At 68.5% G+C, this 56,165-nt stretch carries 51 protein-coding genes, 1 tRNA gene and 9 pseudogenes (1 of these 61 running past the window's edge); 29 read left to right on the forward strand and 32 right to left on the reverse strand.

Features of this window, described 5'->3' with window-relative positions; all coding sequences use genetic code 11:
- The 4 genes and pseudogenes from ACWCXB_RS27840 to ACWCXB_RS27855 form a co-directional block, all read right to left on the reverse strand.
- A pseudogene (locus ACWCXB_RS27840) lies at positions 1–108 on the reverse strand (2,3-diaminopropionate biosynthesis protein SbnB); the annotation flags it as partial.
- 32 nt (positions 109–140) lie between these two features.
- The gene (locus tag ACWCXB_RS27845) at positions 141–1,160 is read right to left on the reverse strand and encodes a TauD/TfdA family dioxygenase (protein WP_450726515.1); all 1,020 of its coding nucleotides are present in this window, start codon (positions 1,158–1,160) and stop codon (positions 141–143) included.
- A gap of 24 nt (positions 1,161–1,184) precedes the next feature.
- A complete protein-coding gene (locus tag ACWCXB_RS27850; protein ID WP_450726516.1) occupies positions 1,185–3,734 on the reverse strand; it encodes a non-ribosomal peptide synthetase in 2,550 nt (849 codons plus the stop codon).
- Positions 3,735–3,794: 60 nt separating this feature from the next.
- On the reverse strand, positions 3,795–6,689 hold the full coding sequence (locus ACWCXB_RS27855; protein WP_450726517.1) for a Pls/PosA family non-ribosomal peptide synthetase: 2,895 nt from the start codon (positions 6,687–6,689) through the stop codon (positions 3,795–3,797).
- A gap of 632 nt (positions 6,690–7,321) precedes the next feature.
- Between ACWCXB_RS27855 and sbnA the strand changes: the two genes are divergently transcribed.
- Entirely contained in the window at positions 7,322–8,308 is a 987-nt protein-coding gene (gene sbnA / locus ACWCXB_RS27860) for a 2,3-diaminopropionate biosynthesis protein SbnA (RefSeq protein ID WP_450726518.1), read from the forward strand.
- Positions 8,309–9,368: 1,060 nt separating this feature from the next.
- On the opposite strand, the gene ACWCXB_RS27865 is transcribed toward sbnA, so the two are convergent.
- On the reverse strand, positions 9,369–9,977 hold the full coding sequence (locus ACWCXB_RS27865) for a sigma-70 family RNA polymerase sigma factor (RefSeq protein WP_450726519.1): 609 nt from the start codon (positions 9,975–9,977) through the stop codon (positions 9,369–9,371).
- A gap of 78 nt (positions 9,978–10,055) precedes the next feature.
- On the opposite strand from ACWCXB_RS27865, the gene ACWCXB_RS27870 reads away from it, so the two are divergent.
- Complete coding sequence (locus ACWCXB_RS27870) at positions 10,056–10,883, forward strand: alpha/beta fold hydrolase (RefSeq protein WP_450726520.1); 828 nt, start codon at positions 10,056–10,058, stop codon at positions 10,881–10,883.
- Positions 10,884–11,172: 289 nt separating this feature from the next.
- Here ACWCXB_RS27870 and ACWCXB_RS27875 read toward each other — a convergent pair whose 3' ends face one another.
- On the reverse strand, positions 11,173–11,430 hold the full coding sequence (locus ACWCXB_RS27875; protein ID WP_450726521.1) for a hypothetical protein: 258 nt from the start codon (positions 11,428–11,430) through the stop codon (positions 11,173–11,175).
- A 1,154-nt stretch (positions 11,431–12,584) separates the two neighbouring features.
- On the reverse strand, positions 12,585–12,983 hold the full coding sequence (locus ACWCXB_RS27880; RefSeq protein ID WP_450726522.1) for a hypothetical protein: 399 nt from the start codon (positions 12,981–12,983) through the stop codon (positions 12,585–12,587).
- A 188-nt stretch (positions 12,984–13,171) separates the two neighbouring features.
- Here ACWCXB_RS27880 and ACWCXB_RS27885 point away from each other — a divergent pair, with 188 nt between their 5' ends.
- A complete protein-coding gene (locus tag ACWCXB_RS27885) occupies positions 13,172–13,330 on the forward strand; it encodes a hypothetical protein (RefSeq protein WP_450726523.1) in 159 nt (52 codons plus the stop codon).
- A 900-nt stretch (positions 13,331–14,230) separates the two neighbouring features.
- Here the strand turns inward: ACWCXB_RS27885 and ACWCXB_RS27890 are convergent.
- The 4 genes from ACWCXB_RS27890 to ACWCXB_RS27905 all read right to left on the reverse strand — a co-directional run bounded on the left by ACWCXB_RS27890 (position 14,231) and on the right by ACWCXB_RS27905 (position 18,166).
- On the reverse strand, positions 14,231–14,515 hold the full coding sequence (locus ACWCXB_RS27890; RefSeq protein WP_450726524.1) for a hypothetical protein: 285 nt from the start codon (positions 14,513–14,515) through the stop codon (positions 14,231–14,233).
- Positions 14,516–14,952: 437 nt separating this feature from the next.
- Entirely contained in the window at positions 14,953–15,261 is a 309-nt protein-coding gene (locus tag ACWCXB_RS27895) for a hypothetical protein (protein WP_450726525.1), read from the reverse strand.
- A 795-nt stretch (positions 15,262–16,056) separates the two neighbouring features.
- Positions 16,057–16,563 carry a hypothetical protein gene (locus ACWCXB_RS27900; RefSeq protein WP_450726526.1) on the reverse strand — a complete coding sequence of 169 codons (507 nt, stop codon included), beginning with the start codon at positions 16,561–16,563 and terminating at the stop codon, positions 16,057–16,059.
- 1,366 nt (positions 16,564–17,929) lie between these two features.
- Positions 17,930–18,166: a response regulator transcription factor gene (locus ACWCXB_RS27905; protein WP_450726527.1), complete on the reverse strand. Its 237-nt coding sequence runs from the start codon at positions 18,164–18,166 to the stop codon at positions 17,930–17,932.
- A 660-nt stretch (positions 18,167–18,826) separates the two neighbouring features.
- On the opposite strand from ACWCXB_RS27905, the gene ACWCXB_RS27910 reads away from it, so the two are divergent.
- Together ACWCXB_RS27910 and ACWCXB_RS27915 are read left to right on the forward strand one after the other, a co-directional pair.
- Entirely contained in the window at positions 18,827–21,772 is a 2,946-nt protein-coding gene (locus tag ACWCXB_RS27910; RefSeq protein WP_450726528.1) for a SpoIIE family protein phosphatase, read from the forward strand.
- Positions 21,773–22,039: 267 nt separating this feature from the next.
- A pseudogene (locus tag ACWCXB_RS27915) lies at positions 22,040–22,843 on the forward strand (IS5 family transposase).
- Between the two features lie 5 nt (positions 22,844–22,848).
- On the opposite strand, the gene ACWCXB_RS27920 reads toward ACWCXB_RS27915, so the two are convergent.
- Positions 22,849–23,574, reverse strand: a complete 726-nt coding sequence (locus ACWCXB_RS27920; RefSeq protein WP_450726529.1) for a hypothetical protein — start codon at positions 23,572–23,574, stop codon at positions 22,849–22,851.
- Between the two features lie 102 nt (positions 23,575–23,676).
- Between ACWCXB_RS27920 and ACWCXB_RS27925 the strand changes: the two genes are divergently transcribed.
- From ACWCXB_RS27925 to ACWCXB_RS27940, 4 genes are all read left to right on the forward strand, one after another.
- Positions 23,677–23,892, forward strand: coding sequence for a hypothetical protein (locus ACWCXB_RS27925; RefSeq protein WP_450726530.1), 216 nt, complete (start codon positions 23,677–23,679; stop codon positions 23,890–23,892).
- A gap of 155 nt (positions 23,893–24,047) precedes the next feature.
- Entirely contained in the window at positions 24,048–24,266 is a 219-nt protein-coding gene (locus ACWCXB_RS27930; RefSeq protein WP_450726531.1) for a hypothetical protein, read from the forward strand.
- A gap of 615 nt (positions 24,267–24,881) precedes the next feature.
- Complete coding sequence (locus tag ACWCXB_RS27935; protein WP_450726532.1) at positions 24,882–25,130, forward strand: antitoxin MazE7; 249 nt, start codon at positions 24,882–24,884, stop codon at positions 25,128–25,130.
- Positions 25,131–25,133: 3 nt separating this feature from the next.
- On the forward strand, positions 25,134–25,514 hold the full coding sequence (locus ACWCXB_RS27940; RefSeq protein WP_450726533.1) for a toxin Doc: 381 nt from the start codon (positions 25,134–25,136) through the stop codon (positions 25,512–25,514).
- Positions 25,515–25,700: 186 nt separating this feature from the next.
- On the opposite strand, the gene ACWCXB_RS27945 is transcribed toward ACWCXB_RS27940, so the two are convergent.
- Positions 25,701–26,243, reverse strand: a complete 543-nt coding sequence (locus tag ACWCXB_RS27945) for a hypothetical protein (protein ID WP_450726534.1) — start codon at positions 26,241–26,243, stop codon at positions 25,701–25,703.
- 276 nt (positions 26,244–26,519) lie between these two features.
- Between ACWCXB_RS27945 and ACWCXB_RS27950 the strand changes: the two genes are divergently transcribed.
- Both ACWCXB_RS27950 and ACWCXB_RS27955 read left to right on the forward strand, forming a co-directional pair.
- Positions 26,520–26,648 (forward strand): hypothetical protein, encoded by a 129-nt coding sequence (locus ACWCXB_RS27950; RefSeq protein WP_450726535.1) that lies wholly within the window; start codon positions 26,520–26,522, stop codon positions 26,646–26,648.
- A 237-nt stretch (positions 26,649–26,885) separates the two neighbouring features.
- Positions 26,886–27,248 carry a hypothetical protein gene (locus ACWCXB_RS27955; protein WP_450726536.1) on the forward strand — a complete coding sequence of 121 codons (363 nt, stop codon included), beginning with the start codon at positions 26,886–26,888 and terminating at the stop codon, positions 27,246–27,248.
- Positions 27,249–27,308: 60 nt separating this feature from the next.
- Here the strand turns inward: ACWCXB_RS27955 and ACWCXB_RS27960 are convergent, their stop codons facing one another.
- The 3 genes and pseudogenes from ACWCXB_RS27960 to ACWCXB_RS27970 all read right to left on the reverse strand — a co-directional run bounded on the left by ACWCXB_RS27960 (position 27,309) and on the right by ACWCXB_RS27970 (position 29,213).
- A complete protein-coding gene (locus ACWCXB_RS27960; RefSeq protein ID WP_450726537.1) occupies positions 27,309–27,512 on the reverse strand; it encodes a cold-shock protein in 204 nt (67 codons plus the stop codon).
- Positions 27,513–27,601: 89 nt separating this feature from the next.
- Positions 27,602–28,034 (reverse strand): annotated as a pseudogene (locus tag ACWCXB_RS27965) (DUF4259 domain-containing protein).
- Positions 28,035–28,199: 165 nt separating this feature from the next.
- Positions 28,200–29,213 carry a hypothetical protein gene (locus tag ACWCXB_RS27970; RefSeq protein ID WP_450726538.1) on the reverse strand — a complete coding sequence of 338 codons (1,014 nt, stop codon included), beginning with the start codon at positions 29,211–29,213 and terminating at the stop codon, positions 28,200–28,202.
- Between the two features lie 258 nt (positions 29,214–29,471).
- Here ACWCXB_RS27970 and ACWCXB_RS27975 point away from each other — a divergent pair, with 258 nt between their 5' ends.
- The 5 genes and pseudogenes from ACWCXB_RS27975 to ACWCXB_RS27995 form a co-directional block, all read left to right on the forward strand.
- A complete protein-coding gene (locus ACWCXB_RS27975) occupies positions 29,472–29,672 on the forward strand; it encodes a hypothetical protein (RefSeq protein WP_450726539.1) in 201 nt (66 codons plus the stop codon).
- A 41-nt stretch (positions 29,673–29,713) separates the two neighbouring features.
- The gene (locus tag ACWCXB_RS27980; RefSeq protein ID WP_450726540.1) at positions 29,714–30,064 is read left to right on the forward strand and encodes a hypothetical protein; all 351 of its coding nucleotides are present in this window, start codon (positions 29,714–29,716) and stop codon (positions 30,062–30,064) included.
- Between the two features lie 34 nt (positions 30,065–30,098).
- Complete coding sequence (locus tag ACWCXB_RS27985) at positions 30,099–30,395, forward strand: hypothetical protein (RefSeq protein WP_450726541.1); 297 nt, start codon at positions 30,099–30,101, stop codon at positions 30,393–30,395.
- Positions 30,396–30,462: 67 nt separating this feature from the next.
- Complete coding sequence (locus tag ACWCXB_RS27990; protein WP_450726542.1) at positions 30,463–33,258, forward strand: TIGR02391 family protein; 2,796 nt, start codon at positions 30,463–30,465, stop codon at positions 33,256–33,258.
- Positions 33,259–33,502: 244 nt separating this feature from the next.
- Positions 33,503–33,733: pseudogene (locus ACWCXB_RS27995) on the forward strand (hypothetical protein); the annotation flags it as partial.
- 33 nt (positions 33,734–33,766) lie between these two features.
- Here ACWCXB_RS27995 and ACWCXB_RS28000 read toward each other — a convergent pair.
- Together ACWCXB_RS28000 and ACWCXB_RS28005 are read right to left on the reverse strand one after the other, a co-directional pair.
- A complete protein-coding gene (locus tag ACWCXB_RS28000; protein WP_175430315.1) occupies positions 33,767–34,507 on the reverse strand; it encodes a class I SAM-dependent methyltransferase in 741 nt (246 codons plus the stop codon).
- Between the two features lie 107 nt (positions 34,508–34,614).
- On the reverse strand, positions 34,615–34,857 hold the full coding sequence (locus tag ACWCXB_RS28005; protein ID WP_450726543.1) for an alpha/beta hydrolase family protein: 243 nt from the start codon (positions 34,855–34,857) through the stop codon (positions 34,615–34,617).
- Between the two features lie 994 nt (positions 34,858–35,851).
- Between ACWCXB_RS28005 and ACWCXB_RS28010 the strand changes: the two genes are divergently transcribed.
- The gene (locus ACWCXB_RS28010) at positions 35,852–36,244 is read left to right on the forward strand and encodes a hypothetical protein (protein WP_450726544.1); all 393 of its coding nucleotides are present in this window, start codon (positions 35,852–35,854) and stop codon (positions 36,242–36,244) included.
- Positions 36,245–36,761: 517 nt separating this feature from the next.
- Entirely contained in the window at positions 36,762–37,181 is a 420-nt protein-coding gene (locus tag ACWCXB_RS28015) for a DUF4913 domain-containing protein (RefSeq protein WP_450726545.1), read from the forward strand.
- On the opposite strand, the gene ACWCXB_RS28020 is transcribed toward ACWCXB_RS28015, so the two are convergent.
- Positions 37,063–37,743, reverse strand: a complete 681-nt coding sequence (locus ACWCXB_RS28020; RefSeq protein ID WP_450726546.1) for a type III effector protein — start codon at positions 37,741–37,743, stop codon at positions 37,063–37,065. The genes ACWCXB_RS28015 and ACWCXB_RS28020 overlap by 119 nt on opposite strands.
- Before the next feature lie 133 nt (positions 37,744–37,876).
- Between ACWCXB_RS28020 and ACWCXB_RS28025 the strand changes: the two genes are divergently transcribed.
- Together ACWCXB_RS28025 and ACWCXB_RS28030 are read left to right on the forward strand one after the other, a co-directional pair.
- Positions 37,877–38,311 carry an Hsp20/alpha crystallin family protein gene (locus tag ACWCXB_RS28025; protein WP_450726547.1) on the forward strand — a complete coding sequence of 145 codons (435 nt, stop codon included), beginning with the start codon at positions 37,877–37,879 and terminating at the stop codon, positions 38,309–38,311.
- A 92-nt stretch (positions 38,312–38,403) separates the two neighbouring features.
- Positions 38,404–38,790, forward strand: a complete 387-nt coding sequence (locus tag ACWCXB_RS28030) for a DUF2267 domain-containing protein (protein WP_450726548.1) — start codon at positions 38,404–38,406, stop codon at positions 38,788–38,790.
- Positions 38,791–39,262: 472 nt separating this feature from the next.
- On the opposite strand, the pseudogene ACWCXB_RS28035 reads toward ACWCXB_RS28030, so the two are convergent.
- Together ACWCXB_RS28035 and ACWCXB_RS28040 are read right to left on the reverse strand one after the other, a co-directional pair.
- Positions 39,263–40,499: pseudogene (locus ACWCXB_RS28035) on the reverse strand (PP2C family protein-serine/threonine phosphatase).
- 281 nt (positions 40,500–40,780) lie between these two features.
- Positions 40,781–41,155, reverse strand: coding sequence for a phosphatase PAP2 family protein (locus ACWCXB_RS28040; RefSeq protein ID WP_450726549.1), 375 nt, complete (start codon positions 41,153–41,155; stop codon positions 40,781–40,783).
- A gap of 73 nt (positions 41,156–41,228) precedes the next feature.
- On the opposite strand from ACWCXB_RS28040, the gene ACWCXB_RS28045 reads away from it, so the two are divergent.
- Entirely contained in the window at positions 41,229–41,384 is a 156-nt protein-coding gene (locus ACWCXB_RS28045) for a hypothetical protein (RefSeq protein WP_450726550.1), read from the forward strand.
- A 262-nt stretch (positions 41,385–41,646) separates the two neighbouring features.
- Here the strand turns inward: ACWCXB_RS28045 and ACWCXB_RS28050 are convergent, their stop codons facing one another.
- The gene (locus ACWCXB_RS28050) at positions 41,647–42,027 is read right to left on the reverse strand and encodes a hypothetical protein (RefSeq protein WP_450726551.1); all 381 of its coding nucleotides are present in this window, start codon (positions 42,025–42,027) and stop codon (positions 41,647–41,649) included.
- A gap of 578 nt (positions 42,028–42,605) precedes the next feature.
- Entirely contained in the window at positions 42,606–43,145 is a 540-nt protein-coding gene (locus tag ACWCXB_RS28055) for a 2'-5' RNA ligase family protein (protein WP_450726552.1), read from the reverse strand.
- A gap of 198 nt (positions 43,146–43,343) precedes the next feature.
- Between ACWCXB_RS28055 and ACWCXB_RS28060 the strand changes: the two are divergent.
- From ACWCXB_RS28060 to ACWCXB_RS28075, 4 genes and pseudogenes are all read left to right on the forward strand, one after another.
- Positions 43,344–43,597, forward strand: a pseudogene (locus ACWCXB_RS28060) (IS5/IS1182 family transposase); the annotation flags it as partial.
- Between the two features lie 187 nt (positions 43,598–43,784).
- Positions 43,785–44,608: pseudogene (locus ACWCXB_RS28065) on the forward strand (glutamate racemase).
- Between the two features lie 1,033 nt (positions 44,609–45,641).
- A complete protein-coding gene (locus ACWCXB_RS28070) occupies positions 45,642–45,986 on the forward strand; it encodes a hypothetical protein (RefSeq protein WP_450726553.1) in 345 nt (114 codons plus the stop codon).
- 913 nt (positions 45,987–46,899) lie between these two features.
- Positions 46,900–47,079 carry a hypothetical protein gene (locus tag ACWCXB_RS28075; protein WP_450726554.1) on the forward strand — a complete coding sequence of 60 codons (180 nt, stop codon included), beginning with the start codon at positions 46,900–46,902 and terminating at the stop codon, positions 47,077–47,079.
- 55 nt (positions 47,080–47,134) lie between these two features.
- Here the strand turns inward: ACWCXB_RS28075 and ACWCXB_RS28080 are convergent.
- Together ACWCXB_RS28080 and ACWCXB_RS28085 are read right to left on the reverse strand one after the other, a co-directional pair.
- Positions 47,135–47,212 (reverse strand) — tRNA-Met (locus ACWCXB_RS28080).
- Positions 47,190–47,522 (reverse strand): hypothetical protein, encoded by a 333-nt coding sequence (locus ACWCXB_RS28085; protein WP_450726555.1) that lies wholly within the window; start codon positions 47,520–47,522, stop codon positions 47,190–47,192. Before ACWCXB_RS28085 ends, ACWCXB_RS28080 begins: the two co-directional genes overlap by 23 nt.
- Positions 47,523–47,537: 15 nt before the next feature.
- On the opposite strand from ACWCXB_RS28085, the gene ACWCXB_RS28090 reads away from it, so the two are divergent.
- Positions 47,538–47,666: a hypothetical protein gene (locus ACWCXB_RS28090; RefSeq protein WP_450726556.1), complete on the forward strand. Its 129-nt coding sequence runs from the start codon at positions 47,538–47,540 to the stop codon at positions 47,664–47,666.
- Positions 47,663–48,400: a hypothetical protein gene (locus ACWCXB_RS28095; RefSeq protein ID WP_450726557.1), complete on the forward strand. Its 738-nt coding sequence runs from the start codon at positions 47,663–47,665 to the stop codon at positions 48,398–48,400. Before ACWCXB_RS28090 ends, ACWCXB_RS28095 begins: the two co-directional genes overlap by 4 nt.
- On the opposite strand, the gene ACWCXB_RS28100 is transcribed toward ACWCXB_RS28095, so the two are convergent.
- Both ACWCXB_RS28100 and ACWCXB_RS28105 read right to left on the reverse strand, forming a co-directional pair.
- Positions 48,401–48,907 (reverse strand): SMI1/KNR4 family protein, encoded by a 507-nt coding sequence (locus tag ACWCXB_RS28100; RefSeq protein ID WP_450726558.1) that lies wholly within the window; start codon positions 48,905–48,907, stop codon positions 48,401–48,403. It abuts the gene before it with no gap.
- Between the two features lie 128 nt (positions 48,908–49,035).
- Positions 49,036–49,284: an SCO4226 family nickel-binding protein gene (locus tag ACWCXB_RS28105; RefSeq protein WP_450726559.1), complete on the reverse strand. Its 249-nt coding sequence runs from the start codon at positions 49,282–49,284 to the stop codon at positions 49,036–49,038.
- 1,446 nt (positions 49,285–50,730) lie between these two features.
- On the opposite strand from ACWCXB_RS28105, the gene ACWCXB_RS28110 reads away from it, so the two are divergent.
- Entirely contained in the window at positions 50,731–51,999 is a 1,269-nt protein-coding gene (locus ACWCXB_RS28110) for a PP2C family protein-serine/threonine phosphatase (RefSeq protein ID WP_450726560.1), read from the forward strand.
- 115 nt (positions 52,000–52,114) lie between these two features.
- Here the strand turns inward: ACWCXB_RS28110 and ACWCXB_RS28115 are convergent.
- Positions 52,115–52,587 (reverse strand): annotated as a pseudogene (locus tag ACWCXB_RS28115) (transposase); the annotation flags it as partial.
- A 47-nt stretch (positions 52,588–52,634) separates the two neighbouring features.
- Between ACWCXB_RS28115 and ACWCXB_RS28120 the strand changes: the two are divergent.
- A pseudogene (locus ACWCXB_RS28120) lies at positions 52,635–52,904 on the forward strand (IS110 family transposase); the annotation flags it as partial.
- A 309-nt stretch (positions 52,905–53,213) separates the two neighbouring features.
- Here the strand turns inward: ACWCXB_RS28120 and ACWCXB_RS28125 are convergent.
- The 4 genes from ACWCXB_RS28125 to ACWCXB_RS28140 all read right to left on the reverse strand — a co-directional run.
- Positions 53,214–53,846 (reverse strand): TetR/AcrR family transcriptional regulator, encoded by a 633-nt coding sequence (locus ACWCXB_RS28125; RefSeq protein WP_450726561.1) that lies wholly within the window; start codon positions 53,844–53,846, stop codon positions 53,214–53,216.
- A gap of 176 nt (positions 53,847–54,022) precedes the next feature.
- Positions 54,023–55,027, reverse strand: coding sequence for a zinc-binding dehydrogenase (locus ACWCXB_RS28130; protein ID WP_450726562.1), 1,005 nt, complete (start codon positions 55,025–55,027; stop codon positions 54,023–54,025).
- Between the two features lie 40 nt (positions 55,028–55,067).
- Positions 55,068–55,685, reverse strand: coding sequence for an NADPH-dependent F420 reductase (locus tag ACWCXB_RS28135; protein WP_450726563.1), 618 nt, complete (start codon positions 55,683–55,685; stop codon positions 55,068–55,070).
- A 241-nt stretch (positions 55,686–55,926) separates the two neighbouring features.
- Positions 55,927–56,165, reverse strand: the final stretch of a protein-coding gene (locus tag ACWCXB_RS28140; RefSeq protein WP_450726564.1) for a zinc-dependent alcohol dehydrogenase family protein. The gene runs 736 nt beyond the window's last position; the window shows 239 of its 975 coding nt (coding positions 737–975); its start codon lies off the right edge, out of view; its stop codon occupies positions 55,927–55,929.

Below are 56,165 nucleotides of genomic sequence, written 5' to 3' on the forward strand. Positions count from 1 at the left end.
GGTGGCCTCGACCAGCTCCACGATCTCCTTCTCGCGCCCTTGCAGCACGCTGTGCACCTGGGCGCCGGAGATCACCGCGAACGGGGGCACGGTGGGCGGTTCGGGCATGGCGAGCTCGGTGGCGAGGGGAGGTATCGGGGTCATCGGGGGCTCACCTCGACGGTCGGTGAGCACGTCCGCGAGCAGTCGGCCAGGCGCACCGGGTCGGCCATCGCGACGAGTACCTCGCGTTCGCCTTCGTAGGCCTGTCTGCTGTGGGCGGTGCGGATGTTGTCGACCAGCATCAGGTCGCCGGCCTGCCACGGCTCGCGCACCGTGCTGTCCTCGTAGACCTTGTTCAGCAGCTGGATGACGTCCTCGCCGATCGGGTCCCCGTTGCCGTAGCGGGTGTTGAAGGGCAGTCCGTCGGCGCCGTACTCCTCGATGAGGTACTCGCGCACCTCGGGGGCGATCGTCCACTGGTTCAGGAACGCGACCTGGTTGAACCAGCACCGCCGGCCCGTCACCGGATGGCGCACCACGGCGCTGCGCCGTTGGCGGGTGCGCAGGCTGCCGTCGTCCTGCCATGCGAACTCGATACCGTTCGCCCGGCAGTACGTCTCCACGGCGGCCCGGTCGTCGGTGCCGAACGCCTCGGCCACCGACGCCCCGATCTCGTCGTTGTAGGAGCGGGTGAGCAGCCAGCCCTCCCGCTCGAACCGCTCCACCAGCTCCGCGGGAAGCGCCTGAAGCACGGTCGGTGCATCGGCCACCCCGGTCGCCCCACCCCGTGTGGGTGCTTTCAGGCACGCGAACAGCATCAGGCCGGGGAACTCGAGGGTGTAGCTCAGTTCGTGGTGCATGCACATCGGCTGGCTGGCCGGCCATGTCGAGGAGGAGTACACGCCTGGTGTGTAGGTGTGGCGCGGGGCGAAGGCTTCCCGTTCGGTCATCAGGCCCGTGGACAGCCGGTCGAAGACCGCACCGGCCTGGGCCGCGTCATGCAGACCCAGGCCACGGACGAGGACGGAGCCGTGCTCGGTGACGAGGGTGCGCAGGGCGTGGCGGTGTTCGGCTGCCCAGGTGGGCGCGTCGTGGGGGGTTTCGGTGTGCTGGATCGGGAGTTCGCCGGGGTTTGACTCCGCCTGGAGCAGGGACGCCGCCGGGATGGTGTAGGACATGGTGTTTCCTTGCTCGGTGCTGTTTCAGGACGAAGCGGTGGGCAGTTCGGCTGCGGGTCGCTGGGTGGTGCCGTCGATGAGTTCGGCGAGTTCGGCGAGGTGGGGGTGGCGGGTGATGTCCTTCGGGGAGACGGCCCGGTCCAGGGCGATCGCCAGTTTCACCGCGGACAGGGAGGTGCCGCCGCGGTCGAAGAAGTGGTCCCTCCGCCGGATCCGGTCCTGAGGGATGCCGAGCACCTTCGCCCAGGCGGCTGCCAGGCGTTGTTCGGTGGGTGTGGCCAAAGCGCCGCGGTCGTCGTCGCCGATGTCGGCGATGCCGAGCTCGGTGGCGAGCGCGGTGGCAAGCTCGGTGGCGAGCGCGGTCAGGGTCTTCTTGTCGGTCTTGCCGTTGGGGGTCAGCGGCAGGGTTTCCCGCCAGTGGAAGACGGAGGGAACCATGTAGACGGGCAGGCTGGCGCCCAGCTGGTTCTGCAGGAGGCCCGCCTGGAGGGGCTTTGGGCTGGTGTAGAAGGCCACCAGATGCTTGCTGTGGCCGGCGCGTTCGGTGACCACCACCGCGCCGTCGCGCACCCCCGGGGCGCGGAGCAGGGTGTTCTCGATCTCGCCGATCTCGATCCGGAACCCCCGGATCTTCACCTGTGTGTCCCGGCGGCCGAGGAACTCCAGCTTCCCGCCGGGCTGCCAGCGCCCGTAGTCGCCACCGAGGTAGAGGCGGGTGCCTTGGCGGTGCGGATCGTTCAGGTAGGCCTGCCTGGTGCGTTCGGGGTCGTTGATGTAGCCGCGGCCGACGCAGATCCCGGAGAACGCGATCAGACCGGGGGCGCCGAGCGGTACCGGGCCCAGGTGCTCGTCGACGACGTAGACGTGCACGTTGTTCACCGGCCGGCCCAAAAGGACCTTCTCCGGGGCCCGGTCCATCACCTCGTGGTTCGTGTCGTCGGAGGTCTCGGTCAGCCCGTAGGCGTTGACCAGCTTGACCCTCGGCTGGGCGGTGAACCAGCGCTCGGCCAGCTCCCGCTTCAGCGCTTCGCCGGTCACTGACACACAGGTGAGGTCGGGCAGTTCGCGGGGGTGCTGTTCCAGTTCCGACAGGACGGCTTCCAGGTAGGAGGGCACGACCTGGAGGACGGCGGCGTTGTTGTGGGTGATGGTGTCGAGGAAGCGGGCAACGTCCAGGATGGCGTCCTGTTCGACCAGCAGGGTCCGCCCACCGGTCAGCAGCGCGGAGATCAGCTGCCACAGCGAGATGTCGAAGCACTGCGGCGCCGTCTGCGCCACCACCGCGCCTTCTGCGATCTGCAGGTCGTCGATCTTGGCGAAGAGGTGGTTCAGCATCCCCGCGTGCTCACACATCGCCCCCTTCGGCTCCCCCGTCGAACCCGACGTGAAATAGATGTACGCCAACTGATCCGCAGCCACGCTGATGCCGAGGTCGTCGTCGGCGTGGTTCTCCTCGTACGCCCCATCGACCAGGAGCTTGTCGATGCCCGGCAGTGCGGTCAGGGCCTGGTCGAGCGTCGTGGTGCTGCCCGCCTCCGTCACCACCAGAGCGCAGCCGGCGCGCGACAGCGCGGCCGCGATGCGTTCGGCCGGGAAGTGCGGCTCGATGGGCAGATACACCCCACCCGCCTTGAACACCGCCAGCACACACGCCAGCCAGTTCAGGTTCCGCTCCGTGACCACCGCGACCACACCCTCGCGGCCCAGCCCCCGCGCCAGCAGCGCCCGCCCCAGCCGGTTCGCCCGCGCGTTCACCTCCCCGTACGACCAGGCCCGCCCCCCGCACACGGCCGCCACCGCATCCGGATGCGCCCGCACCCGCTCCTCGAACAACTCGTGGAAACGGCGGTCGGGCAGCTCCCGCCGCCCTCCGGCAAGCCCCTCGACCTGGAAGTGGTGTTCCTCGGCCGACAGCAGACACTGCCGCCCATGCTCGGCATCCGGGTCGGCGGTGATCAGTGCGAGCGCGGTGAGGTGGTAGCCGGCGATCCGGGCCGCGTACGTGGCATCCAGCACCTCGGTGCGATACCGCACCCGCAGCACCAGCCCGCTGCCGCGCTGGGAGAATCCCAGCCCCATTGCGGTGTTCTCGCCGAGAGGGCCCTCGGCGCCGGCCGGGTCGAAGACCGTCTCGAACGACGGGCCGGAAAGGCTCAGTTCGTGGGCGAGGTCGGCGACGGGGAAGTCCTGGTGCGCGAGCAGCCGGCACTCGGCCCGGCGGGTGCTCTGCAGCAGCTCCCGCCACGAGCCGGATCGTGCCGAAAGCGGGCAGGGCAGGGGCGGCCCGTTGTCCGTGGCGGCGTAGCCGGCCGTCACGTCGTGCTCGCCGGACAGTGCCGCGAGCACCCTGGCATGCGCGGCCAGCAGCGCGGTGCCGAGCGGTATCACCAGGTCCCCGGCCAGTCGGCACAGCCCGGCTACGACGTTGCCGGGGACCTGCGCCTCGTATACGGCAACACCGCCCGGCGCCGGATCGGGCGTCCACCTGGGGATCGCGGTGGAACCACCCGCCGTCAGCACACCGCGCCAGAACTCCCGGCCGGCCTCCATGCCCCTCACGTGCACTCCCGTCATCAGTCTTTCCTCTGCTTTCCTTGTGGTTTGGTCGTGGTGTGATCGTGGTGTGATGCGGTGTCAGTTGACTGCTGCCGGGGCCGTGTTGAGACCGCCGCAGTCGTCGCTGTGGTGTTCGCTGCAGTGGTCGCTGTGGTGGTCGCTGCGGTGGTCGTTGCCTGCCCGGCGGGCCTGCGGCTGCGGGTCGGGGCCAAGGGCGTGCAGGGGGCGGGCCGGGTTTGCGCCCCACCTCTGGTGCGCCGGGACTTCCTCGCCCTTCATGAGGAAGGAGTCGCAGGCGAGTACGGCGCCGTCGCCGATGGTTGCGCCGTAGTGGACGAAGGCGCCCGCGCCGAGCGTCACGCCGGCGCCGAGCGTGGTGTGGTCGGACTTGAAGGCGCCGTCCTCCTGGGAGTGGCACTGGATCACCGTGCCCGCGTTCAGCGTGCAGTCGTCCCCGACGGTGACGAGCGTGCGCTCCGGGAAGAAGCAGCCGTCGTCGAAGAGGCGCCTGCCGATCCGGGCCCCGAGCATCCGCCAGATCACGCTCTTGAACGGGGTGCCGTCGAAGGCCTGGATGTAGTCGACCGAGGCCATCTTCCAGAAGCGTTCGTGCCGCCAGAAGGAAGGCTCGTAGATCGAGCAGTACAGCGGTTTCAGGGCCCGAAATCCCCGGCCGGCCCGTTCGATGAGCACGAAGTAGAACGCCGTGAACACGAGGGCGAGGACAGCGGCCAGCGCGATCACCGGCACACCGAAACGGGGGTAGAGGCGGGCTGCGCCCAGGGCGATGAGGGTGAGCACGAAGAAGTGGATCCACCGCACCAGCAGGTACAGGCCGGCGGTGGTGGCGTTGTGCCTGTTCTTGGCCGCCAGGCGGCCGTGCAGCTCCTCCCCGCTCGAAAGGTGGTGGAACTGGTTGTCGCGCAGCACGGTGCGCGGGATCTCGAAGCTGGGCGAGCCCAGCAGGCCCACCCCCTCGCGTACCGGGCCGTCGATGGGGACCATGACCTTCGTCGCGAGCAGGCAGTCGTCACCGATCCTGGCCCGTGCGGGGTAGGCGATGCGGTTCCCGAGGAAGCTGCGCGGCCCGATCGAGGCCCGGGACAGACGGAAGGACGTGCTGGAGACCTCGGCGTTGATGACCGACAGGCCGTCGGCGACCATCGTTGCACTGCCGACCGTGCTCAGGTACGGGCTGTCGTGCTTGATCTCCGTGCCGAAGTTCGACCCGGTCTGCTCCACCCCCGCAAGGCCGTACCCGAGGCAGCGCAGATAGTGGACGATCGCGGAGCTGTCCCCGAAGAGGGTGGTGAAGAACTTCCGGTTGGTCATCAGCGTGATCGCCCGCTGGATGCCGTAGTGGAAGCCGTACAGCGGATAGACCGTGTCCGGCTTGACGAACAGGTTCAGCAGGCGCGGCACCGTGAAAGCGACGAGCAGGCCCACCAGCACGGTGCCGAAGAAGAGCACGAACGACAGCGCCGCCGCGTCGAGCAGGAACGCCCCGCCGGTGACCCTGAAGGCCGCCCATCCTGCGGCCTGGGGCATCAGGGACTGCGGCAGGGCGGCCACAAGGACGCTCACACCGCCAAAAACGAGCGGCAGGTACACGGCCAGCAGGATCAGCAGCTGCCCGGCGCTGTAGAGCGCCTTGCGGAGCATGCCGCAGCCGGCGGGGGCGGTGGTGAGGGCGGCGGGGGGCCGGTGGTCCACGTCGGTCGGCTGCGCCGGGGAGCCGTGCCACCGCTCGCCGTCGGGCACCGTCTGCCCCGGGTGCAGCGAGGAGGCGTGGCCCAGCTGGGCCCCCTCCCCCATCTGCGTGCCGATGTCGAGGACCGTCTGCTCGCCGACGAGGACGCTGTGGCCGAGGGTTATGGAGCCGGTGAGGATCATGCCGGCCTCGGCCCGGTAGCCGGAGAACAGCACGTCCTTACGGATCACCGCACCGTCACCGATGGTGAGCAGGTCGGTGCACACGGGCACCTGCGTGGAGAAGATCACCGCCCCGCGACCGATCCTCGCGCCCAGTGCCCGCAGATACGGCACATACAGCGGCGAGGCGGTCAGCAGACGCATCGGGCTGGTCCGCAGCAGGGTCTTCACCAGCCAAAAACGCAGATATGCCAGGGACCAGACGGGGAACTCGCGAGGCTGCCAGCGGCCGATGAGGACCCACTTCGCCAGGACGGGAAGTGCGCACAGGGCAAGAAAGCCCCCGCCGGCGAAGGCGGCCGAGCGCAGGTAGACGCCGAGGGGTCCGGAGGCGGCCGTCACCCACATATAGCCCCGGGCGGCGGCGAGAGCGGCGAGGTAGCAGTAGCCGAGGAACAGCCCGAACTGCAGCGCTCCGCACACGACGTACCGGCGAGTGCGGGTACGGGTGCGGGTGCGGGTGCTGTCCGTATCGCGCCCGGCGGCCGGGGCCGCCACCTCCACGCCCGGCGCCTCGGCCGGCGGCGAGGCGGGCGGCGAGGCGGGGGCCGGCGGCCCGGCCGATGCCTCGGCCGATGCCTCGGCCGACGAGGAGGCCGGTGACGGGGCAGGCGGCCCGGCCGGCCGGTCGGCCGGCTCACAGGCCTGTGACGGGACGAGGGCGGGCGCGGCGGGCTCGGCGGGCGTGAGCGCGGTGGCCAGGCTGCGGATCGTGGGATGCCGGTAGATGTCCTTCATCGACACCGGCGGCACCTGTGCCCGCTTCCTGACCCGGGCACAGAACTGGGCCATCACCAGCGAGTCGGCGCCCAGGTCATGGAAGAAGTGGCTGTCCAGCGGCACCTGCTCGACGCGCACGACCTGGGCCAGCACCTCGGCCAGCAGCCGTGCGGTGCCGGCCGCCTGACCGTCCCGCCCGCCGTCCCGCCCGCTGTCGTGGCTGCGGTCGTGGCTGCGGTCGCGCTTGCCGTCACAGCTGCCGTCCGAGGCGACCGGAGTCGCCCGGCCGGCCGTCGGAACCTCGACGGATTTCCCTGTCACATGTGCTCCTTGAGGACGTTTCCATCAGCAGCAGAAAACGCCCGGTCTCGTCATGGCCGTGGGGGTGAAGGCTCCTCCTTCCGCTCCTTGAAGACCTGCGTCTTCAAGGGGCGGATTCCGGATGCCCGCCTCCCCAGTAGGCCCGGCCGGGCACGCCCTGTCCTGCCCCTGGAATTCGGAACTTGACACAGAAGAAACCGCCTTGGTGACCGGCCGGCGCTGCCGTTCGGGCCGGCAGGCATCCGGCAGGCGGGCCGCTGCAGGCAGGCCGTAACGGCAGACCACGGCAGCCGGGCCAGGCGGCAGGTCACGCCCGGGCGGGCCGCGGGCCGGGCGGGAAGCCGCAGACGGGCCCCGCCTCCTGACCCGGCGGCCGGTTCAGCCCCGCCGCGGGCACGGCCGCATTCGACTATCCGACATCACACAATGCGTCAAGTCCCGAATTCCGGTGGCATGACAGCACTGCGGAGACAAGGGCGTACTGGAGACGTTCCGGCCAAAGGCGCGCGTACCGCACCCGGGTTGCGCCCTTGGCACCCCGGCCGGCCGGGGTGACTTCTTTCATGAGCCGCGAAGCCGACACGGGCACGCGGCCAGAACAATGACGTCCTGCCGCAGTCGAGGAGGCGATCGTGCCCGTCATATCCGTCCCCCAGGCCTTCAACGAGGACGAGCTCTACGTCGACGTCGAGGCCGTCTTCGGGAAGGCGCTGTTCCTCAAGTGCGAGGGCTTCAACTTCGCCGGCTCGATCAAACTCAAGGCCGCCGCCGAGATGGTCGAGGCCGCCGAACGCGACGGCCTGCTGAAAAAGGACTCGGTCCTCATCGAGTCCTCCTCGGGCAACCTGGGCGTGGCCCTGAGCATGATCGCAGCGAGCAAGGGCTACCGGTTCCTGTGCGTGACCGACTCCCGCTGCAACCTGTCCACCCGGCTGCTCATGGAGGCCCTGGGCAGCGAGGTCCACGTCATCACCGAGCCCGCCGCCGACGGCGGCTTCCTCGGCGCGCGCATCGACCACGTCCGCGCGCTCGTCGCCCCCAGCGACCGCTACGTGTGGCTCAACCAGTACACCAACCCCCACAACGGCATGGCCCACTACCGCACCACCGCCCCGGCCATCGCCCGGCAGTTCCCGAACCTGGACGTGCTGTTCGTCGGCGCCGGCACCACCGGGACCCTGATGGGCTGCGCACGCTACTTCCGCCGGTGGAGACGCCCGGTACGCATCGTGGCCGTCGACAGCGTCGGCTCGGTGACCTTCGGCGGCGCCCCGGGCCGGCGGATGATCCCCGGCCTGGGCACCAGCGTCCGCCCGCCGATGCTGGACACGTCCCTGGTGGACGAGGTGGTGCACGTGAAGGAGGCCGACACCGTCCGGGCCTGCCACCAACTGGCCCGGCGCGGGTTCCTCTTCGGCGGCTCCACCGGCACGGTGGTCAGCGGCGCGATCGACTGGCTGGCCCGGCAGCACGATGCGTCACTGACCGCGGTCGCCATCGCCCCCGACCTGGGCGAGCGGTATCTGGAGACCATCTACCAGACCAACTGGGTCCAGGACCTGTACGGCGAGGACGCCCCCGGCCCCGGGGCACTGACCGCCGCGTCCCCGGCCGCCTGACCGTCCCTGGCCAGTGCGCACACGCGAGCCCTGGACCCACTGTTGCGAACTGTGCGCGTCCCGAACGTTTTTGGATGCACGGGGTCACCGCCTTCTCGTCCCGTGCGGCGACGCACCTCAAAGGGGTGCGGTCCGTGGCGGGCGGGCGGTTTCCGTCACGCCCTCGGGCCTGCGGTCGGCGGCCTGGACGGTCCGATGCCCGTGGAGAGACCCTGCCGGCCGCATCCGGGTCTGTGACGATCAGCGGCCGGACATCAGCGAACGACGTCGCGGCGTTCGGCTCGTTGCGGCGTTCGGCTCGTTGCGGCGGTGGCCGCGGCACCTGCTGCGGCCGGCGCTGACTGCGAGCAGCAGCTGAACGGATCCCCTCCCGTGGCGCATACGGGGTCGGCCCCGGCGCGGCCGGTTCGCGACCATGCCGATGCGTCCTCGGCGATCGCACCGGACCGGGTACGGCTCGACATCTACGGGCGCTGCGCGAGCAACTCCGCCAGGCGGTCTGCGAATTCGGTGAGCCAGTGCGGTCGTGGTCCACTGCAGGCAGATACGACATCCGTGGCGACGACCGTGGAACGCGGCCTGGACGGCATGGACCTGGGCCCAAAGCCGGACGCGTTCGCGGTCGAGTTCGGCGGCCTCGGTGAAGACGTCCAGGGTGCGGTGGACGGCCTTCGCAGGTCGTTCGCTTCCAGGAGCGTCATCGCGCGCGATGTGCGCAGCGTGCCGCCGCCTTGGGCAGGATCTCCTGCCTACCCCCCGGGTACCCCCCGGGGATCGGCCGCCGGCCATGGCTCGCGGCCGGCGCGCCGGAACCGACACGACCGACAAGAACCGACAAGAATCGACAGGAGCGACAGGAGCGACAGGAGCGACAGGAGCGACAGGACCGGTTTGGGCCTGCGTCCTTCTGCCGCCTCTGCGGGGCCGCGGCGGGCTGTTCCGCGTGGCTGTGCCGGTTTCTGCGGGGGTCGTCCGTCGGCGATTCGGAGTCGTTATGGCGCTGTGGCTTTGATCGGCAGCGGTGGGTTCCGATGCCGCCCGCTCGTGCGGCTGCAACGGCTCAGGCGGCCTTCCTGAGCCGGTCGCGCTGGATCCGGCAGGCGAGGGTGCGCCGCACAGAGGCTGATGCGGTGATGGTGGTGGTGACCTTCGCGGGTATGTCGAGACCGCGGCTGATCTCGTCGTACGCCTCCCGGTAGCCGCTGGGCATCTCTGCCTGGTGCAGCATCAGGTCCTCTTCGACCAGGCGCCGCAGCTCGTCGACGTTGCGGGGGGTGAAGCGCTTCTTCCCCCGGGCGATGGCGTGGACGTAGCGCGTGCAGCGGGCGGTCTCGTAGAAGGCCTCGGAAATTTCCTCGGCGAGTCCCCACAAGCGCCCTTCGAGCCAGGGCACGTCGTGCTGGTCGAGGCAGAGCCTCGTCGGCGGTAGCGGGTCGCCGGTCTTGTACTTCGTCATCTGCTTGGACACGGCGGGCTGACTCATGTCGGTGAGCCGGGCGATGGTGTCCTGGGTCCAGCCGAAGCCGGCGAACAGCTTGATCATTTCGGCGCGCAGCTGCCGCATCTCCTCGCCCGCACGGATGACCTCGTTCATGCCGGCGAGTATCCGCTCGGCCTGTTCCTCGGTCAGCGTCTCGGGGCTGTGGTGCGTGTCCTTCTCGCCTGCCATGGCTCGGTTATACACCCGAGCACCCCGACACCATAACCAGGTTGTATAACCTGGTTATGGATGCCATGATCCAGGGCCATGCCCACCTTCTGCGCACCTGACGGAACCCGGCTCGCCTACCGCGTGAGCGGAGACGGCGACCCGGTCGTCTGCCTTCCGGGAGGCCCCACCGACTCCCGCTACCTCGGCGACCTCGGCGGCCTGTCCACGCACCGTCGGCTGATCGCTTTGGACCTTCGCGGCACCGGCCGGTCCGCGATTCCCGAAGACACCTCCTCCTACCGCTGCGATCGCCTGGTCGACGACGTCGAGGCGCTGCGTGAACACCTCGGGCTGGCCCGGATGGACCTGCTCGGCCACTCCGCCGGCACGGATGTTGCGACGCAGTACGTGGCCCGCCACCCGAAGAACGTCAGCAAGCTCGCCCTGATCACTCCCGGTGCCCGAGCCGTTGGTATCGCGATCACCGGGCAGATGCGACGCGAGCTCGCGCAGCTTCGGAAGAACGAGCCGTGGTTCCCGGCGGCGTACGCCGCCCTGGAGGCGATCACCGAGGGCACGGGCAGCGACTGGGAGGCCATCGCTCCCTTCTTCTTTGGACGTTGGGACGCCGCGGCACACGCGCACCATGTGGCCGGCCGGCCGAGCAACGAGGAAGCCGTCGCTCTCTTCGCGGCCGAGGGCGCCTTCAGTCCGCCGGCCACGCGTTCGGCGCTCGCGGCCTGCGAGGCACCGGTCCTGCTGCTCGCCGGAGAGTTCGACGTGAACAGCCCCCCTCGGTCGGCGGCCGAGTTCGCGGCACTGTTCCCCGATGCCACGCTCGTGGTGCAGCCGAAAGCGGGCCACTACCCCTGGCTCGACGACCCCGGCCGGTTCGTGGCGACCACTGCGGCATTCCTGGGATAACGGACCTCCCTCCCCCACCGCCGGCTGGATACCGGGCGTCCCTTGGGCGTGCCGGCCGTCAGCCGGCTTGCGGGGATCGAGCCTGGCACTGCCTGCGCCGCGGTCTCTTGCGAGGCTGCGGCCACTGACCGCCCAGAGCCCGCCGCAACCTCCTCCACATCACGTTGCGCCTGCACTGCAGAACCCTCAGCGACATCCCCGGCACAGCGCGCCGGCGCAGGAAGCCACCAAGACGGCCCGGGCGACCGTGCCAGCAATCCCCCGGCCTCACTTCACGCCGGTGAGCCGGTCAGCTGCGGCTTTTGACGACGACGACAACCTTGGTCTTCCCCTTCTTGTAGACGATCTTCAGCTTCCCCTTCGTGTCGTGACTGTCCTGGCCGTGGCCATGGCCGTAGTGATGGGACGCCACCGTAGTGACGGTGTGGGCCTGCGGCGCGGCGGCCGGAGCAGCGAATGCACTGGAGGGCAGCAGCGCGCCTCCCGCAGCCAGAGCGGTCGAAGCAGTGAGCATCACAAGACGCTGCGAGCGGGAAGTGCGAGCCATAAGAAATTCCTCCGGTGAGAAAAAAAGGGGGGGTGAAAAAGAAGGGGGATAGCCGAACGGTCCCGCCCGCCGGAAAAATGCGGCCCCAGGGCCGTCGTGGACGATGCGGGCGGGCCACCCGTACCGCGTGACCCGATGCCTCAATTAAGCCCCGGACACGCGAGGTGCGTCATGCCGCTGACATTCGGGACTTGACAGACCACGACGGCCCGGACCGGATATGCGCGCCACGGCCGCGCTGGTGGACACCGGCAGACGCGACAGCGACGCGCCCGACACCGCCGCCGGTCCCCTCCCCCGCGGCATCACGCCCGGCCCCCGTCCGCCCCGCGGGCCACCGCACCACGGCCCGGCGCGCCGCAACGCGCCGGACACCGCCGGCCCGCCGGAACTCCAGCCCAGCACAGTCACCACGCGCGCAACGGCGATCCGGCACCCTCCCCGTCCGGCCCGGACTTTGCCCCGCAACCGCCCTGCAACCGGCCCGCGCTTTGGCCGGTAACCGGCTCACGGCGTACCACCCGGTGCAGCACCGCCGACAGCACCGGCCACCCCTCGCCCGCGGCAGCGCCCCCTCGGGATGCCGCTACAGCACCGCACCACCAGCGCCCCACGCCCGCCGGACAGCCCGGAACCGACACGGCCGGCCACCCGCCCCCGCCGCACGGCACCGCACCGCACCGCACCGCACCGCACCGCACCGCACCGACCATGGGCGCACCCCCGGGCCGGCCCGCGCCCGCGGTGGACATACGCCGCCGCGGGCGAGTGCGGCGGCAGCAGCGCGATCCGCGCCGCGATCGGGCCCTGCCCCACCGAACCGGCCCCGCCACCAGACCCGCACCACCACCGCCAACGACCGGACCACACGAACACGACAGACAACAAGAAGAGCGAAAGACAGCACCCACGACCAGGGCGAAGCGTCCGGATACTGCTGCACAACAGCAATTTCCGCCCCGCCGTCACACACACTCTCCGGGCACAAGAAAAACCCGGACCCTTTTGGACCGGGTTCCCGCCCGGCAGCCGGACGGACCACTTCACTCACACCGCCGGCCGTGCGAAACGGCCCGCACACACCGCCCTTTCCTGCAGACACGCAACAATCCGGCCGGACGGCTTCGCCGCCCGGCCGGACCCTGAACCGAAACTCAGGCGGTGTTGTTGTTATTGTTGTTGTTGTTGTTGGCGGCGGTGCCGCCACCGTTATTGTTGTTATTGTTGTTGTTGGCGGCGGTGCCGCCGTTATTGTTGTTGTTGTTATTGTTGATGATGATGACGGTGCCGCCCCGGTTGCCCTGGTTACCGCGGTTGCCCTGGTTGCCGCCCCGGTTGCTCTTCCACTTGCCCTTGCCCTTGCCCTTGCCGCGGCCGTTGCCGTGGCCGTTGCCGTGGCCGTATTGGTGGTCTGCCATCGTGGTGACGGTGCCGGCCTGCGGCGCGGCGGCCGGAGCAGCGAATGCAGTGGAGGGCAGCAGCGCGCCTCCCGCAGCCAGAGCGGTCGAAGCGGTGAGCATCACAAGACGCTGCGAGCGGGAAGTGCGAGCCATGGGAATTCTCCTCCGGTGAGAAAAGGGGGGTGAAAAGGATGAGGGGGATTGTCGAATGGTCCCGCTCGCCGGAGAATGCGACACCAGGGCCGTCCTGGACGATGCGGGTGGGCCACCTGTACTGCGTGACCCGATGCCTCAATTAAGCCCCGGATAAGGAACCGCGTCATGCCGCTGACATTCGGGACTTGACAGACCACGACGGCCCGGATATACGCGCCACCGCCGCCCTGGTGGACACCGGCAGACGCGACAGCGACGCGCCCGACACCGCCGCCGGTGCCCCTTCCCCGCGGCATCACGCCCGGGCCCCCGTCCGCCCCGCGGGCCACCGCACCACGGCCTGACGCACCGTCACGAACCAGACGCCGCCGACCGCTTGGCCGCTACCGGCACCGGTGCGCTCGCCGGGCCCCCGGGGGCCGGCGAGCGCACAGGTAACCGGCCGCCGGCCTGCCGGCCGGGCACCCGGGCACCCCGCACGCACATCACCGGCACCCGCAGCGGCCACCGCAGCGCGTGCCCAGGGGCCGTCACCGCCGGCCGCAGCCCGCCCTCCATCTCGAGAACACGCCCGCTCCAGGCCGGGCACGCGACGCAGCAGCGGGCCCAGCCCGCCCGCCCCCGGGCATACGGGACGACCCGGCACAGCGGTGACACCGCCACGCCCACCGCCCACCGCCCACCGCCCACTGCCGGCCACCGGCACCCGGCAGCCGGCTCCTTGTGAACCAGTACCGGCCCCGGCAAGGCCGGCGCCGACATTCCCGCGCCCTCCCAAAAGCCGGCCCAGTGCCCCTCCGCGCCCGCCCGGACAGCCCGGAGCTGACACGGCCGGCATCCCGCCGGCGCCACACCGGCCGCGGGTGAACCCCGGGCCCGCGCCCGGGACGGACATACGCCGCCGCGGGCGAGCCGCCGTGCCCCACCGGACCGGCCCCGCCACCGGAGAGGCCCCACCACCGACGACCCCGACGCCAACCCCTTTCTTGTTCTTGCGACCGGACCACACGAACACGACCAACAACAAGAAGAGCGAAAGACAGCACCCACGACCGGGGCGAAGCGTCCGGATACTGCTGCACACAGCCAATACCGGCCCCCGGGCCGCCCAGGTGCCGGCCTCCTTGGAATCGGCCGCCCCTGCTCACCCTCCTCACTTGGTTGCAGGCTCAACTGGTTGCAGGCTCAACCGGAGAGGCCGCTCGCTCGCATCGGCTTGATGCTCCCGAAGCGGACCGCCCAGGTTAATCGTCACCACGACGATAACGGTCGGGGATGCACAAGCCGCCGTGCGCGACACGGCCGTCAGGCTCGACGGCGTGAACAGGTACGACCTGGTCGCGTTCAGCCCCCAGGACGGCGCCCACGCCTGCATCGAGGTCCATGACGGGATCCTCCACCGGGTCGTGGCGGAGCGTGGCCGGGAACTCGACCGTCGCAGCACCGGCGACCTCCACGAGGCCCTGCACCGGATCGCCCTCGACGCCGCCTTCTCCCCGGCCCTGCGCCGGCGTGCGGGGCAGCGGCACCGCTTCCCCGCATGCCGGGACACACGGATCGGCCGGCGCGCCGAGCAGGTCGAACTCCCAGCCGCCTCGATGCCCAGTGGGCCGAGCAGTTCCGGGCAGGCACCCCGCGCAGTGCCCGGGAGTCCGACCGGAGAACGCGGACGCCCACCCCCTCACGTGATGCCGCATCAGCCGTTCCCGCAAGGCGGGAAAAAGAGCAGGCCCGGAGAAAACAGCTTCAGGCGCCGGCGGGGAAATATCAGAGATCCTCATCACACCCTTAGAGAACCAGAAAAAACCCGGACCTTTTCGAGCCGGATTCCCGCCCGGCAGCCGGACGGACCACTTCACTCACACCGCCGGCCGTGCGAAACGGCCCGCACACACCGCCCTTTCTGGCAGACACACAACAATCCGGCCGGACGGCTTCGCCGACCAGCCGGACCCTGAACCGAAACTCAGTTGTTGTTGTTGTTATTGTTGTTGTTGTTCCCGTCGTTGTTGTTATTGTTGTTATTGTTGTTATTGTTGTTGTTGTTCCCGTCGTTGTTGTTGTTGTTATTGTTGTTGTTGTTGTTCCCGTCGTTGTTGTTGTTGTTATTGTTGTTGTTGTCGTTGAGGTGGGCTCCTGCCATGGTGACGGTGCCGGCATGAGGCGCGGAGGCCGGGGCGGCGAATGCACTGGAGGGCAGCAGTGCGCCTCCTGCGGCCAGAGCGGTCGTGGCGGTCAGAATCGCGAAACGCTGCGTGCGGGATGTGCGGGCCATGGGAATTCTCCTCCGGAGAATGGGGGTGAAATAACTGCCGGCCGGTCCGGCCGATTCACGGGGCCGTTCGGCAGCGGGACATGTGTCCCGTAAACGCGCCGCCAGGACTGTTCCGGGCGATGCGGGTGGGCCACCTGTACTGCGTGACCCGATGCCTCAATTAAGCCCCGGATGAGGAACCGCGTCATGCCGCTGAAATTCGGGACTTGACAGACCACGACGGCCCGGATATACGCGCCACCGCCGCGCTGGTGGACGCCGGCAGACGCGACAGCGACGCGCCCGACACCGCCGCCCGCCCCCGCGGCGATCACACCCGGGCCCCCGTCCGCCCCGCGGCCACCGCACCACGGCCCGGCGCGCCGCAACGAGACAGACACCGCCGACCGCTTGGCCGCCCTACCGGCACCGGTGCGCTCACCGCGCCCCCGGGGCCGGCCGACCGCACAGGACCGGCCGCCTGCCCGCCGGCCGCAGCCCGCCCCCACCCCGAGAACACGCCCGCCCCCGGCCGGGCACGCGACGCAGCAGCGGGCTCCGCCCGCCCGCCCCCGGGCATACGGGACGACCCGGCACAGCGGTGACACCGCCACGCCCACCGCCCACCGCCGGCCACAGGCACCCGGCTCCTCGTGAGAACCAGTACCGGCCCCGGCAAGACCGGCGCAGACATTCCCGCGCCCCGCGTTATCGTCGCGGTGACGATTACCCTGACCCGCACGCCGCCCTTTCCCTGCAGACACGCAACAATCCGGCCGGACGGCTTCGCCGCCCAGCCGGACCGTGAACCGAAACTCAGTTGTTGTTGTTGTTATTGTTGTTGTTGTTGTTGTTCGCACCGCCGTTGTTGTTGTTGTTATTGTTGTTGTTGTTCGCACCGCCGTTGTTGTTGTTGTTGTTGTTCGCACCGCCGTTGTTGTTGTTGTTGTTATTGTTGTTGTTGTTCGCACCGCCGTTGTTGTTGTTGTTATTGTTGTTGTTGTTCGCACCGCCGTTGTTGTTGTTATTGTTGTTGTTGTTGTTCGCACCGCCGTTGTTGTTGTTATTGTTGTTGTTGTTGTTGTTCGCACCGCCGTTGTTGTTGTTATTGTTGTTGTTGTTGTTGTTGTTCGCACCCCCGTTATTATTATTGTTGTTGTTATTGTTGTTGTTGAGATGGGCTCCCGCCGTGGTGACGGTGCCGGCATGAGGCGCGGAGGCCGGGGCGGCGAATGCGCTGGAGGGCAGCAGTGCGCCTCCTGCGGCCAGAGCGGTCGTGGCGGTCAGAATCGCGAAACGCTGCGTGCGGGATGTGCGGGCCATGGGAATTCTCCTCCGGTGAGAAAGGGGTGAAATAACTGCCGGCCGGTCCGGCCGATTCACGGTGCCGTTCGGCAGCGGGACATGTGTCCCGTAAACGCGCCGCCAGGACTGTTCCGGGCGATGCGGGTGGGCCACCTGTACTGCGTGACCCGATGCCTCAATTAAGCCCCGGATGAGGAACCACGTCATGCCGCTGAAATTCGGGGCTTGACAGACGACAACGGTCCCGATAGAGGCGGGGCATGGCCCACGGTGTATCGACCGGCGGGCAGCACGAGGGGCCGGCACGGACAGATCGCCTGCGGCCCCGGCGTGTCCCGAAGTCCGGCCCGGGACATGCCACCGCCGCGCCGCCCCCGGCGCCCCCGGGCCCGTTCCGCAGGCGTCGATGACGCCGGCACCGGCCCGACAGCCCACCGCACGGGAACACATCCGGGCACCGGACGCGGTGAACCGGGGTGCCGCGGAACTCCCCGCCCGCCCGCCCCCGCATCCAGGCACCCGAGGCCGCCCACGCCCGCGGCAGGCCACGGCACGCCCGGACGACGACTCCCGGACACCGGCACCGGCACTCCCCCGGGCCACCGCCCCCACACCCCGCCCGGAAGGGGACACAACAGTGCACGCCGGCGCCGGCCCGGGAAATACTCCGCCCAGGCCGCGCGACCACCAGGCACGGGGAACCCCCGGCCGAACCCGCCAGGGCCGCAACCCCCCTTTCGCCCACCGCCAGGCACCCAGCGCCAAGGACCCGCGATCCGCACCCCCTCTGCCCCGCACACCAGGCCGGCGAGCACCCACGCCTGCACCAACCGAGCACATTCACACCTACGCCGACACCAGCCCGCCCCACCCGGCACAAACCACACAGGCCGGCACAAGGAGGCCGGGGGGTGGGGCGGCCAGCCCGGGACAAGGAGGCCGAGGGTGGGGCGACGAGCCCCGGGGGGCGCGGGACCGCAGCACTCAGCGACCCTCCCGGACAGCCGTCACCAGCCACGCGCCCCGCCGCCCACCGGCCCGAGCCGGCAAAACCCGGCCCGGGCCGCTGAACAGCAACAACAGACAGACGACACACCGCTCGACCCGGCGCGGCAGGGCACAGCACGGCAGGACAGGACGGGGCGCAGCACGGCGGGGGGGGCGGTGCGGTGCGGCGCAGCACGGCGGGGGGGGCGGTGCGGTGCGGCGCAGCACGGCGGGGCGCAGCACGGCGGGGTGCGGTGCAGGCGGGGCGCAGCACGGCGGGGGTGCGGTGCGGCGGGGCGCAGCACGGCGGGGTGCGGTGCAGGCGGCTGGGTGGGTGCGCCGGATCGTCTGCCGGCCAGGGCCCCCGGCCTCCCGCCCAAAACGGCAGGACGCCCGGTCACAGGCCCAGCGAGACGGCCAGACGGGTCAGCTCGGCAGTGCTGCTGATGCCGAGCTTGGCCCGGATACGGCGCAGATAGGCATCGACCGTGTGCCTGGACACCCCCATGTGGCGGGCCGTCTGAAGATAGGTGCACCCCTGGGCGATGTGCCGCAGCGTCTCCCGCTCACGCGGGGCCAGCACAGACCGCGCGGCGGCGGGGCCTTCGTCATACGGCGCGGGTGCCACACTCATGGGACTTCCTCCGACACATCGGTCCGGTCATCACTGCTCACCTCCTCGGAAGCAGTACACAAATGCCCGAATAGGGACATTTGTTCTACGTCACGCGGGGCGGCCCCAGACCGGTTCCACGCCACGGCACATTTCCTGAAACCTTCTTTATCCGCCCAGGTCAGCAGCCCGCCCGGGCGACACCCAACCCCACAGGCCCCGGGCACACCGCCGCCCACCGCCCCGCGCCGAGGCCCCGGGGCCACCGCCGCAGACCACCGGCGCAGGCCAAGGCCACCGCGGCGGGCGCAGGCCACCGCGGCGGGCAGCGGGCCACGAACAGCCGCCGGCGGCGGGCGGCGGGCGGCGGGCGGCGGGCCACGGACAGCCGCGGGCGGCGGGCAAAAGCGTGCCCCCCGCCGAGCCGCGGCGGTGGCCCAGGGCCGTCGCCGCCCGCGGCTGTCACCCGGGGGCGGGGCGGGGCCGGCGGGCAGGACGCACGGCGCCGGGCCCGCTCGCGCACCGCATCGTTCGCCACGACCGCCGTCACAGGCCTGGTGACAGCGCCGCATTGGTGCTCCATGCCCCGCAGGATCATGCTTGTCACAAGAGCCCTGGCCGCGCAGGTTCCCGTGGGGACAGCGGGGACGTAAGGAACTAGCGAGGGCGAGATGAACGGCGATGGAGCACCTTCCCACCCCTCCCGGTGAGCGGCCGGGCGAGGCGGACACCTTGCTCGAGCCCCCCTGCACCACCACGGCCGCCGACACGGCCACCGCCACCGTCGACGAGCACGGCATCGTGACGAGCTGGAGCGAAGGCGCCCAGCGCCTCCTCGGCTACCACAGCGCCGAGATCATCGGCCACCCCGCCGCACAGCTGCTCGCCGACGACACCGACAACAACGCCCGGCCCCAGACCACCGGGAAGCAGCGGTGGCACGGCACCGCGGCACTACGCCACCACGACGGCCACCGGATCGAGCAGAAACTGCTCGCGCACCACCGCACCCCCACCAGCGGCACACCCCACTGGCTCGTGGTATCCGCCATCACCAGCGAACCACCCACACCCAAAAACCCGACACCCAACAACCCGAACGAACCAAGCAGGCCGGGCGGACCGAGCCGGCCGAACGAAGCCAGCCGGCCGGGCGAACCAAGCCGACCGAACGAACCGAGCCGGCCGGGAGAGCCAGGCGGACCCAGCGGACCCAGCGGACCCAGCGGACCAAACGAACCGAGCCGGCCGGGCGGACCAAGCCGAGCGAGCCGAGCGAGCGGACCGGGAGAGCTGACCGGACCGAACGAAGCGGGCGGACCCAGCGGACCAAACGAAGCGGGCGGACCGGGAGAGCAGGGCGGGCCGGGCGGGCCGGGCGGGCCGAGCCGAGCGAGCGGACCGAACGAAGCGGGCGGGCCGAGCGGACCGGGAGGGCCGGGCGGGCCGAGCGGACCGGGAGGGCCGGGCGGACCGAGCGGACCGGGAGGGCCGGGCGGACCGAGCGGACCGGGAGGGCCGGGCGGGCCGGAAGAGCCGGGCGGGCCGGGGGGATGGAGGCAATGGGCATTCGCCCAGGCCCCCTGCATCCTGGCCGTCTTCGACGCCGACCTGCGCCTGGCCGGAGCGAACACCAGCATGGAACGCGCCATCCAGCTCACCGAGGCCGACATGCACGGGCTGCGCCTGCCGGACATCGCACCGGGCGCCGTGAGCGAGGAGACCGAGCGGGCGATGCGCCAGGTCCTGCACAACGGCCGGCCGCAGTCCCTGCAGGCCTTCCCCGGCCGCACAGGACCCGGCGAGGAACACAACTGGTCCACCACACTGACCGCACTCACAAACGAGGCCGGCCACGTCGGCGCGGTATGCCTGACAGCCCACCCAAAACCCCCACAACCCCTCACCCAGCAGCGGATGCGGCTCCTGAACGACACCCGCACCACCAGCACCGGCACCACCAGCCCCGGCACCGGCACCGCCCCCGGCACCGACATCGCCCGCACCGCACAGGAACTGGCCGACACCGCCGTCGCACACCTCGCCGACTTCGCCGCCGTCGACCTGCTCCCCACACACGGCGACGAACCCCCCACCCCCCCACCCACCGGACCCGTCACCCTACGCCGCGCCGCCATGCGCTCCGTCCTCGAAGGAAACCCCGAATCCCTCATCACCATCGGCGAAACCAGCACCTACCCCGAACACTCCCCCGTCGCCCAATGCCTGGCCCACGGCCGCGGAGCACGCTACGACATGACCGACCCCGCCCTCACCCGATGGGCCCACCAGGACCCCCAAGCCGCCCGCATCCGCGACTACGGCACCCACTCACTCATGATCCTGCCCCTGCACGCCCGCGGCACCACCCTGGGCACCGCCCTCTTCACCCGCCACCAGCACACCCAGCCCTTCACCCCCCACGACCAGCAACTCGCCGAAGAACTCACCAACCAGGCCGCGCTCACCATCCACAACACCCGCCGCCACACCCGCCAACGCACCACCACCATGACCCTCCAGCGCAGCCTCCTGCCCCACACCCTCCCCGACCACGCCGCCCTCACCATCGCCTCCCGCTACCTACCCGCCGGCACAGAAGCCGGCATCGGCGGCGACTGGTTCGACGTCATCCCCCTCTCCGGCGCCCGCGTCGCCCTCGTCGTCGGCGACGTCGCCGGCCACGGCATCCGCGCCTCCGCCACCATGGGCCGCCTCCGCACCGCCGTACGCACCCTCGCCGACGTCGACCTCCCCCCCGACGAACTCCTCACCCACCTCGACGACCTCGTCATCCACCTCTCCGACGACGAACCCGACACCACCACCACCACCGAAACCGAAACCGCCACCGGCATCGGCACCACCTGCCTCTACGCCATCTACGACCCCACCACCCGCCACTGCACCCTCGCCCGCGCCGGCCACCCCCCACCCGCCGTCGTCACCCCCACCGGCACCGCCTACCTCCTCGACATCCCCCCCGGCCCCCCACTCGGCCTCGGCGGCCTCCCCTTCGAAACCCTCGACACCCAACTCCCCGAAGGCAGCCTCCTCGCCCTCTACACCGACGGCCTCCTCCAACCCCACGACACCGACATCGACGAAACCCTCGACAAAATATTCGCCGCCCTCACCCACCCCGCCCACACCCTCGACACCGTCTGCGACCGCATCCTCACCACCGCCCTCACCCACCGCCCCCACGACGACATCGCCCTCCTCCTCGCCCGCACCCAAGCCCTCCCCACCCACCGCATCGCCACCTGGAACCTCCCCCCCGACCCCGCCATCGTCGCCCAAGCCCGCCACCACGCCACCACCCAACTCACCACCTGGAACCTCACCCACACCACCTACACCACCCAACTCATCGTCAGCGAACTCGTCACCAACGCCATCCGCTACGGCCAACCCCCCATCCAACTCCGCATGATCCACGAAAACACCACCCTCACCTGCGAAGTCACCGACACCAGCAACACCACCCCCCACATGCGCCGCGCCCGCACCTACGACGAAGGCGGCCGCGGCCTCCTCCTCATCGCCCAACTCGCCCAACGCTGGGGCACCCGCCACCACCCCACCGGCAAAACCATCTGGACCGAACAAACCCTCACCCCCTAAGGGCGTGCAGATCTTTAACTCGTGTCTTTAACTCGTGGCTTTCCGCTCGGTGGTTCGTTGGTCTGGCATGAGCGGGTTGGAAGGGCAACGGACCGTGCTGGCAGCCAAGTTCAGGGCGATTCTGCGCGCACCTTGATGAACGGCAGCGTCGCCTGTTGATAGGGGCAGAGGCCCAGTCCCTCGGCCACGGCGGGATTACTGATCATTTCAGAATGAGATCGGTGTGTCGCCTTGGCAGTTGGGTGTTGTGGCGGCAGGGTCTGCCGGGTGTCTGACGATCTTGTGCCTGATGACCTGTGGGAACGCATAGCCCCGTTGCTCCCGGTCCGGCCGCCGCGGCGCCGGCGGTATCCCGGCCGGCTGCCGGCGGATGACCGCGCTGCCCTGCGCGGCATCGTTTACGTCCTGCGCAAGGGCGTGAGCTGGGCAGACGTCCCGGCGGAGGCGATCGGGTGCAGCGGTGTGACGTGCTGGCGGCGTCTGCGGGACTGGACCGAAGCCGGTGTCTGGCCTCGCCTGCACGAGGCCCTTCTGTCGGAACTGAGGGCGGCCGGTCTGCTGGACATGGATGACGCGGCGGCCGACGGCTCTCATGTCCGAGCTCTCAAAGGGGGGCTCACACCGGACCTTCGCCGGTCGACCGCGGCCGCCTCGGCAGCAAGCACCACCTGATCACCGACCGCCACGGAACCCCGTTGGTTGTGTCCCTGACCAGCGGAAACCGCCACGACGTCACGCAGCTGATGCCTCTGCTCGACGCGATACCGCGCATTCGTGATGTCCGCGGCCGACCGCGTCACCGCCCACGCCGGCTGTTCGCCGACCGCGGCTACGACTACGACAAGTACCGTCGCCTCCTCCGGGCCCGCGGCATCACACCGAAGATCAAAAGGCACACCCCACGGCTCCGGTCTGGGCAAGACCCGCTGGGTCGTCGAGCGGACCTTCGCCTGGCTGCACCAGTTCAAGCGGCTCCGGATCCGCTATGAGATACGAGCCGATCTCCACCTCGGACTGCTCCAACTCGCCTGCAGCATCATCTGCTTGAGACGCCTACGAACCTCATTCTGAAATGATCAGTAAGGACATCCCAGAGCCGATGCCGCCCACCTTTCGGAGGGTGGTGAGTCATGGGGTGTGCCATTCACCAGCCACGAACCGTTCCACTCGATGTTCCACACCTCGCCACGGAGGTTCTCGAACTCCACGAAACTCCTAGGGGCGTCTTCGAGGAGACCGAGCTCCCTCAGCAGTACGTCGTACGTAGTGAACCCGCGGGAGGGACCCACGCTGCCGCCGCCGGTCCTTGTGTTCTCGTACCGCATCCGCAGGTACGGGACGGGCGGGCGGGTGATGACCGTCGGCCGCAGCATGCGCTTGAACCGCAGGACAGCCTCCTCCAGGTTCTCGTTACCGCGGAACTCGCACTGATACGCGGGGAAGACCGCTGAGACGACCTCGTTCAAGGCCTCATTCCGCCCGTGGTGGTATCCGTGCACCGGGGGCGAAGCCGCTGCCACGGCATCGAACCGGTAGGTCCCGTAGGAGAACCCGGGGACGACCGTGAGCGGTCGGGCGTCGGATCCGCGTCCGAGCCGGTGCTGCCTCGCGAATGTGAGAACGGCCCTGGCAAGGCCTTCGTCGTGCACATCGATTGAGTTCATCTGGTAGGCCCAGCGCCCGTCGACGTCCATGGTCAGGGAGAACACAAAGCGCGACATGGGCGACCACCGCCAGGCCAGGGGCATGCCGGGTACCTCCTCGACGTTCCCGATTTCCGCGACAGCCTGTTCGATGTCCATGTCCGCCGAGAGTACAGAATTGAGTGCTACCGATGATTGCGGCCGGGTTCGCTTGACGAACCCAGATCGGTGGCGAGGCCGTCTGCCCGCGAAGAGGGCGACATGGACCATCTTCTGAAGTTCCTCGTCGCACGCATCATGGACGACAACCACGCCTATGCCTACGTGGCCGACACCATGGGCGGCGAGGCCCTTCTCGACAGCCATCTCCCCATGCTCGATCTGACCGAGCAACTGGCTCACGACTACAAGGCCATGGATCCCGCGGACTCCCGCTCGGCAGGGCCGGCATACGCCCTTCGGGTCCTCGCCCAGTGATGGTTACGGAGAGCTACATGTCCGCTCGCCGTAGCTATACGAGAACAGGGCCCCGTACGGCCGGGTTGGAATCGGCACAAGAAGCACCGCAGTCACGTCGCGCAGAAGGCTCTCGCCGCCATTGCGGCGATGCCCGGCACCGAGGTTGGCGCCGTGTGGCGGCACACCCCGCAGAAGGGCCGGGCGTACTACGACGATCGGACGACGGCGCTCTGCTGGAGGACCTCGACGGCCGGCTCGGCGCGGCTGGCGCCCACGGGATCATCGTCATGGACGGTGACGGATCGGATCAGGCGTATCAGCGTGAGCACCGGAAGCTGCGCCTGCGGACCCGGCATATTGTCGAAGACCCGTGGTACGTCGGCTCCACATGAGTCAGCCCGTACAAGCCGCGGACCTCGTGGCGTACGCGGCCTACCAGACAGTGCAGCGGCATCCGGGGAAGTCATTCATGTGGAACTGTGGGACCAGCAGCTCCCCGGCGCCCCGGCGGATCTGAGCAGCACAAAGGCCCGGCACACTGGCCGGGCCTTGAGAAAGCTAGACCCGGTGCTCCCGCGTACGCAGGCCAGGTCCGCGGTCAGTATGCCGTACAGTGCTCAGCGTCACGCTTTGCGGCGCCTCGGCGTGCCGCTGAGGCAGTTCGCCCTATTGCCTCCAGGCGAGTGCCCGGGTAGCGAGAGCGCCGCCGATTCCCCCGAAAAGATCTTGATTGCCCCCTATTGGCTGTCCTGGGTGGCCACGCCTGCTCAGGCTTCATACCGTGATCGCATCTCGCGAGACAGGACGCGGGATCGCGCACGGAGCGGGTCACGCGCCCTGGGGCCCGCTCCACGCGACCTCTCCGCGGCACCGACCGTTCTCGGGAGCTTGCCGGCTCTTCATCGGCCAGCATGCCAAGGGCTTCGGCCGCCAGGACGGCGACGGCGTGAGCGACAGTTTTCGGGAATCGGTATTCATCCCGGTAGTCGCAGGTGCATACTCGGCATATGGCTGACACCACGGTAAAGATCGACACGGAGACGCGGGACCGGTTTGCTGCAGTAGCCGCCGCCCGCGGGCAGAGTGTCCGCGCCTACCTCGCCGAGCTCGCCATCGAGGAGGAGAACCAGGTCAAGCTGAGCAAGGCCACCTTGGCTTTCCGCGAGGCCATCTCTCGTCCCGGGTTCCTCGAGAGCTTCGACCGTGACTTCGGCGGGCTGCCGGCCACGGAGCACTCCAGCCGTCGGGCGGCCTGAACCTTGGACCTGCACATCGACATCCGATGGCTCCTGGACCGACAGGAAGAGCTGCTGGGCAAGGATTTGGAGGTGACGGACTACTCCGCGCTGGTCGCTGCAGTGGCCCGGCACCGGGTGAACACCCCGCGCTTGGATGAAGGCTCCCCAGACACGTACTGGCGAGCGGCAGCCCTCCTGCACCAGATCGTGCTGGTCAAGCCGCTGCCAGCGCGCAACGAAGCCTTCGGCTATGCCGTGGCCACGGCATACGTTCGGGCTGCCGAGGAGACGATCGAGGGTCTGTACGAGGAGTGGCGCGACCTGATCAGCGACATCCAGGCCCTGCGGCTCAACGTCTATGACGTCGCAGACAGGTTGCGCATCTGGCGCACCTCCCAGTGATCCCGCTGCGGCCCGGTGTCGAACTGGTCGCGGCTGGCGCGAGTCCCGCCGGGGGTAGTCGCCGGCGGTGAAGCCAGACACTCCGCGCCACGATCCGCAGATCACGAAGATGTCGGCAGGCTTCTCCCGGCGGCGAAGTAGTGGCCGACGTGCAGGGCTGGTTGGACGGCTGTGGGGTTGGCCTCGTCAGTCGTCGATCACGGCCCGCATCTTGCGGACGAGTTCGGCATCGCTCCTCCGGATGTCGGGGACCTTGTCGTCGCTCTGGGATTGGCCGTGGTCCTCGCCGCACGGGCACAGGCTCCAGCCTCTGTTATCGATCCGCGCGGCAACGTGCTCGATGATGTCGGCGGATTCGTCGAGTACGCCCACGGGGATCTGGACGCAGTCATCCTCGCGGTCAGCCCCGATCGCCAAGCCGAGTTCGAAGGCGAGGTCGGCGGCGTGCTGCACGGTGCGGGTATCGCCGTTGCTGGAGGCGTACTTGATGGCCTGGGTCAGGGCCATCAACGGGCGCGAGCAGGCCCAGCGGGGCAAGGTGACCGAGCGTTCGTCGATGCGAACCGGACGTACGGCGTGGACGGCTTCGGCTCCTTGTGTCGCGGGATCGCCCGCCTTGGCGATCTGGTCGGCGATGGCGGAGGGCTCGATGTTGCGCAGGGCCAAGCGGGGCTGGATGCCGTGGCGGTCGGCCACCATCGTCACGTTGTGGGCGAGGACGTTGTGCACAGCCACAGAGAACGACATCCATGCCGCGGGTCAGCAGCTCTGCCTCGGTCTGTGCGCCGCCAGGGCCGTGAACGCCGAGGATCACCACCCAGCGCAGCGGCAGGCGCCTCCGGGCCCGACCGCGGTCACGCCGGTCGCCCGGCCCGTCGCGGCCTCGTACATGGCGGTCAGCTTCGCTGGGTCCCCGGCAGAGTGCATATCGCCTCTATCGCCGCTACCGTCACCTCGGGGTGAGTAGCATCCCGCTGCAACACCCCACGACGAGAGCGAGCTGCCGTGTCCAACGAGCCGGACAACACCAACCTCGAGGATCAGTACGAGGCACAGATTGCGGCCGTTCTGGAGACCAACGAGCGGGAGCAGGAGCGCGTTCGCTCGCAGATCACAGATCTGCGCGCGGCTTGAGCGCGACCATGGGTTGCTGTCCACCGTGTGCGGAACGGTGAACGAAGTGTCGCCCGTCGATGAGGAACCCTCTGCCGTGGCGGAGTCGGAGGCCGAGGTGCCCAGCGTCGATGCGGATGCTGTCTCGGGTGAGGCAGCCGCGGCGCAGGCTGTCCCGAAGCAGCGGCGGGCGAGGAAGACGACCAGCGAGGCGCGCGGGAGCCGGAAGAGGGCGGCGCCTACGAACCTCATTCTGAAATGATCAGTAAGTCGGCGGGAAGTGCGAGGACCGGAGCGAAGGCGTCCACGGCGGCAGCCAAGAAGAGCGGGGGTCCTTCCCTGACTGACCTGGTCTTGGACCTCCTCACCAAGAGCGGCGAGCCGCGTTCGGTCAGGGAGATCGAGACCGAATTGGCGGTGGCCGACCCGCAGCGCAGCATCACGAAGACGCAGGTGGTGCGCAACTCGCTCGAGGCGCTCTTCGCCAAGGGTAAGGCGGAGCGGTCGAAGCAGGGCAGCTCGGTGTACTACACGGCGCGCGAGAACGATGCGGCGTCCGAAGCGGTTGGTGAGGTCGTAGCGCCCGAGGCGGCCGAGGAGAAGGTCGCTGCCGAGGTGTAGCCCGCGGGACGCGCGAGTGCCCGCCCCGGGACGCGCGGGGCGGGCACCACAAACGCTGGCTCAGGCTGGGGTGATGTTCTCCGCCTGCGGTCCCTTCTGTCCCTGGGTGATGTCGAACCTCACCTGCTGGCCCTCCCGCAGCTCACGGAAGCCGGTGCTGTTGATGTTGGAGTAGTGGGCGAAGACATCCGGGCCTCCGCCGTCCCGCTGGATGAAGCCGAAGCCCTTCTCCGTGTTGAACCACTTCACGGTTCCGCTGGCCATGCACGCCCTCCAAGGGACTCGATGTCGGCTACCTGGCTACGCTCACGACTTCGGGTTCTGGCTCAGCTTCCGTGCCGAGTGACGCTCCGTTATGGCTGGACATCGAAGAGAGCGATGGAAGGTTGCGGCGGGGCGAGTACAGCGCGAAGGCGGGTGAGCATCGCCCGCCATTGCTTCCAGTCCTCCGGGTCGACCCAATTTGAGGCCGGCCCCGCCTCGTCGCTGGCAATGCGAGCGAGGGCTTCGTCAGCGAGCGCCCGAAGGTCGGTGGGGAACGCGGGCAGGGGGTGTTTCCGGGCCGTAGGGCGTGTCGACGGGTTCGCCTCCGGGGCATTGCGCCGCGAGCAGTGCGGCGGCGGCCACCGCCTCTTCCGCTTCCGTGAGGTAGCCAGTGGCGTCGATCGTCCGGACGAGAACGCCTCGGATCAGGGCTTTGCGTGCCTCGGGCTCGGCGTCGTCGAGAGCGTTGGCGAAGTCCGCAGCTGTGTCGTTGTCGAAGGGGCCGGTATCCCAGGTGCCCATGCTGATCTCCTTAAAGGTGCTGGCCCGACCGGATAGCGTGCGGGGAGCCAAACGGGGAGCCCACCGCGCACTGACGGCTCGCTAGTGCCCACGACGAACCCTGCCGACGCGCGGCCCGGATCAAAGTCAGGACCGCCCTCCACCCACGCGATCTTCTGAGGCAGATCAGCGGCGAAGCGATTCGATCAGTGCGCCGCGGGCTGCCGCTGTGCGGATCGCCCGGTAGTAGATTCGTCTGTAGCCCGAGTAGTGCCAAGGAAGGGCGTCGACGTACCCGTCCACCTGGCGGAACTGCTCCAGCGCTTCCCGGTGCCGGCCCTGCTTGTGTAGGCAGTACGCCAGTAGGTGCCGCACGTCAGGAAGTCGAGGGTGGTCGCCGGCAGCGTCCACGTCTTCCAGGGCGGCATCGATCATGGCGCGGACTTCCGGTGATCGAGGGCCGGGGAGCACGGCAGACCTGGACAGGTAGGCCTCATACCAGGCGAACAGGGGCAACGCGGCCATCAGGCTGCCCTTGGGAGCGTCGGCGGAAGCCTGCTGCGCGAACGCGCACGCCAGTTCGTTCGAGCCGCGCCACTTGGCACTCCAGTACTGCAACGCGTTGAAGTGGGCCTCGAAGTGATGCGGTGCCCGGGCGATGACTGCATCCCACAACTCGCGCATCAGGTCATGGGGATAGCCGAGGCCGAGCGCCGTCCAGATCTCGGCGCTGTACGGGGTCGGGTCGTCCGGATTGAGGGAAGCTGCCACCGCTATTTCCTCGCGGGAGGCAACCAGTTGCCGATGGAAAGCTCTTAGGCGCCAGGTGGAAGTCTGGTTGGCGCGGGCAGCACCGCGCTTCTTCCACGCGTAGTGGATCCGGGCACGTGCTTTGACAATTGCCACATCCGGATCGCCGGGGCGGGCCGTGTCCCAGGCCCGCAGCCAGCGGCCCCTCATCCACCCGGTGAGGGAGGCCAGATGATCGACGTAGAGGGCACGTCGTTCCCAGTCCTGTGCGGCTCCGCCAAGCAGCTCCGCGGCAGGTTTCCAGACGCCGAAAGAGGCAGCAAAAAGCGCGCGTCGCAGACCAGGATCGGGGCCTGCGAGCTTCCCCCTCTGAAGCCTCAAGGGCAGGAGCTGGAACCAGATCAAAGCGCCGACCACGAGCAGGCCAACGGTGATGTCATCACGTGCCACGTCGAGATTCCTGTTCCGGTGTGTAAGGGGTATGGGGCGCGTTCCACCAGGAACTGGCCGGACCTGCGGCGTGGGGGAGCCATGCTTGGCGAGTGAGGAGTATGCCCGAGTGCTGATCACTGCGGCAATGGCGAGGTGGAAGGCGGACCTACCACGACAGGCCAAGGCCCGGTCGCCGGCAGCCGCAGCCGCCACGACCAACAGGGCCGGCAAGAACACGAGCGGCTCGAAGCTTGCTGGCGGGAACGCGCACCCTTGATGGGTCTGTGGCAGCGCGAGCGGGAAGGCAGTCGGCACCAGCCCCGGCAGCTGATCCATCACAGCGATGCGGGCAGTCAATACACGTTGTTCAAGCTGTCCACCCACCTGGACGTCGAGGGCATCGCGGCGTCCGTCGGCTCGGTCGGCGACGCCTACGGCAACGCGCTGATGGAGTCGACCATGTCAAGACCGAGCTGATCAAGCCCCAGCGGCCCTGGGAGACGCTGTCCGAGGTCGAATTGGCCACCGCCGAATGGGTCGACTGGTACAACCACCGTCGCCTGCACGGTGAGATCGGCCACGTACCGCCCGTCGAATACGAAGCCATCTACACCAGCAGAACACAAAACCCCAGCTCACAGCCACAGCCTAGAGTCTCGATCAAACCCGAAACGGTTCACACACCCCTGTGCCGCTACAACAGCCGCCCAGGGAAACTGACCGGCCAACCAATAGAACTGACCAACAGGCTTACGGTCACCCCGAAGCGAGAACACCGGAGCTCACAGACCCGTCCAGCTCCAGCCCGCAAGCAACGTCAAGCCCCTCGCCAGCACACAGCACACCGCCAGGCCCAACCAGCCAACTGATCAGCCCAGCTCAACACCCTGGACTCCGATCAGATTGAACGAGCCGCGACACCAGCCCTGGCCCCACGACCCGCAACTCGCCGCGCTCGACCCGTGGTGGAACCCACCCTGGCGAGCCAACTGGAACCACAGCTGGCACCAAGCCCACACCCACCACGCCGCCGGTCGTCCTCTCCCCGACAACACCACCAAATGGATCCGCACCCAGCAACGAGCCTGGAACCAGCTCCACCCCCACCAACAACACCTCCTCCTGGCCACCCTCGGCATCCACGGGCCCACACCCCTATGCCGCTACAGCAGCCGCCCAGTAGACCCGGCCAACCAGTGAGAAACCCTGATCACCGACAGTTGAAGAATTGGGGTCACGCACTCCTCGGTAGCGGAAGAATCCTCGTGTGACTGACGACGCACGGCTTGACGCCGGTACCCGAGAACTGCTTCAAGCGGTGTACGCCCTGATGAAACAGCGCGGTGACTGGCCCACTTTCACCGCGGTGGACCTGTGGGTCGACAGGCATCTGGGTATCGAGGACGCTCAGGCCGCGCTTCTCACTGTTCCTGACGCGTACTTGTTCCGCCCCTGGCAGGCGCACGGTTTCTCCAGCAACGACCCGGTCAGGCTGACCCTCAGAGGAGTCGCCGCATGCGATGAGGGGCCAGACGATCTGCAACTCCTTGAGCGGTTCGTGGCCTGGACAGTGAATCTCGAACTCAGTGATACCAGCCCGGCCGAGACCCCGCTCATCGCCAGCAGCAAGGCCTTCGCCGATCACGAGGGCCTGCACATCGACAGCCCTGACGACATCGACGAACCCCCCGCAGCAGCAGACACGTCCACGGTGTCTGACGACGCCGCGATTTCAGCCTCCCAGGCACCTGCGGATACGGAAGAGAAAGCGATTCCAGCGGAGGCAGAAGCCGCGCAAGGACAGGTAGCGCGCGTCAGGGTCCTTGTCGATCTGCTCCCAGGCTTCTGGACGGGCAGCGGCTGGGCGTCCAAAAGCCCCTGGCTGTGGCATCTCACCGTAGATCGGCCGCGCCTGCGGCCGTACCGGCACGTGCACGGTGTGGACGGACTCCTGGAGTACGCCGAGAAGATCGAGAGCGAGCGCGCAGCGGCGGCATCCGCAATGTTGCACAGGCTCAACGACGCCCAGCCCTTGGCCCACGCCGAAGTGCCGGCAGGGTTCGCCGAGGAGCGGACAACGCTGGTCCAGGACCACGGCCTGGACGTGCTGCTCAGTTTGCTGCGCGAGGAGATCGTGGACTCCTGCCAGGCCCCGCTGCGCGCTGACCTGTACGACGAGGCCGTCTTCGCCGCTTTCCGACGTCTGGAGGACGAGGTCCGGCAGAGGTCAGGCAACTCGGCAATCGGGGACATGCTGATCAAGGCCGCCTTCAAGGAGAAGCAGAACTCGATCCGGATCTCCGACCGCGATGGCGACATGGACCGCATGGTCCAGCTGTTCGCAGGCGCCATCGGACTGTTCAAGGGAGACCGTTCCCACAAGGACCGGCCGAGCCTGCCATGCGTGTCGCGTCGGGAGTGCCTTCGGATACTCGCCCACGCCAGTTCGCTACTGGACCTGCTCGATCGCGATCTCGACCGCGCGCCAGCGGTCCGCGGATACCAGTACGATCAGGGAGACCTCACACTGTGGGTCGAGCGGGCCGGAGCCCAAGTCCAGGTCTGGCTGGACGAGACGGTTCCGCTGACAACGCGCAGCTTCCAGCCGGGAACCCTGGTCGTCGATGTCTCCGCCGTCTCTCCCGGCGAGCACCGCGTCCACCTTGTCGACGGAACACGCCACGGGCCGGCGCACTCTGTATGGCTGGTGCGCGATCCACGACGCTCGACCTGGTACCGCATCACGGAAGTAGGCGTGCCGCTCTACGCAGACGCCCTCGGGCAACAATTGCTCGACGTGTCCGGAGTCCGGCTGGAAGTCCTGGAAGGGGGAGTCACCAGTCAGCGCGTTGCGCCCACCCGCGAGACCTACCAGGTAGGCCACTACGTCGAATGGCGCTCATCGCACTCCCGCGTGCAGGCCGGACTTGCTTGGGCCCGCGACCGCGACGGTGGTCCGCTCCGCCCCCTGGGTGATGCCTCTTACCTGCTTGACGGCCAGCCAAGCGCTGCAGTGCACGAAGAGCGTCTGATGCGGATCAGCATCGAGCCAGGAACGCTGCGTCTGCGCCGCGGTGAAGCCGTCCCGCTACGTGTACTGGGCCACTACACCGACGGCACGGCGACGTGGAGCGGACCGCTGAACAGCCCGGAAGTGGAGAGCACGGACGAGAAAATCGCGTTCTTCAAGAGCAACGTCGTCCGAGCCAAGCACCCAGGCCTCACCACTCTGCGCTGCCAGCACGACGGATGCTATGCAGAGGCCCACGTCGACGTGGCCGCCCATCCGCGCTGGACCGCCACCGAACTGCTCACGGGTCTCCCACCGGTCAGCGGTATCGCCTGCACCCCCCAAGGGCTCGTCGTCAGCACGCGCGGCCGCCACATCTGGCGAGTAGACGCGCGCGACGGGGCCTACCGCATGATCAGCGCAGTGCCCCTGGTCTCCGCACACGACCAGGGGACGGACACAATCGCTGCACGAGACGACGGAGAACTCGCCGTCCGTCTCCTCGGCGACCGCCGCATTCTGGTGCTGCACCACAGCAACGACTACCAGAGCAGCGAAATCGTGGCTCCCGAGGCAGAAGGCGTGCCCATGGCCGTCACATGGCACAGCGAAGCTCTGCTCCTCGCCATGCACGACGGCGCACTGTACCGAGTAGAACTGGACGGCACAGCAACAGAACTCACCCGCGTCCAGGGAACACCAGTCGCGATAGCCACCAGCGCAGATTCAGTTCACGTTCTCTGCGCACCATCACCAGGCCTCGCCACTGGAGAGGACTACAACAGCCTGTGGAGCATCCCACTCACCGACACCAACGCACCCACAGACCTCCTCCACGACCACAAACTCGCCGGACTCAACGGCATCACCCTCACCGGATCATCCATCCTGCTCAGCGACTTCAATGGAGGACGGCTCCTCAGCCTGCGCAACAACAAGATCCGCGAAGTCGCTGCCGGCCTCACCAACCCCGGCCAACTCGCCACCACCGCCACCGGCGACACCTACATCGCCGACTTCGGAGCCGGAGCCATCCACCGACTCCTGCCCTAACCACCACCAGACCCCGAGCGTGACAGCCCATCCACCGCGGGCAGACGAACCAACCCTCCCAGCCACCCGGCGAAAGTGATCAACCGGTCAACGAACCTGACCAAATATCATGAACACACAGCTAAGACGCCACCGCGCCCCACGCCCACACCGATCCCCAGCCCCTCCCCACAGCAAAAACAACCGAACCAACTACGTGATCAGCCCAGCCACAGCCCTACAGGGCGATCATGATCCCCGGGCGCGAACAGACGCGGAGTTCTACGACCTGGAGGCCGGCCGCCACGTCCCCCCGGACCGCGTGTGGTCGGCATGGCTGTGCGGCGACCACCTCGTCTCCGAGCGGCGCGAGGTACTGCGGCAGTTCGCCAACGGCATCGACGCAAACAACCAGCGGGTGCACCGCGCCTTCCTCGCCTCCGTACGCGTCCTCGGCGAAGGCGTCGACATCGTCGGCACTAGGGCCTGTCCGGCGAGGGGATGCCTTCACGTCTCGGCGCGGCGGAACTTACGGTTTGTGGGTTACCCAGAGCAGTTCCGCCGGCCAGCGGTGTGCCCAGTCGGGTGGGTCGGTTTCGTTGTAGCCGTTGGGTGTTCCAAGTTCGGGCCGCGGCTCGATGAGGTCGTCGATGATGAGACCCGCGCCGCGCAGGACCTTGACCCAGTCGCCGTAGGTGAGCTGATAGCTGGTCGCGCCGTCGTCTTCGGCGATGGTGTTCAGCCCGAAGTAGTCCTGCTGCAGCGTCGTGGTCACGCGGCTGGCGGCTTCGTCGTAGCAAGCTTCGAACCATGGACTGGCGACGTTGAACACCAGGCGCCCGCCTCGGCCCAAGACGCGTGCGGCCTGCGGGACGGCCAGGTGCGGGGGCGCCCAGCTGAGCCCACCGAAGTCGCAGAACACCAGGTCGAAGCTGTCGGCGGCGAAGGGGAGTTGTTCGGCGGCGCCTTGCACTAGCGGGTAGCGGGCCGCTCCCATCGCGCGGGCCGCTGCGGCGAGTTGGGCTTCGGACAGGTCGAGCCCGACCACGGTGGCGCCCTCGGCGGCGAGCGCCCTGGACCACTGGCCGGCGCCGCAGCCGAGTTCGAGGACGCGCTTGCCGGTGACGTCGCCCAGGGCGTGCAGGTGCGCGTCGGGGATGGAGTACATGCCCCACAGCCGGGGTGTGGCGCCGATTTGCGGGTCGTGCTCGTGCTGGTAGGCGCTGCTGATCTGGTTCCAGAGCCGCCGGTTGGCGGGGATGCTGTCCACGTGCCGACTCCAGCACTGCCTGCCGGGGGCGGTCAACACGATTAGGGCACTGGCCAGCCCTCGCCTCGGTCCGGCCCTGGCTCGGCCCATGATCCGCCGGACGAGCCCTAGTCCGTCAAGAACCCGGCAGCACGCTCGATCACCGCAGCCTGCCACGCCTGCGACTGCGGGTTCAGGTACTGCGGATCCTCCTGCACGGCGAACCCGTGCTGCGCGCCATCGAGTTCCATGAGCTCGGCCGGCCCGCCGAACACGGGCACGTAGCGACGGGAGGACTCGACGGGGACGAAGGTGTCCTTCGTCCCGTGGATCCAGCAGCGCAGGCGCCCGCACAGCGCGCAGGAAGACATCCGGGTCGAGGTAGAACACCTCGTTCAGCAGCCCCCTCCCCAACTCGAACGGACTCTTCTCCGTGAAGCCCTGCTCATCCAGCGCGCGGGCCGCCGTGGTGGAGATGTAGTCGCCGTCGAAGTACGGCCGGCTATCGACGTAGCGCTCCCGGTAGTCCAGGCGGGCGTTCAGCAGCACCAGGCGCCGTCCTGCGGCCGGTACGCAGCGTGCAAGGCAGCAGCACCCCGAAGAGCGACGCCGCGATCACATGAACCCGCCCGGAGCCGCTCTCAGACCGGAGGTAGTCACAGGCGGCTCGGATGTCGTTGGTGATGCCGGCGATCGTCACCTCTTGTGAACGGCCACCGCTTGCTCCGTGGGCTCGGAGGTCGAATCGCAAAGATCGCACCCCGACCTCCGCCAGGCGCTCGGCGAGCCTGGTGAAGAAGCCACCCTCATTCCTGTCCACCCCAGCCCCGTGCACGAGCACGGCATGTCCCGACACCGGCCCGTCCGGAACGATCAGCGAGCCGGACAGGGCAGTGCCGTCCAGCGGCCGCAGCAAGGTCTCCAAGTTCGTAGCCATGCCCCTGATCGTAGGGAGCAGCCAGCCCGAAGACGCCGGAATGCACATGCTACGCCTGGAAGTTGCTGTGCCACTGGCACAAGGAGCAACCGACGCAATTCGCTGACCTCCTGAAACGCGGCTTGTTCCAGGTGGAGATCCCGCGATGGGACGTGGGGAATCCCGGGCGGCCCGGCCGGAGCAGTTCAGGCATCGCCTGCTGCAGTTGCAGCCGACTTGGGCTCGTGTAGTGGGCCCCCATCTTTGTGAGCAATCTGGCAAGTGGTCTGGAGAATCGTGCGACTGGCGGGGACGGGGCGCCACTGGTTCGGAAGACGCTGGGGCAGCTCTACACTCACAGCATCCAAGCTGAACAACTGTCAAAGAAAGTAACTACCTTGTGTAAAGCACGAATAGCTACTGTCCTCGGAGGTGTCGCCGCCGCGACCTTGCTCACGATCAGCAACGCCTCGGCCGTCAACTTCGAGATCGACCAGGCCGACGCCACGCCGTATGACGGGAGTGTTCCGTCCGCTATGGCGTGCGCCCACAACTCAGTGGGGTCGGGCTGCTTCCGCGAGGTCGGGGACTGGTTCGAGGTCGTCGACGAGAAAAAGGACGGGCACGCGACCCTCGTTGCCTGGCGCAGCGTCTACCCCCAGAGCCAGGCGACCATTCGGCAAGGAACCATCTGGAACACCGCTGGCTTCCAGACGTACCGATGGCAGAACAAGGACCTCGCCGAGGGATACATCCTCGAGATCCGGGTCTGCGCTGGCGAGTGGCACAACAAGCATGTCATCGACAGCACCTGCAGCGCATGGAAGACAACCAAATCCTGAAACCGCCGCGGCAAGCCGCGGGCCCTCGGCCCGCGGGCCATCCCCGAAAGCGGCCCTTGAAATCGGCCGGAAAGCGGGAGCATGGTCCCGCGCTGGTGACCGGACGGTCAGTGTTTCGTTGATCGCAGCGGCCCGCTCTGCTGCTGTGGCGCGCCGCAGGCCGGGCCGAAGCCTCTTCCACCTCGGCAAGGAGTTGGGGCTCTCGGCCTGGCCGTACCCCCATGGCCTGCAACGCCTCCCTCTGCGAGCGCCGTGGCCGCGGACGCTCCCGGGCGAGGCGGTGAGTTGCTCGCGGGTGGAGTTGACGGGGGTGTTGCTGGCTTCGAGGTACATGACAGCGACGGCGCAGGCGACGGTCAGGTTGGAGCGTTCCAGCCAGCGGCAGCGGCCCACTCGTGCAGCAGGGCGGAGATCACTTCCGTGATCGGCATCTCGACGTCGTGGGCATGAGCCAGGGCGAGGATTGCCTCCGCGGACTTGACGCCCTCGGTGGTCTGCCGGGGGGCCGGTGGAGGGCGTGCCCGTCCCCGGGTACCTGGCCGAACCGTCGCACGATGCCCGCTGGTGCCACCTGTGGTTCGAGCACTCCGTCGCCATCGCCCGACTGCACGCGCTGTGGCTGGCTTGGCAGGAGCTGACCGACCCGGCCACCTGCGGCTACACCGGCCCTAGCGTGTGGCACCGCGACCATCTGGACCCCTGCATGGGTGAGCTACGCAGTCCCAGCGGCGGGACTGTCCTGAAGTTTGTGTATGCCCCGGGTGGTGACGCGCAGGGCTTGCCGCGGATCGAGCGGGAGGATCCCGAAGTCGCGGAGATCACGTTCTGTTCTGGCGCTGGTCGCCGCTGTGCAGGCGGAGCCGGTCGGTGTGGCGGGCGACGTCATCGACGCGCGCCGCGAGGTCGGGGTGGTCGGGCGCCAGATACGCGTGCGTGACCGTCAGGGGGGCGATGAGGGCGGCAGCGTCGTTGTCGGCGAGGGCGGCGGTGAGCTCGACGAGTGGGGTGCGGGCGGCGGCGGGGAGGTCGGTGAGCGCGGTGATCTGGCCGGCGAGCTGGCGCAGGTCCCCGGCGTTGGCCCGGGCCCAGGCGGTGACGGTGCGGTCGGCGGCGCGGCGGTCGCGGGTGGCCCGTACCCGTTGTTCGCCCGTGGTCCCCGGGTTTCCGGGGCGTACGCGCAGGTAGCGGCGTTCCGCGGCCTGGCGGCTGGAGACGCCGAGGGGGCGGGCGAGGTCGGCCCAGCTGGCGCCAGCCTCCCGGGCCGCTTCGATCAGGCCCGCTTCCCACTCGGCGAGCTGATCGCGCGCTTCGCGGAGCAGCAGGAGCGTGGCGAGTACCTGCTCCGAGCTGGCCTGGCCGGGCTCGGGGCGCTCCCCCTCCCGCGATATCTGTGCGGTGCGCAGGGCCTCGTGGATCGTGCTCAGCGCCGCGGCGGCGGCGAGGAAGGACGTGGGAGCGAGACCGCGGACGCGGGGGCTTGGCTGATCGTCAACGGTCATGGAGCCTCCAAACGCAGTGTCGTCATCTCGACGACGGGTTCCACTTGTCATCGCTTGGATGACATGTTACAACGATGGCAGGTGAACGCATTGGCAGCAAAATGCCTGACCTGAACGCTGGAGGTGTTTCACGATGTTGATGCGCACCGACCCGTTCCGTGAGCTCGATCGACTCACCCAGCAGCTCCTGAACACGACCGGCACCTGGTCGCGGCCGTCGGCGATGCCGATGGACGCCTACCGTGAGGGCGAGGAGTACGTGATCGCCCTCGACCTGCCCGGCGTCTCCGCGGACGCGATCGACATCGACGTCGAGCGGAACATGCTGACCGTCAAGGCCGAGCGGCGCCCCGTCACCAAGGCGGACGACGTGCAGATGGAGCTCTCCGAGCGGCCTCTGGGCGTCTTCTCCCGCCAGGTCATGCTGGCCGACACCCTCGACACCGAGCACATCAAGGCGGACTACGAGGCGGGCGTGCTGACCCTGCGTCTCCCGATCGCCGAGCGCGCCAAGCCCCGCAAGATCGCCATCGGTGGCGGCTCCACGCACAAGGAGATCAGCGGCTGAATCCCCTCTCAGCCGCGCCGGAGACGGGGAGACGGCCTTCCTTCCGGCCGCCCCCGTCCTCTCCTCGCCCCCGCACACGCAAGGGAGCAGCGATGACCATGCGGTGGGAGACGTTCCTGGGCCAGGTCAAGGAACGCGGCGAGTACGAGACCACCGAGGAAGCCGAGCGGGCTTCCCGCACGGTGCTGGCACTGCTGGGCGCGCACTTGGTGGGCGAGGTACGGGCGGAACTGGCCGCCCGGTTGCCGGAGGACTTCGCACTGATCCTGCTCAATCCGCTCCAGGCGCACGAGCCGCTCTCCCCCGAGCGGTTCGTACGGGCCGCTTCGGCATGGATCGAGGGAGCCACTGAACAGACCGCGGCTTGGGACGTGGGCGCTGTGCTCAGCGTGGCCGCGGGCGAAGAGCTCACCCGCCGCGTCCTGCTCCAGCTCCCGGCGGGCTACGACCTGCTGTTCGGCCACCCTCAGCGCGTATAGCCCAGAGGCAGCGACACTGCTTCCCCTGACCGAGCGACACCGGTGGCCGGCGGGCGAGCCCCCGGCCACCGCCTCGCGACCACCTCAGACGAGAAAGGCAACGGGCCGCGCAACCGCGGTGGCCCGTCGCCCTCCGGCCAGGTGAGCGAATGCCCCTAACGCCTATGTTCCCTTTCTGGTGGGGCAGAGCCAGCGGCCTGGCCGAGCCGGCGGCGCAGTTCGTACAGGTCGCGGACGTTGGCGAGGCGTGCGAGGCGGCGCAGGAGGTCGTCAGTGCGTGTGTCGCCTCCGGCCTGTACGGCGTCAACGATGGCTGCGATGACGTGGCTTGCGGGCGGATCGCCGGTTCGACGGTCGTCATGGTTGGCGCGTACCCGTCAAGTGGGCGGCTATGGGTCGCTCGTTGGGGTGACGGCTGACCGGTCTCAGCTCCGGGTCAGAGGTGCTGCTGTGTCGTCCTGACACTTGAGATTCAGCTGGTCGGACTGCGCAGGGCAAGGACGGCCATGTCGTCGCGGCCGTCGCTGGGGTGCTGGTCGGCCAGGGTGCGGACGAGGTCGTCCAGCGGGAGTGCGGCGTGGGCGCCCGTCAGCTCGGCGAGGGCGTTCAGGCGGTCGTCGATGGGGTGTTGGGGGTGTTCGACGAGGCCGTCGGTGAAGAAGAGCACGGTGGCGCCGGGTGGGACGGGGTGGGTGTGGTCGGGGCTGTGAAGGTCTGGGTCGACGCCGAGCGGGAGGCCTGCTTCGGCGTGGAGGTAGGTGGTGCGGCCGTCGGGGGTCAGGAGCAGGGGCGGCAGGTGGCCTGCGGTGCTCCAGTGCAGCATCCAGTTCTGGGGCGCGGGTTCGATCCGGGCGAGGCAGGCGGTGGTGACCGGAAGGTCGGTGATGTCGTCCACGGTGCGGTCGAGCTGGGTCAGCACCGCGCTTGGCGGGGTCTTCCGGTCGTACAGCAGCGCCCGGAGCATGTTGCGCACCTGTGCCATGGCGGCTGCCGTGTGCAGGTCGTGCCCCACGACGTCGCCGATCACCGCGGCACAGGCGTCGTCGGGCAGCAGGACCGCGTCGTACCAGTCCCCGCCGACACTGGCCGGCTCGGCGGCAGGCCGGTAGACCGCGGCACCAAAGAACGGTGCCAGGTCCGGCAAGGCGGGCAGCAGGAGCCGCTGGAACAGCTCGGCGCTGTCACGCACGTGCGCGAACAGGCGGGCGTTGTCGATCGCGATCCCGGCTGCGCCGGCCAGAGCGCGGACGATTTCCTCGTCGTCCTTACAGGTCGCCGTAGATCTCGCCGCGGACGCTGATCGCCACCCCGAGCAGAGTCCGCATCGGCGGGTGGCCGGGCGGATAACCGACCGAGGACGGATGGGCGGGGATGTCGTCGACCCGCAGCGGCTCGGGATGGTGGATCAGGTGTCCGAGCACGCCCCGCCCGTGCGGGAAGCCGACGCCGGCGAGCGCGGCACGTTCCTCGTCGGACAGTCCGGCGGTGATGAACTGCTCCAGATGCTCCCCCGACTCGTGCAGCACGCCGAGCGCGCCGTAGCGGGCCCCGACGAGGTCCATGGCGGCGGTGACGATGCGGTGCCGGACCGTGGGCAGGTCCAGCTCGCTGCCGATGGCCAGCACCGCGTCCAGCAGCTTCGGCAGCCGGTCCCTCGTCCTGGCCAGGGCGTGCAGGCGTCCGGCGATCTCCCCCAGATGATCGTCCATACGCAGCCGCAGATCCGGCAGACCCGATCCGCCCGCCGACTCCGCCGCCTCTTCCTCGGCCATCACGGCATCACCCAGCTCATCAAGGTCAACAGTACGGAGAGCGACAGCGCGGTGCGCGGCCACGGCGGCAGCACCAGGCGCCTCCACCGGCGAGATTCACGCGGCGCGCATGAGCTGCTCCGCTTGTTCGACCAGCTCGCCCGCTGGCTCCTGGATGTGCTGGCTGGGCGGGTGGTCAGTGGGGTTGGGCATCGTCTTCGCGTTCCTTTCCGGTGTTCCTAGCGGCGCATACACGCCCTTGGCCTGCTCATCGGTCGAATGAGGTGGCGCAGCAGCAGGCGGGGAGCGCGGTGGACCAGCCAGGCGGCCGTCAGGCCGATGGCTGCCCCGGCCGCGACGTCGCTCAGGTAGTGCGCCCCGCTGTGGACGCGCGGCCACCCGATGCTCTGAGGTGGGCCAAACGTGCTCTTCTGATCTCCCCGCCCTTCGTGTGATCTCGCTCGGCGTGTCGGGATGGGAGTTCTGTTCGAGGAGAGTCTGCATGAGCTACGAGTTCGGCCTGTTCGGGGGCCTGGATGCTCACGCGGGAGGAAGACGTGGATGCCTACGCATTGCGTCGTCAGGGTTGGTCGATCTCGGCGATCGCGCGGCATCTGGGACGTGATCGCGCGTATCTGAACGGGCCGACAGGTGCCGGGGCAGCGCCGTCAGAGCCCGGATGCCTTCGTGCCGTTTCTGGAGTACTGCCGGCAGCGGCTGACGGACGATCCCCATCTGTGGGCCTCGACCCTGTTCGACGAGGTCAAGGGCCTGGGCTATGAGGGTGGGTACTCGACGTTCACCCGCGCGCTTCGTCGCTATCAGGTCCGGAGGAGCCGATGAAAAATTGCGGCTCGCCGGGTGACGGAAGGACGGGACAGCTGTCGAGCGTCGGCGTGCGGGGCGGCCGCCACGAGCCCGGGGACCGCCCCTCAATGGGTCAGCAATCGCCGGGCATTCCTGGACCTCGGTGACGAGAGCAACGGCGCGCAGCAGCAGTGCCGGAAGGGACGACAGCGGCAGGCCAGCGGTTTCGGCTCGCTCGCCGGCCCTCCGTATCTATGGAAGATGAGGAACACTGTGCGGGAATCGGAGATCCTCCGTCTCACCCGCCGGGCGTGTTCCGTCGCAAGATCTCGCGAGCGAACTTCTCCGCTCGTTCCGCGTTGGAGATGACGTGAGTCTGCTGCCTGGGCCACCACGCCAGTTCCACGAGAAAGAAGGTGACCACCAGCCACGACATCACTGTCTCCCAGGCTGATCCGGTGAAGGTGTCGGTGAACGCGAGGGCCACGGCCAGTGCGGCGAAGAGCAGAACCACCCAGACGCGACCCTGTTCCCGAACTGTCCGCAGACCGCCGCTGTAGTCGATGACTGCGGGCGCCAGTCGGGCATCACCGATGTCCTCACCACGTCGGGTGGCGCGAACCACCGCTACCCGGTCGGCGGAGTCCAGGTCATCGGCTCCGGGCCAGGCTCTGCTCATCCGACGGGACACCCTGATTCCGTAGAAGGTGCTCAGCACCAGGGCCGCCAGGAACGCACCTACCCATGATCCCGACTCGGCAAGCACCAATGCGCCGAAGAAGATCCCGGCTGGAAGGCCGATGCTCACTGCCCTACAACCCGGAGTGCCTCGCCATGCCCAGCTCGGGACCGCAATCACAGGTTCATGCTGGCGGTCGTCGGTCCGGGAAGCAATCACCCATACCGGCGGCGCCGGGCACGCGGAGGTTCGCGCGGGGTCTCCACACTGCTGAGCGGGATATCCTCACAGCGGTAGCCGAGTTACAGCAGGTCAGTGCGTTTCGTCGGTTCACCGTCGGCCCCCACTGCGAGCCATGTCATGCCGCGACCGGCCGGAACGTCGCGGTTCGCGCATCCGCCCGGCGAGGAGATCCAGTTCGACTGGCTGGAGCTGCCGGACCACCGGGACCTGGGGAGTGGGTGAGCACGCCCATCTGCTGGTCGGGGCGCTCGCGCACTCGGGCCGGTGGCGGGCGGTGCTGGCGGAATTGCATGAGTCGTCCTGGACCGAAGATCCCGCCCTTGTCGTTAGCTGCTTCATTCTCCGAGTGCGAACGACGCCCGTTCTTGCCACTTCGTGCCGTCGTGCACGATGAGTTCAACCGACGAGACGTAAGACGTGAACGGGAGCCTGCCGGCGAGGTCGGCCTCGATCTCCTCCAGGACGGCGTCTTCCTGACCTTGAGCGATGGTCAGGTGCGGCACGATCTCGGCGAACCGGCCGCCATACGGCGGAGCCTCAGGCCAACGATCAGCGATCGCCTCCGTGAGCTGCCGCAACTGCGTGTCAGGCTCGGGGACGAGATACAGCACTTCCGGGAGTCGTCCACATCTCTCGAACCGCAGGTCAAAGGCCTGGTAGCTTCCCAGCACGTCCGCGAGAGCGGAGTAGACGAGCGCATCTATTCGGCTCTCGTCGAGGAACGGGAAAAGCACGGTGACATGGGCTGGAACCCCGGCCTGGGCTGAGGGGTCGAGCCGTTCACGCCACCTGCGGACGGACGGCTCCGCCTCGGGGATCCGGACGATGAGCCCCGTCTGGCCCGCCTGAAAAGCACTGGTGCTGTCATCTGCCATGACACCGCATGGTGTCACCTCTGCCCCAGACAGCACGGCTGTTTTTCCGCTGAACGATCACGCCGATCTGCGAAGCAGGTCGACGAGCGGGACGCCCAAGACGCTGCCGCTATTTCCCGTGAACATCCAGAGTGCCGATCATCACTGAACGTCGCCGGAACCCACGAACAAACGCTGTCGGTTGAAGTGAACGAAGCCACCCGCGCCCTGCTCGACGAACGCGGCCTGCACGGCCGCATCGCACACAAGGGCGAGAAGGCTCCCATCAAGGCAAGCCAGAGGTGGCACGTCGAACGCACCACGCCTGGCAGAACGCCTTCCACCGCCTCGCCCGCTGCTACGAACGCCGAGCCACCGTCATCAATGCCTTCTTCGACCTCGCCGACACCATCATCATCGTGCGCAGCCTGATCCGCCGAGCGTGGACCACTCACCGCTGGGATGACCGCCCCGCCGCCGCCCATGACAGACCACCATCCACGCCAGCTCCAAGTCGCGTGCGCGAGAAGCGCTCGGCGGGAGCGGGCTCAAACGGAGCCTTCACCAGCCACCACGCCTACTCATTCAGGGAACTTCACAGTGGTCCATGAGCCGTACCAGTCCAGCCAGGCGGCAAGACCGGGCTGGTAACTTGACCCAATGACGGTGGCATTGATCGACTGAGGGTTTGGCCTCCTTTCCACTACAGGCTGGCTTCGGCACCTCGCCCCGGAACTCGATCTGATTCTGCTTCTGGACCCCGACGGCGCCCCCTGGGGATCGAGAACGGCCTCCTTCGTCACGGACCGTCTGCTCACCGCCGCTCAACTGGCCGTCCAACGGGGCGCGGAGGCATCGTGGTCCCCTGCAACACCGCCACCGTCACCGCTGTCGACGCTCTGCGCGAGAGGTTCGAACCGCGCGTACCCGTGATCGGAACCGTGCCCGCCGTGAAATCGGCCGCAGCACACGGCCAAGGCATCGCCGTGTGGGCAACCGTCCGGACCACGTCGAGTGACTACCAGGAACGCCTGATCGCGGACTACGCGAACGGCCGGCCCGTAGCGCGTGTCGCATGCCCCGGTCTGGCCGAGGCGATCGACCACGGCGACATGGCCGCAGCAGCGGCAGCCATCGCCGACGCGGCCGAGCGAACCCCCCAAAATTGCGACTCCGTGGTGCTGGGATGCACGCACTACCCCCTGGTGACGCCAGAGATTCTGCAGAGCCTGCCCACCGGAACCACCCTGTACGACAGCGCGGAGGCAGTCGCCCGCCAAACACTGCGGCGATTGGACCGAACCACGGAATCGCACAGCACCATGGGCTCCATCGACGTGGTACTCAGCGGTCGCCGCGGAAACCTCCCAACAGGCGCCCACGCCTACCCAGTGGGCCGCGCCCTCGCCGCAGCAGGGCGGGTACCCCGCGAAATTCTCATCTCCGCCGCAACTCGCTCCCCGATGGCTGCACCGGCGATCTGACAAAGCCCCAGATCCTCTGCACCCTCGGCCAGGCGCACAGCCACTCCGTTCGAGGCAGACCCCGGATGATCACAGGGCGTGGCAGCTCTGTGATCACCCAGCCTGTGCCCTGGTTTCACGACGGGGCTCCCCACCGCGCCTATCTGCGCGGCCTCTTAGCTGTCCAGGCGCCGTCCAGTTCGCCGCTCTCGCGGCGCAGGCGGAAGACCTGGCCGGCACCGGGGAACAGGGTGCTGTCGGTGGGTGCGGAGCGCAGGGTCCGCCGTTCGGTCCGGCCGCGCCCGCGGTCGTCCTGGGTATCGGTGGTCTCGGTCCACTCGCTGTCCGGGCCGGCGAGCAGGGCCTGGCGGCGGCGTGAGCCAAAGGCTGATTGCCCTTCAGGATGAGGACGTAGTGGGCACCGTGGGTCTTGGTGACCAGGCGGGCTGTCTTCTTGGCCGTGTGCAGGGCGTCCATCGTGAACACCATGCCGGGGGAGGCGAGTCGGGAGAGCAGGGTGCGGACGACAGTGACGCGACACCGGCCACTGCGAGCATTAGTTGCAAAACCGCAGGTCAGAGGCGTTGTATCGACGCAACCATTATTTCGGAGGTACGATCCCCGCCAAATTGCTCGCTACAGCGGCGAGTTCAGCCACCAGGAGGAACGGCCATGGCGAAGGTCACGAGCTTCCCGTCTGCGGGAAGTACACGCTCCAGCCGTACACCACCAACCAGCTGAAGTGCTCCGACCCCAGTTGCGGCACGATCGTCAAGAAGGATCGAGTCTCCTGAACCGGAGGCCGACCGACACCACCGGGGAACTGAGGACTGAATGAGCGAACGCTTCCCAGACGTCGACTGGTACTGCGACAAGTGCGGAGAGCACCTCAACGGTCAAGCTGGCTTCGATGACCATCGGTACACGTGGAAGTGCGAAGAGTGCGGACACAAGAACAGCATTTCGAGGGACAACATCTACGACTCCCACGAGGACTTCCACGGATCGCCATGACCCGAGGTCGTCTGCTCACGAATAGCGCACGGAGGACTTGATGGCGTTCGATACGAGTGACTATGACGAGATTCGCTCGATGAAGCGTGACGAATGCTATTACTTCACTTACCCAATCGAGTACATCATCGATCGGATAGGCGACGAGAACTCGGACGACTACGTGATCGGAAACACAACGATCGACGTTCAATTTGACTGGTATGACGGTGACGACAGCCAGGCGCCCGGCTACCGACTAAGTTACAAGGTCAACAACTACGACCAGATCCCGGTCGGCTTCAACGGATCAGAATCTGATCTGCTTGACCAGATCTACTCGGACATCCAAAGCGACTTGCGCGCTTCCGGGATCGAGGTCGGCGCGGTCGAATCCTGGTTCTAGGCGAATCCTGTCTGTTTGCCGTCCGGCAAGCGGAGCCAGATCGTCGGCCTACGACACACCCTCGCCAAGTACCGCAGTGATACCGCAGGAGAGCCGTCACCAGGCCCACGGCTCCGGCGAAGTTCCGAGTTGATGACTTCTCCATTGGGAAGCCACTCCGGATTGACGCCGCCCCTTGGTACCAGATCCACATCCCGCCGAGGGCGGAAGTCCGTCCGCTCTCGTCGACGCCGACCATGTGGGCCGACTCGGGGCCCCCGCTTGTATCGGAGTCCAGTGGGATGACGAAGCGATGCTCTCCGAAGTCCAGGGCGAGGACCCGATCCGGATCCAGTTCATAGCCGTCGACGGTCTTGCCGATGTAGCAGCGCATGAGCTCCAGCGACCCCGGCGCAGGAAACTGCCACTCGCGGCCCCCATACACCCCCGAGGGGTCGCTCAAGGACCGCAATACCGGCCCGTCGAAGTGCAGCTCGACGTAGTCACGCACGAAGGACACGGCGCTGACCTCCAAGCCGATCAGCATCTGGAGCGGGTCTTCCGAGTCGTTCGCGATGTTCATCAGTCCATGCTGCCAGAGGCCTCCGCCCGCCTGATCACGTGGCCAACTAGCGCTCGACGTCACAATTGACGCCTCCTCTCGCAAACTGGAAGCCGGAACGGCTCGCAAAGAACGAGCCGGAACCGCCCCATCCCACCGCCGTGGGCTCGCAACCTACGAATCGGAGTCACACAGGATGCAGCCCCATCCGGGAGGTTGGCATCGTCGGCCAGGTTGTCGGTACCCGGTGGCAGGATCGCCCGGGGTGATCCGACCACGGACAGGGGGACGGCATGACGAGTACGTACGAGTGGCCGCGCGGTACGAGCAGCGAGGACCCCGCGGCCCTGGAGGCGTGGCTGGCCGGCACGGGTGGGAGATAGACCCCATGCCGGCGCGCGGGGGCCGACGGTCCAGGTGCGCCGGATCGGCGCGGCGTGGCAGGACGGTGAGCCGGGTCTGTTCATCCTGCCTGGCGAGACGGTGCAGTACGACGGCGAGCAGATGAACATCGCGCCGTCCCAGGTCGCGGCGGCCATGTCCGGCTCGTAAGTCCGGGCGCCACATGCTTCCGGCCCCCTCGACGGTGCGTCAAGGGGGCCGGAGTTGGTAGCGGGGGCAGGATTTGAACCATGCGACCTCTGGGTTATGAGCCCAGCGAGCTACCGAGCTGCTCCACCCCGCGTCGGTGAGCCCACTGTACGCCATCCGTCAGGCCCCGACGGGGAATTACGGACCGGGCCCGGCCGGAGGAACAGGAAGCGCGAGGCTTCCTGCAGGGGATTCGAACCCCGCGGTGGCACCGGGGGCGGTGTACACGGCGGCACGCAGCCCGCCCCGCCCCACTCCGCTGGTGCGCAGGGCCTCGCGCACGTCCACGTTCCCTCGCGACGCCCGACCTCGCCGGCGGCGCGGCGTGCCGGGAGGTTCTGGGCCGAGGTGGCGATCAGGTCGGTGGGCGTGCAGTCGAGGACATCGCAGAGCGTGGCCAGCACGGGCAGACTGACCGCATGAACCGCGATGACCTGGCATCCGCACTCGACCGGGAGGACAGCGACTCTGCACGTGCCGCCCTGGCCGAACTCCAGGCTGGCGCGAACTTCGAGCTCTTCCTGCACCCCGGCGCCCACACGACGTGATCGCTCCGCCCGGCGGACGCCACGGCCAGCGCACACCCCGGCCCGGCCCGAAGGCCGCTGGGAAATGGCTGCACGGATCGGTCATCCACGACGCCGCCACCGTAATCAAGGAAGCATTTGACCAGGCTGAGGCCCGCGACCCGGCACACCTACGTCCCTGGATCGTCCTTGTCGACGGCGCCCGGCACCAGCTCGACCTCATTCAGACCGAGGCCGCCCTGCGGGGCATCACCGTCCACATCGTCGTCGACTTCGTCCACGTCCTCGAATACCTCTGGCAGGCCGCGTGGTCGTTCCACGATCCCGGCGATCCCGCCGCCGAGGACTGGGTCGCGATCCAGGCCCTGACCGTGCTCACCGGAGGTTCCCGCCTGACCGCCAAGGCGATCGACCGGCAGGCCCGCATCGCGCGGTTGACGCCTGCCCGGCGTCACGGCGCCGATGTCTGTGTCCGCTACCTGACCAGCAAGGAGCCCTTCCTCCAGTACGACCGTGCGCTCGCCGCCGGCTGGCCGATCGCGACGGGAGTGATCCAAGGGGCCTGCCGACACCTGATCGCCACCCGGCTCGACATCACCGGCGCCCGCTGGGGCCTCGGCGGAGCCGAAGCCCTCCTCACACTCCGCGCGTTGATCAGCAGCGGCGACCTCGACGCGTACTGGCGCTTCCATCTCGCTCACGAACATCAAGTTCACGAGGACTCTCACCAGGACGGATGCCAGCTCGCAGCCTGATCAGCGTGCGGCGCAGTCCCTGCCGGACAACTCACGCTGCGGATAAGGCCCGTCGGGCATGATGCCGCGCAGCCAGTCGGTGATCCACTCGGCCAGCGACTGCCCGAGAGGGGCCAGGGCATGTTCGGTGCAGCAGAGGTTGGGGTCCCAGTCCCACATCTGCCCGTCGGCCGTCTTGAAATCGATCAGAGCCCACATGGCGCAGCCCCGGTCCATGAGCGGAACGATCCCCGGCGGGAGAGGACGCTCGGGATCAGCGAAGTCACGGTATGCCTCCGTGAGATCGGCACAGTCGCTGAACCAGTCGCCGGTGTCCGTCAGGGACACCACCTCCCAGGGCCCGAAGCCGCCGTCGGCGACTTCGAGGTAGGACCTTCGCAGGAGCCGGGGCATCGGGTGCCCCACCATCTGCTCCACCGCCCGGACATCATCCGCGGACGCAGGGTCGGGCAGTTCCCGGTCGGCAACATACGCACGGACAGCCAGGACGAGGTCGTCGTCAGTCACAAGCAGATCTTCGGCCACCTCAGACCGCTTGTCGATGGGCGAATCTCCTGCTCAACGCCTCCCTGAGTAGGAGCTACACCCTTCGGCGTATGCGGAACTGTGCGCGCATCTCTGCGCCGGGCACGGTGTCAGGCCGTGAGTGGCACCGGGTGGATCTCGTCCGCCGGGTGGCCGGCGCGCTCGTGAATGCGCTTCACCGCCTCCGCCGAAGGCGCCTCCGACAGGCAGTAGACCTCGCCGGACTGAGGGTCTGCCCAGGCCTGCTTGAAGTGCACCCGCTCCTCGGCCTCGATGGCCAGGTCCGCGCGGTGCGCTTCCCGCAGTTGCTCGTCCGTGATCCCCTTCATCCCGTGGTGAACGTCCATGAACTCGGGCATGATCACGCACCTCCTGATCGCCAGTACTTCCATGCTGCACCCGGATTCAGGAACCCACCTCATGAGGGACGAAGCGTCACCGGTCCGTCACCCGGGGCGGTCAAGCCCGAGAGGTCAGCCCGAGCGGTCACTTGGTGCGTGGGGCATCTCCCCGCGCGCCATCGGCAGCGGTCCCACGGCCCCGCGCTGCCACGGCGTTGCTAGTTCTCTTCGAGATCGGGCCCTGTGATCGCTAAGTGCTACCCAATACCGTCCTGGCGACCTGCCGATCCGCGTCCCGCTCATCCACGGGGAGACCACCGGCTCGTCCCTCACCCGTACGGCGAGTGCCAACGGTCTTGAACTCCCCCAGCTGCTCAAGGCGCTTCACCATGGCCGCTTGCCCGGCCGTTCCCTGGCAGACCTCCGTCCCAACATCCAGGAGGTCCTCCTCAGTGCCGACGCGGTGACCCACCTCGCCGCCCTGGTCGATCGGGAGGCGGAACAGCTCCGACGCGCTCTGCCCGGCCTCCACGGCGAACGGTTGCTGAAGGCTTCGGCGCGGCGGTGCGCGTCACCGCGTGGCCGGACGGGTTCGGCGGCGGGCCGCTGAAGGCGTGCCCGCTGTGCCTGGAGGACGGTGCGTGGCTGGTCGCGGCCGGGCACCGGTGGCGCCCGTGCTCGTGCGGGCGACGCTGGCAGTGCGGGGACGACAGCGGCTACCTCATCGACACCACGCCCCTGCCCGAGCGCACGAGCGTTGCAGTGGCACCGGGCCTTCGACCACCGGCTGGGGCCGGCCGGGGGCGCCCCGGCCGCCGACGCCCACCAGGTGACGCTGTGGTGGTGGGCCTCGAAGCAATTCGCCCGCGACCTGTGGCGGCAGCGGGAAGACGCGCTGGGTTCGGGCCCAGCCTCCGGCGCCGACAGGTGGCCCCGGCCGTCGTCTACCCCGAAGCGGTGCGCCTGGCCGAAGCGATGCACCAGTGGGAGATGCGGCGCGCCGCCGACCCGCACGCCTCGCCCCGCGAGTGGCTCGCCGACTTCGCCGAGCGGTTCAACGTCCCGGGCATCGCCGTCGGCAGAGAGGCCGCCCCGGTACTGGCTGCAGCTCCACACCCCCCTGACCGGACGTCCTGCAACCCGGCGTGCCAGGGTACGCCGAACGCCGCTGGGACCAGCTGCCCGCCTCCACCACCGGCCATCCGACCGCGGCCCGCTGCAGGCGGACTCATGCCTGCGCTGGGTCTACGGCCTCCCCCTGACCTCCACCACCGAGAGATGCCCGCACTGCGGCGGCCGTGCCCTCACCTGCTGACGGATGCCCTCGCCGACTGCCCCGAACGCCCGTGGGGAGCAGCATCTACTCAGGATCCGTTCACCCGCGCCGCGGCAATCAATCGTTTCGCTGCTGCCTTGGGAGTGTCGCACCTGGAGTGTCAGCCGGTCCGGGGTAGAGGTCTGAGGGTGAGCGATCCCGACACCTCCGGCGAGGCCCCGCCGTCCTCGGTCGACTACGAGGCGGTCTTCCGCGCGTTCCCGGGGCCTGCGCTGCTTCTCACCCCTGACCTGGTCATGGTGGACGCCAATGGCGCGTTCCTGGACCGGTCCGGTCGGGGGCGTAGGGAGCTGGTGGGCCGCTCTGTTTTTGAGGTCTTCCCGGTGGACCCCGCGGATCCGGAGGCACCGGGCAGCCAGCTGCGCGCGTCGGTGCATCGAGTGCTGGCCACGGGGCAGCAGGACACCATGCCGCTGCGGCGGTACGACTTGGAGGCGCCCGGGCGGCCGGGGGTGTTGGAGAGGCGGTACTGGAGTCCGGTCAACGCGCCGGTCCTCGGCCCGGACGGGCAGGTGGCACTGATCATTTTCCGGGTGGAAGAGGTCACCGAGCTGGTCCGCATCCGCGCCGCCTTGCAGAAAGCTGGTGACGCGCTCAGTGATGAGGAGACCATGACAGCCGGGCTGCTCGCGCGGTCCCAGGTTCTGCAGGAACTCAATGAACGGCTGCGCCTCGCCCATTCACGCGAACGCGAGATCGCCGTCAGCCTGCAGCGCGCCATGCTGCCGACCGTCCCGGCGGGATTCAGTGAGGTGGCGGTGCGCTACCGCCCAGCCACCAGTTCACTCAACGTCTGTGGCGACTGGTACGACGTCCTCGACCTCGGCCAGGACCGCCTCGCCGTTGCTGTCGGAGACGTGGTCGGCCACGGCCTGGAGGCCGCCGGAGTCATGGGCCAGCTCCGCAGCGCCCTCAGCGCCGCCGTCCGCGCAACAGGTGAGCCGGCCACCGCCCTCAAGACACTCGCCCTGCAAGCCCTCACGATCGAGGGCGCCGTCGCCGCGACCGCCCTCCAAACGGTCGTCGACCGGACCGCCCACACCATCACCTACAGCCGCGCGGGACACCTGCCACCCCTGCTGCTCCACCCCGACGGCTGCAATGCCGAAGTCCTGGACGAGGTCGTGGACCCGCCCCTCGGCACTTGGGACATCGACATGGTCAGAAACCAGGCCTCGCATTCCTACGAGCCGGGAGCGACCCTCGTGCTGTACACCGACGGGCTGATCGAACGCCGCGGCGAAGACATCGACACCGGACTGGAGCGCCTCACCGACAGCCTCACCCGCCACTGCGACCTCGATCCCGAGGACCTCGCCAGCGCCCTGCTCACTGACGTACATCCCATAGGCGACGGCCCCGACGACGACACCGCCCTAGTTGTCGTACGGCTATGAGCAATCCGTGCCTCACAAAGCAGCCGTTTCGACATCGCGCTGCCCGGCAGGCGTGACAGGTCGGTGTAGCGGTTGTGGGCGGGAGTCTGATTCGGAAATCCAGCACTTCCGCAGCTCAGGCCGGTTCCACTGACTGCAGGGACACTTGATACCCGAGCATGTTGAGCTGGCTGACCAGTCGGCGGGTTTGGCGCGTGCGGCCGTTTCGCTGGAGGAAGTAGTCCGCTCCGAGATCGTGGTACTCGGCGTCGTTGGTGAGCATGTGCCTGATCGAGGTCAAGATCGTGTGCCCGACGGCGACCATGGCTCGCTTCTTGCCACGAATGCGATCCGTTTGTAGCGGGACGCCAGCTAGGTGTCCTTGCTCGAGGCCGCGGCGGTGGCCGCGAGGCCGAGCGCGTTCTTCAGCCACGGATCACCGGGTCGGGACTTGCCTGAGGTGTGCTTGCCGGCGGACTCGTGGTTGCCCGGACGCATCCCGGCCCACGAGGCGAGATGGGCGGCCGAGGGGAAGCGGGCCATGTCCGCGCCGATCTCGGCCAGGATCATCTCGGCCGAGCGAGTGCTGACGCCGGGGACGGTGGTCAATTAGCTCGACCGTCATCGCCCTTGCCCGCCGACGGGCAAGCGTGTTTTCCGCCGTTGTCTCGGACCTGCTGGGCAAGTCTGACCGCGCGATGCTCGAAGCTCTGATCGCCGAGGAACGCGATCCCGAGGTTCTGGCGGAGATGGCCCGGGCCAGCATGCGGGCCAAACGGCAGCCCCTGGCTCACGCACTGACCGGCCAGTTCACCGATCATCACGCTTTCCTGGCCCGGACGATGCTTGACCGCATCGATGCGGTCACCGCGACCGAGGCCCGGCTGAGCGAGGAGATCACCCGCCACCTCGCCCCCTATCGCCGCCCTGACATGCCGTATCTCAACCGATCACTGGAAGTGCGGGTCGAACAGGTTTCCCGCCAGGGTGATCCTCCCGACCGGGAGCGTCTCATTGGTGCCGGAGCGACCAGCAGTACCGGCGCAGCCCCGCAGCGAAGCTGGCCGAACGAGGCGCGCTGCTGGTCGCCCGCCGGGACCGGGCGCGGGGTGAGGCGGTATTCGGCTCCATTCGCAGCCGTGGCGGGCTGGGGCCGACCCTGGGTCGGCCCCAGCGGCTTGACGTCCCGGCCGACTACACGCCGGCGACGGCCATCTGGTGACGCCGAAGGACGATCAGGCTCCAGTCGAGGACGTGGAACCCGGCGCACGTTCCTCCGTCGAAACGCGGGGAAGGAGCGCCAAGGCCTGCTCCGCAGCCCCATTGACGACCTCCGGAGTGGCTCCCGCCTTGCCCAGGGCCTCAACCCCCCGGAGCACGGCAAGTAGGAGGCTGGCGAGGCCGTCCGCGTCTGCATCTGCATCCAACGAGCCTTCGGCCTGGGCCTGCGCGATGCAGCGCCGCAGCGCGCCGTGCAGTTCGCGGACGACCGCGGCGATCCGCTCGGCAACGGCCTCGTCCACGGACGACAGTTCTGCTGCAATCTTGGCCATCATGCAGCCGCGCCGCTCCACATCCGAGTTGATGCCTTCAGTGACGTTGCGTACATGCCGCTCCAGCTTCGGCAGGGCCGGTCCTGGGCCGCCCAGAGTTGTGCGCCAGGCTCCCAGCGCGTCACTGTTGTAGCTGTCGAGAGCCCGCAGGAACAGCGCATGCTTGTCCCCGAAGGCTCCATACAAACTTCCTCGACCCAGGCCCGTCACGGCGCTCAGGTCATCCATGGAGGTGCTCTTGTAGCCCACAGACCAGAACTGGTCGCGGGCAGTCCGCACAACCTCTTCTTCGTCAAACTGCCGAGGCCGAGCCATGGGGCAACTGTACGTCGCGTACAACAGCCGAGATCGCCTTCGGTGACATGGCGACCTGCTGGTGTCCTGAGGCGGAGATTCGGCGTTGGCCTGGTGTGACTGGTTCTGGATCGAAGATCCCGCCGCTCAGCGGGGCAGGACAGAGGCTGCCGAGGGCGGCTGGGGCCTGGCGGCGGCTACCAGGGGCGGATGAGGACGGTGCCGACCTTACCGGGCCGTACCGCGTGCTCCACGGCGTTGGCCAGCTCGCCAAGGCCGTACGTAGCGGCCACGTCGAACTGGTCCTTGAGCGCCAGTGCAATCTGCTTCGCCGCGGCGACGTCGGATGCCCGCCTCTCGGCGGAGGCCTCCAACAGCCACCGGCCGAGGGTCGCGCCCCGCAGCGTCAGCGACTTGTGCAGCAGCGTCGACGCGTGCACCGAGATCGGTTCCTCGGCGAGCTGCCCGTAAACAACCAGCTTCCCGCCCGGTGTCAACAGGTCCAGAAGGTCCGCCGCGAGCTTCCCGCCGATGGGGTCGAAGGCCACACTTACCGGACGGCCGTCAGCTGCCTTGCGGACCTCGTCGGCCCAGCCAGGATGCTCTGTCGACACGACCGGCACGTCCGGGAACCGCTTGCGCAGCTCGGCGGCACCGCGGTCGCTGCGGACGACGTTGACGAGCGGCAGGTTGTGGAACTGGCACACGGCCGTCACCAGCCGCCCGACCGACGAGCCCGCGGCGGTCTGCACCAGAAGACCGTCGTATCCGAAGGCCAGGTGCTCCTGTGCCTCACGGCGCAGCATCACCGCGGTGAGCGGGTTCACCATCATGTGCGCGGCGACCTCGTCCGACAGCCCGTCCGGGACGGTGACGACCACCTCGGCGTCCGCCACGATCCACTGGGACCACGCCCCTGGGTGGAGGAAGACCGATACGCGGCCGCCGACCTCGACACCCGACGCCACGCGCGCTCCCGGGCCGATCGCCTCCACCACGCCGGTGGCCTCCACGCCGCCCGGAACCGGCTCTGCAGCCGTCCCGGGATAGGCTTCGATGGCCAGGAGATCACCACGGTGCACCGGGAAAGCCGTGGTGCGGATGAGGACCTGGCCGTGCTGAGGCGTCGGCTCCGGCTCTTCGATGACGGTCAGGACGTCCGCGGGCGATCCGCCGCGGGTGTAGACGACTCGACGGTTCATGACGGCTCCTCCTGTGTGCTGGTGTGGGGCTTGGCGGGCGTCAGCCGACGTCCTGCAGCAGCAGGTGCTTCGCGCTGAGTGCGCCGTCCAGTTGCATCAGTCGGCCGCCCTCGCGCAGACCGCCAAGGTCCAGGGCGGCGAATCCGAACTGGTCCAGCAAGCCGGCCACCGCTGTCTTCGCGTCGGCGTCGTCGCCTGCGTAGAAGGCCACTTGCCGGCCTTCGGCATGCCGGGGGTCTGCGGCGATGAACGGGGCGAACAAGGTGTTGAGAGCCTTCACGATCCGGGCGCCCGGAAGGTGCTGGGCGACCCATTCGCTGCCCGTGAGGTCACCGACGTCGTACCGGCCCCGCCAGGGGTTGGCCGCAGCAAACTGATTCGTCGTATCGACGACGATCTTCCCGGACCAGCTGGTGAGGTCCGTCAGTTCCGGCACGGCGAAGAACGGCACCGAGAGAAACACCAGCTCCGGCCTCGCCGCCTCCTCGGCCGTTGCCGCGCGGGCCTTCGGCCCCAGCCTGTCCACGAGGGCTTCGAGGGTCTCCGGGCCCCGCCTGTTGCCGATGACCACCTCATGGCCGTAGCGGATGGCCTTGTCGGCGACCGCTTGTCCCACCTCTCCTGCGCCGAGTACGCCAATGGTGCGGTGTGTGTCCATGGTGTTCTTCCTCGATCGTGTGCCAAGACCGTGCGAGCTGCCCGGTATTGGTAAATGGATCGAACCGGGGGAGCTGCAACCGGCGAGGCGCGCCAGCTTTGTGCGCGTCCTGAAGCCTGGTGCCTCAGGCAACGGCCGCTCGGCGGGTGCAGCGAATGAGGCTGCTGCGGAGATCGGGGGCCGAGCTCGTCGCCCAGGTTCCAGTCGCTCGTGCCGTATCGGCACTGGGCTGCGACGACGCCTACACGCGGCAAGGGTTGAAGTCCAGGAGGACCTTGCCGTTCCTCCGCAAGTACGCGAGGGCCTTAAAGAAGTCCTTGGCCCTGTAGACAGGGGCGGAGGGCAACACGAGCTTTCCCTCGGCGACCAGCCGCGCGGACTCCGCGCTGAGGTCCGGATGACGGGGAAGGCATTCGTCCTGGTACATCCAGAACTCCCTTGTGGTGATGTTCTTGGCTTTCAGCACGTGCTGGTCGGGCG

The sequence above is a fragment of the Streptomyces sp. NPDC001514 genome, assembly GCF_053597075.1.

Excerpts from the sequence above, each read along its gene's own strand:
- ACWCXB_RS27905 (WP_450726527.1), bottom strand. The coding sequence starts at position 18,166 with ATGAGTGTGGCACCCGCGCCGTATGACGAAGGCCCCGCCGCCGCGCGG.
- ACWCXB_RS27935 (WP_450726532.1), top strand. The coding sequence starts at position 24,882 with ATGGCTGACACCACGGTAAAGATCGACACGGAGACGCGGGACCGGTTT.
- ACWCXB_RS27960 (WP_450726537.1), bottom strand. The coding sequence starts at position 27,512 with ATGGCCAGCGGAACCGTGAAGTGGTTCAACACGGAGAAGGGCTTCGGC.
- ACWCXB_RS27920 (WP_450726529.1), bottom strand. The coding sequence starts at position 23,574 with ATGGACATCGAACAGGCTGTCGCGGAAATCGGGAACGTCGAGGAGGTA.
- ACWCXB_RS28040 (WP_450726549.1), bottom strand. The coding sequence starts at position 41,155 with ATGCCGCGCGATCGCCGAGATCGACCAACCCTGACGACGCAATGCGTA.
- ACWCXB_RS28090 (WP_450726556.1), top strand. The coding sequence starts at position 47,538 with ATGAACCGCGATGACCTGGCATCCGCACTCGACCGGGAGGACAGCGAC.
- ACWCXB_RS28105 (WP_450726559.1), bottom strand. The coding sequence starts at position 49,284 with ATGCCCGAGTTCATGGACGTTCACCACGGGATGAAGGGGATCACGGAC.
- ACWCXB_RS27850 (WP_450726516.1), bottom strand. The coding sequence starts at position 3,734 with ATGACGGGAGTGCACGTGAGGGGCATGGAGGCCGGCCGGGAGTTCTGG.
- ACWCXB_RS27880 (WP_450726522.1), bottom strand. The coding sequence starts at position 12,983 with ATGGCTCGCACTTCCCGCTCGCAGCGTCTTGTGATGCTCACCGCTTCG.
- ACWCXB_RS27875 (WP_450726521.1), bottom strand. The coding sequence starts at position 11,430 with ATGGCTCGCACTTCCCGCTCGCAGCGTCTTGTGATGCTCACTGCTTCG.
- ACWCXB_RS28125 (WP_450726561.1), bottom strand. The coding sequence starts at position 53,846 with ATGGCTCGGCCTCGGCAGTTTGACGAAGAAGAGGTTGTGCGGACTGCC.
- ACWCXB_RS27845 (WP_450726515.1), bottom strand. The coding sequence starts at position 1,160 with ATGTCCTACACCATCCCGGCGGCGTCCCTGCTCCAGGCGGAGTCAAAC.
- ACWCXB_RS28025 (WP_450726547.1), top strand. The coding sequence starts at position 37,877 with ATGTTGATGCGCACCGACCCGTTCCGTGAGCTCGATCGACTCACCCAG.
- ACWCXB_RS28005 (WP_450726543.1), bottom strand. The coding sequence starts at position 34,857 with ATGTCTTCCTGCGCGCTGTGCGGGCGCCTGCGCTGCTGGATCCACGGG.
- ACWCXB_RS27955 (WP_450726536.1), top strand. The coding sequence starts at position 26,886 with ATGATCAGTAAGTCGGCGGGAAGTGCGAGGACCGGAGCGAAGGCGTCC.
- ACWCXB_RS27900 (WP_450726526.1), bottom strand. The coding sequence starts at position 16,563 with ATGGCCCGCACATCCCGCACGCAGCGTTTCGCGATTCTGACCGCCACG.
- ACWCXB_RS28020 (WP_450726546.1), bottom strand. The coding sequence starts at position 37,743 with ATGACCGTTGACGATCAGCCAAGCCCCCGCGTCCGCGGTCTCGCTCCC.
- ACWCXB_RS28050 (WP_450726551.1), bottom strand. The coding sequence starts at position 42,027 with ATGAGCAGAGCCTGGCCCGGAGCCGATGACCTGGACTCCGCCGACCGG.
- ACWCXB_RS27865 (WP_450726519.1), bottom strand. The coding sequence starts at position 9,977 with ATGGCAGGCGAGAAGGACACGCACCACAGCCCCGAGACGCTGACCGAG.
- ACWCXB_RS27975 (WP_450726539.1), top strand. The coding sequence starts at position 29,472 with ATGGGTCTGTGGCAGCGCGAGCGGGAAGGCAGTCGGCACCAGCCCCGG.
- ACWCXB_RS28070 (WP_450726553.1), top strand. The coding sequence starts at position 45,642 with ATGGCGTTCGATACGAGTGACTATGACGAGATTCGCTCGATGAAGCGT.
- ACWCXB_RS27895 (WP_450726525.1), bottom strand. The coding sequence starts at position 15,261 with ATGGCCCGCACATCCCGCACGCAGCGTTTCGCGATTCTGACCGCCACG.
- ACWCXB_RS28135 (WP_450726563.1), bottom strand. The coding sequence starts at position 55,685 with ATGGACACACACCGCACCATTGGCGTACTCGGCGCAGGAGAGGTGGGA.
- ACWCXB_RS27925 (WP_450726530.1), top strand. The coding sequence starts at position 23,677 with ATGGACCATCTTCTGAAGTTCCTCGTCGCACGCATCATGGACGACAAC.
- ACWCXB_RS27870 (WP_450726520.1), top strand. The coding sequence starts at position 10,056 with ATGCCCACCTTCTGCGCACCTGACGGAACCCGGCTCGCCTACCGCGTG.
- ACWCXB_RS28130 (WP_450726562.1), bottom strand. The coding sequence starts at position 55,027 with ATGAACCGTCGAGTCGTCTACACCCGCGGCGGATCGCCCGCGGACGTC.
- ACWCXB_RS28055 (WP_450726552.1), bottom strand. The coding sequence starts at position 43,145 with ATGGCAGATGACAGCACCAGTGCTTTTCAGGCGGGCCAGACGGGGCTC.
- ACWCXB_RS28030 (WP_450726548.1), top strand. The coding sequence starts at position 38,404 with ATGACCATGCGGTGGGAGACGTTCCTGGGCCAGGTCAAGGAACGCGGC.
- ACWCXB_RS27910 (WP_450726528.1), top strand. The coding sequence starts at position 18,827 with ATGGAGCACCTTCCCACCCCTCCCGGTGAGCGGCCGGGCGAGGCGGAC.